49 protein-coding genes and 1 pseudogene (1 of these 50 running past the window's edge) are annotated in these 57,671 nt (G+C 35.8%); 38 read left to right on the top strand and 12 right to left on the bottom strand.

The window, feature by feature from the left end:
• The 14 genes from HZ311_RS15860 to HZ311_RS15040 all read left to right on the top strand — a co-directional run.
• Positions 1–3,255, top strand: the 3' portion of a protein-coding gene (locus HZ311_RS15860; protein ID WP_232092510.1) for a WxL domain-containing protein. It extends 1,263 nt beyond the left edge of the window; 3,255 of the gene's 4,518 nt are visible here — the last part of the coding sequence; its start codon lies beyond the left edge, outside the window; it ends in the stop codon at positions 3,253–3,255.
• A gap of 153 nt (positions 3,256–3,408) precedes the next feature.
• Positions 3,409–4,887: a helix-turn-helix domain-containing protein gene (locus tag HZ311_RS15100; protein WP_178946859.1), complete on the top strand. Its 1,479-nt coding sequence runs from the start codon at positions 3,409–3,411 to the stop codon at positions 4,885–4,887.
• A gap of 22 nt (positions 4,888–4,909) precedes the next feature.
• Complete coding sequence (locus HZ311_RS15095) at positions 4,910–5,260, top strand: DUF7006 family protein (protein WP_178946858.1); 351 nt, start codon at positions 4,910–4,912, stop codon at positions 5,258–5,260.
• Between the two features lie 297 nt (positions 5,261–5,557).
• A complete protein-coding gene (gene fic / locus HZ311_RS15090) occupies positions 5,558–6,163 on the top strand; it encodes a protein adenylyltransferase Fic (protein WP_178946857.1) in 606 nt (201 codons plus the stop codon).
• Between the two features lie 15 nt (positions 6,164–6,178).
• Positions 6,179–6,754 (top strand): recombinase family protein, encoded by a 576-nt coding sequence (locus HZ311_RS15085; RefSeq protein WP_178946856.1) that lies wholly within the window; start codon positions 6,179–6,181, stop codon positions 6,752–6,754.
• A gap of 471 nt (positions 6,755–7,225) precedes the next feature.
• The gene (locus HZ311_RS15080; protein WP_178946855.1) at positions 7,226–8,551 is read left to right on the top strand and encodes a Y-family DNA polymerase; all 1,326 of its coding nucleotides are present in this window, start codon (positions 7,226–7,228) and stop codon (positions 8,549–8,551) included.
• A complete protein-coding gene (locus HZ311_RS15075; protein ID WP_178946854.1) occupies positions 8,544–8,891 on the top strand; it encodes a hypothetical protein in 348 nt (115 codons plus the stop codon). Before HZ311_RS15080 ends, HZ311_RS15075 begins: the two co-directional genes overlap by 8 nt.
• Positions 8,876–9,022, top strand: a complete 147-nt coding sequence (locus HZ311_RS15070) for a hypothetical protein (protein WP_178946853.1) — start codon at positions 8,876–8,878, stop codon at positions 9,020–9,022. The genes HZ311_RS15075 and HZ311_RS15070 overlap by 16 nt, the downstream gene beginning before the upstream one ends.
• Positions 9,023–9,898: 876 nt before the next feature.
• Positions 9,899–11,290 carry a polysaccharide deacetylase family protein gene (locus HZ311_RS15065; RefSeq protein ID WP_178946852.1) on the top strand — a complete coding sequence of 464 codons (1,392 nt, stop codon included), beginning with the start codon at positions 9,899–9,901 and terminating at the stop codon, positions 11,288–11,290.
• Between the two features lie 257 nt (positions 11,291–11,547).
• Positions 11,548–13,158 carry a transporter permease gene (locus HZ311_RS15060; protein WP_178946851.1) on the top strand — a complete coding sequence of 537 codons (1,611 nt, stop codon included), beginning with the start codon at positions 11,548–11,550 and terminating at the stop codon, positions 13,156–13,158.
• A gap of 119 nt (positions 13,159–13,277) precedes the next feature.
• A complete protein-coding gene (locus HZ311_RS15055; protein ID WP_178946850.1) occupies positions 13,278–14,039 on the top strand; it encodes an abortive infection family protein in 762 nt (253 codons plus the stop codon).
• Between the two features lie 82 nt (positions 14,040–14,121).
• Complete coding sequence (locus HZ311_RS15050) at positions 14,122–14,478, top strand: type II toxin-antitoxin system RelE/ParE family toxin (RefSeq protein WP_169059043.1); 357 nt, start codon at positions 14,122–14,124, stop codon at positions 14,476–14,478.
• Positions 14,468–14,734: a helix-turn-helix domain-containing protein gene (locus tag HZ311_RS15045; protein WP_002339787.1), complete on the top strand. Its 267-nt coding sequence runs from the start codon at positions 14,468–14,470 to the stop codon at positions 14,732–14,734. Before HZ311_RS15050 ends, HZ311_RS15045 begins: the two co-directional genes overlap by 11 nt.
• 158 nt (positions 14,735–14,892) lie before the next feature.
• Positions 14,893–15,894 (top strand): DUF4062 domain-containing protein, encoded by a 1,002-nt coding sequence (locus HZ311_RS15040; protein WP_178946849.1) that lies wholly within the window; start codon positions 14,893–14,895, stop codon positions 15,892–15,894.
• 363 nt (positions 15,895–16,257) lie between these two features.
• On the opposite strand, the pseudogene HZ311_RS16110 reads toward HZ311_RS15040, so the two are convergent.
• The 6 genes and pseudogenes from HZ311_RS16110 to HZ311_RS15015 all read right to left on the bottom strand — a co-directional run.
• Positions 16,258–16,684 (bottom strand): annotated as a pseudogene (locus HZ311_RS16110) (IS30 family transposase); the annotation flags it as partial.
• Positions 16,685–16,984: 300 nt separating this feature from the next.
• Positions 16,985–17,497 carry a hypothetical protein gene (locus tag HZ311_RS15035; protein ID WP_178946848.1) on the bottom strand — a complete coding sequence of 171 codons (513 nt, stop codon included), beginning with the start codon at positions 17,495–17,497 and terminating at the stop codon, positions 16,985–16,987.
• A 456-nt stretch (positions 17,498–17,953) separates the two neighbouring features.
• The gene (locus HZ311_RS15030; protein ID WP_178946847.1) at positions 17,954–19,363 is read right to left on the bottom strand and encodes an anthrax toxin lethal factor-related metalloendopeptidase; all 1,410 of its coding nucleotides are present in this window, start codon (positions 19,361–19,363) and stop codon (positions 17,954–17,956) included.
• A gap of 479 nt (positions 19,364–19,842) precedes the next feature.
• Positions 19,843–22,128 carry a binary toxin-like calcium binding domain-containing protein gene (locus HZ311_RS15025; protein ID WP_178946846.1) on the bottom strand — a complete coding sequence of 762 codons (2,286 nt, stop codon included), beginning with the start codon at positions 22,126–22,128 and terminating at the stop codon, positions 19,843–19,845.
• A gap of 695 nt (positions 22,129–22,823) precedes the next feature.
• The gene (locus HZ311_RS15020; protein ID WP_169059038.1) at positions 22,824–23,726 is read right to left on the bottom strand and encodes an ETX/MTX2 family pore-forming toxin; all 903 of its coding nucleotides are present in this window, start codon (positions 23,724–23,726) and stop codon (positions 22,824–22,826) included.
• Between the two features lie 269 nt (positions 23,727–23,995).
• On the bottom strand, positions 23,996–24,790 hold the full coding sequence (locus tag HZ311_RS15015; protein WP_169059037.1) for a MerR family transcriptional regulator: 795 nt from the start codon (positions 24,788–24,790) through the stop codon (positions 23,996–23,998).
• Positions 24,791–24,995: 205 nt separating this feature from the next.
• On the opposite strand from HZ311_RS15015, the gene HZ311_RS15010 reads away from it, so the two are divergent.
• Positions 24,996–25,289 carry a type III secretion system protein PrgN gene (locus tag HZ311_RS15010; RefSeq protein ID WP_178946845.1) on the top strand — a complete coding sequence of 98 codons (294 nt, stop codon included), beginning with the start codon at positions 24,996–24,998 and terminating at the stop codon, positions 25,287–25,289.
• A 363-nt stretch (positions 25,290–25,652) separates the two neighbouring features.
• Here the strand turns inward: HZ311_RS15010 and HZ311_RS15005 are convergent, their stop codons facing one another.
• Together HZ311_RS15005 and HZ311_RS15000 are read right to left on the bottom strand one after the other, a co-directional pair.
• Positions 25,653–26,024 (bottom strand): DUF5388 domain-containing protein, encoded by a 372-nt coding sequence (locus HZ311_RS15005; protein WP_023520711.1) that lies wholly within the window; start codon positions 26,022–26,024, stop codon positions 25,653–25,655.
• Positions 26,025–26,028: 4 nt separating this feature from the next.
• Positions 26,029–26,859 (bottom strand): ParA family protein, encoded by an 831-nt coding sequence (locus HZ311_RS15000; RefSeq protein ID WP_023520712.1) that lies wholly within the window; start codon positions 26,857–26,859, stop codon positions 26,029–26,031.
• A gap of 448 nt (positions 26,860–27,307) precedes the next feature.
• On the opposite strand from HZ311_RS15000, the gene HZ311_RS14995 reads away from it, so the two are divergent.
• The 4 genes from HZ311_RS14995 to HZ311_RS14980 all read left to right on the top strand — a co-directional run bounded on the left by HZ311_RS14995 (position 27,308) and on the right by HZ311_RS14980 (position 31,003).
• Complete coding sequence (locus tag HZ311_RS14995) at positions 27,308–28,357, top strand: replication initiator protein A (RefSeq protein ID WP_178946844.1); 1,050 nt, start codon at positions 27,308–27,310, stop codon at positions 28,355–28,357.
• A gap of 1,080 nt (positions 28,358–29,437) precedes the next feature.
• Positions 29,438–29,710 (top strand): hypothetical protein, encoded by a 273-nt coding sequence (locus HZ311_RS14990; protein ID WP_178946843.1) that lies wholly within the window; start codon positions 29,438–29,440, stop codon positions 29,708–29,710.
• Positions 29,711–30,155: 445 nt separating this feature from the next.
• Positions 30,156–30,596: a hypothetical protein gene (locus tag HZ311_RS14985; RefSeq protein WP_178946842.1), complete on the top strand. Its 441-nt coding sequence runs from the start codon at positions 30,156–30,158 to the stop codon at positions 30,594–30,596.
• A complete protein-coding gene (locus HZ311_RS14980) occupies positions 30,566–31,003 on the top strand; it encodes a hypothetical protein (RefSeq protein WP_178946841.1) in 438 nt (145 codons plus the stop codon). Before HZ311_RS14985 ends, HZ311_RS14980 begins: the two co-directional genes overlap by 31 nt.
• A gap of 430 nt (positions 31,004–31,433) precedes the next feature.
• Here HZ311_RS14980 and HZ311_RS14975 read toward each other — a convergent pair whose 3' ends face one another.
• Positions 31,434–31,841, bottom strand: a complete 408-nt coding sequence (locus tag HZ311_RS14975; RefSeq protein WP_178946840.1) for a hypothetical protein — start codon at positions 31,839–31,841, stop codon at positions 31,434–31,436.
• Positions 31,838–32,098 carry a MerR family transcriptional regulator gene (locus tag HZ311_RS14970; protein ID WP_178946839.1) on the bottom strand — a complete coding sequence of 87 codons (261 nt, stop codon included), beginning with the start codon at positions 32,096–32,098 and terminating at the stop codon, positions 31,838–31,840. The genes HZ311_RS14975 and HZ311_RS14970 overlap by 4 nt, the downstream gene beginning before the upstream one ends.
• Before the next feature lie 133 nt (positions 32,099–32,231).
• Between HZ311_RS14970 and HZ311_RS14965 the strand changes: the two genes are divergently transcribed.
• From HZ311_RS14965 to HZ311_RS14885, 17 genes are all read left to right on the top strand, one after another.
• The gene (locus HZ311_RS14965) at positions 32,232–33,074 is read left to right on the top strand and encodes a LysM peptidoglycan-binding domain-containing protein (RefSeq protein ID WP_178946838.1); all 843 of its coding nucleotides are present in this window, start codon (positions 32,232–32,234) and stop codon (positions 33,072–33,074) included.
• 150 nt (positions 33,075–33,224) lie between these two features.
• Positions 33,225–36,482 carry a SpaA isopeptide-forming pilin-related protein gene (locus HZ311_RS14960; RefSeq protein WP_178946837.1) on the top strand — a complete coding sequence of 1,086 codons (3,258 nt, stop codon included), beginning with the start codon at positions 33,225–33,227 and terminating at the stop codon, positions 36,480–36,482.
• Between the two features lie 69 nt (positions 36,483–36,551).
• Entirely contained in the window at positions 36,552–37,055 is a 504-nt protein-coding gene (locus HZ311_RS14955; RefSeq protein WP_178946836.1) for a hypothetical protein, read from the top strand.
• A gap of 164 nt (positions 37,056–37,219) precedes the next feature.
• Complete coding sequence (locus tag HZ311_RS14950; protein WP_178946865.1) at positions 37,220–38,668, top strand: peptidoglycan DD-metalloendopeptidase family protein; 1,449 nt, start codon at positions 37,220–37,222, stop codon at positions 38,666–38,668.
• 105 nt (positions 38,669–38,773) lie between these two features.
• Complete coding sequence (locus HZ311_RS14945; protein WP_178946835.1) at positions 38,774–39,049, top strand: hypothetical protein; 276 nt, start codon at positions 38,774–38,776, stop codon at positions 39,047–39,049.
• Between the two features lie 11 nt (positions 39,050–39,060).
• Positions 39,061–40,059 (top strand): hypothetical protein, encoded by a 999-nt coding sequence (locus tag HZ311_RS14940; protein WP_178946834.1) that lies wholly within the window; start codon positions 39,061–39,063, stop codon positions 40,057–40,059.
• A gap of 16 nt (positions 40,060–40,075) precedes the next feature.
• Positions 40,076–41,884, top strand: coding sequence for an FIVAR domain-containing protein (locus HZ311_RS14935; RefSeq protein WP_178946833.1), 1,809 nt, complete (start codon positions 40,076–40,078; stop codon positions 41,882–41,884).
• Entirely contained in the window at positions 41,881–42,879 is a 999-nt protein-coding gene (locus HZ311_RS14930; protein ID WP_178946832.1) for a peptidoglycan DD-metalloendopeptidase family protein, read from the top strand. Before HZ311_RS14935 ends, HZ311_RS14930 begins: the two co-directional genes overlap by 4 nt.
• A 22-nt stretch (positions 42,880–42,901) precedes the next feature.
• The gene (locus HZ311_RS14925; RefSeq protein WP_178946831.1) at positions 42,902–43,513 is read left to right on the top strand and encodes a hypothetical protein; all 612 of its coding nucleotides are present in this window, start codon (positions 42,902–42,904) and stop codon (positions 43,511–43,513) included.
• A gap of 14 nt (positions 43,514–43,527) precedes the next feature.
• Positions 43,528–43,842: a hypothetical protein gene (locus tag HZ311_RS14920; RefSeq protein WP_178946830.1), complete on the top strand. Its 315-nt coding sequence runs from the start codon at positions 43,528–43,530 to the stop codon at positions 43,840–43,842.
• On the top strand, positions 43,835–44,875 hold the full coding sequence (locus HZ311_RS14915; RefSeq protein WP_178946829.1) for a conjugal transfer protein: 1,041 nt from the start codon (positions 43,835–43,837) through the stop codon (positions 44,873–44,875). Before HZ311_RS14920 ends, HZ311_RS14915 begins: the two co-directional genes overlap by 8 nt.
• A gap of 32 nt (positions 44,876–44,907) precedes the next feature.
• Entirely contained in the window at positions 44,908–45,162 is a 255-nt protein-coding gene (locus HZ311_RS14910) for a hypothetical protein (RefSeq protein WP_081308358.1), read from the top strand.
• 9 nt (positions 45,163–45,171) lie between these two features.
• The gene (locus HZ311_RS14905) at positions 45,172–45,597 is read left to right on the top strand and encodes a TcpE family conjugal transfer membrane protein (RefSeq protein ID WP_066026091.1); all 426 of its coding nucleotides are present in this window, start codon (positions 45,172–45,174) and stop codon (positions 45,595–45,597) included.
• Positions 45,582–48,077, top strand: coding sequence for an ATP-binding protein (locus tag HZ311_RS14900; protein ID WP_178946828.1), 2,496 nt, complete (start codon positions 45,582–45,584; stop codon positions 48,075–48,077). Before HZ311_RS14905 ends, HZ311_RS14900 begins: the two co-directional genes overlap by 16 nt.
• Before the next feature lie 17 nt (positions 48,078–48,094).
• Positions 48,095–50,590 carry a hypothetical protein gene (locus tag HZ311_RS14895; RefSeq protein ID WP_178946827.1) on the top strand — a complete coding sequence of 832 codons (2,496 nt, stop codon included), beginning with the start codon at positions 48,095–48,097 and terminating at the stop codon, positions 50,588–50,590.
• A 5-nt stretch (positions 50,591–50,595) separates the two neighbouring features.
• The gene (locus HZ311_RS14890) at positions 50,596–52,791 is read left to right on the top strand and encodes a TraM recognition domain-containing protein (RefSeq protein ID WP_178946826.1); all 2,196 of its coding nucleotides are present in this window, start codon (positions 50,596–50,598) and stop codon (positions 52,789–52,791) included.
• Between the two features lie 488 nt (positions 52,792–53,279).
• Complete coding sequence (locus HZ311_RS14885) at positions 53,280–54,122, top strand: replication-relaxation family protein (protein ID WP_232092514.1); 843 nt, start codon at positions 53,280–53,282, stop codon at positions 54,120–54,122.
• A gap of 254 nt (positions 54,123–54,376) precedes the next feature.
• Here the strand turns inward: HZ311_RS14885 and pepG1 are convergent, their stop codons facing one another.
• On the bottom strand, positions 54,377–54,520 hold the full coding sequence (pepG1, locus tag HZ311_RS14880) for a type I toxin-antitoxin system toxin PepG1 (protein ID WP_178946825.1): 144 nt from the start codon (positions 54,518–54,520) through the stop codon (positions 54,377–54,379).
• A 246-nt stretch (positions 54,521–54,766) separates the two neighbouring features.
• Here pepG1 and HZ311_RS14875 point away from each other — a divergent pair, with 246 nt between their 5' ends.
• On the top strand, positions 54,767–55,396 hold the full coding sequence (locus HZ311_RS14875; RefSeq protein ID WP_178946824.1) for a hypothetical protein: 630 nt from the start codon (positions 54,767–54,769) through the stop codon (positions 55,394–55,396).
• A 31-nt stretch (positions 55,397–55,427) separates the two neighbouring features.
• On the opposite strand, the gene HZ311_RS14870 is transcribed toward HZ311_RS14875, so the two are convergent.
• Positions 55,428–56,453, bottom strand: coding sequence for a hypothetical protein (locus HZ311_RS14870; protein WP_178946823.1), 1,026 nt, complete (start codon positions 56,451–56,453; stop codon positions 55,428–55,430).
• A 655-nt stretch (positions 56,454–57,108) separates the two neighbouring features.
• Here HZ311_RS14870 and HZ311_RS14865 point away from each other — a divergent pair.
• Positions 57,109–57,633 (top strand): hypothetical protein, encoded by a 525-nt coding sequence (locus HZ311_RS14865; RefSeq protein ID WP_178946822.1) that lies wholly within the window; start codon positions 57,109–57,111, stop codon positions 57,631–57,633.
• Positions 57,634–57,671 lie beyond the last annotated feature (38 nt).

Genomic DNA, 57,671 nt, shown 5'->3' with positions numbered 1-57,671 from the left:
GATCCAAAGCTTACGGTAGAACAGGGCGCAACCGTGACGATCACAACTACCGCAGGAACGGCGAATACGATTGATCTAAGAGGAAAAAATCCCGAAATAGCTCTTCAAAACGGGAATTTATCAGTAAGTACAATAGGACTATCTACTGGAACAATCCCAACAAACTCAACAAACAACGCGGTCGTCCTTTCTGGCACAGTTCCTAAGATTACTGTTCATCAAGATAGTTTGTTTACAGTTAGAACCACGTTGACAAAAAGAGGAATTCATTTAGTTGGAGACAATGCGCAGCTAGAGGTTAATAACTCTAATCTATCTGTTGTCTCTGCGACACAAGCAGCGCTAAATATTGCTGGAGAATCACCAAGACTAGTTCTTGATTCATCAAATATAAATATTACAAGCACTACTGGTCCACGAATCAATTTGATTGGTGCCAACCCATTACTATCACTAGCTAGCACGGAGATGATTATGAATGCCTCGACCGGACAAGGCATTCATTTACAGGGAACGACGCCACAAGTAAAGTTAGATAATAGTCAGTTACTTGTGACAGATACCAGTGCTTCGCAAGGGATGATCTTACAAGGAACAGATGCATTACTTTCTTTAAGTAATAAGAGTGAACTATCAATTATAGGTGCAGGGACTGGATCGTTGCAAAATATTCAAATTGGGACTAACGCCGCCCGTCCCAAACTTTTGATAGAGGATTCTTCGAAATTATTAATTAATACAGGAAGCACTACTACTGTTCCGACTGTGTCTTCAAGCAACCAAATTCATGTGTGGGGTGCCGACGCCAATGTCACTATACAAAGTAATGCAACTCTAAAGACAGTCAGTACAGTAGGGTGGCAAACAGGTCTGAGAGTTACGGGAACTAATAGTTTAGTAACTGTTAACTCAGGAAATATTTATACAGAAAATTCAAATCTATTTTTCACGGATGTAGAATCTGTTCTTTTTGAAAATAATAGCACTATCGATTTATTTATGAATCGACGGCTTCGTATACCTCTAGACACCCGTGCACATTTAGATGGTTACTCCTCTTTAATCTATATAGATTCACAACATATAGAGATAAACATTTTGACGCAAAGTGTCATGAGAATCGAAAACGATTTTGGACAAGCTATTACAACAAATATAGATGAAATTGGTGTGCCAATCATAAAATTTGTAATAGATGATTCTGAAGTTGATATTTCAGGAGGAACGGAGCAAACACCACTTATTTGGATACAAGCAAATGAGCTAGAGTTCGTCCTTCGTAATCAAGCAAACGTCAACATGGAAAAGATTGGCACATCTGTGGCATGGAGTGCACAGGCCTGGAATTCACCAAATGTTTTATCTTTATGGGCGGCAGGAAGTAATCCCAATATTAATTTTCAGATTGAAAATAGCTCACTTAATCTTCAATCAGATAATGGAGTTCCCCTATATTTAGTAAATCGAGCTGGAAGCACAGGTACTCACTTGGCAAAAATTGTGATCAAAGAAGGATCATCTTTTCAAGTAATAAGCAAAAAAAATTATGCGATTGTATATCATCTAGGATCGAGAGCTGGATTAGACTACGGTATTTTTGAATTAAATAATCCTTTGTTTTATGAGATAGAATCGGGTTCGAACCTTCCAGGTATAGCGGTTCTTGGCACCCCGAGCAATGTAGATATGAGCATGATTGGAGAAAATACGAAGTTATCACTTTGGAGAAAGAGTGGATCTCGACCAGAACTTCCAGATCTTTCCTATTCAAGTAGTTTCAACTTCGAAGTTTCTGGTTTAGGAGGCCTTACCACTGTTATTAAATCGACTGATTCAAACTTCAATAATACCATATTAGGAAGTTCCGGACTAAGTGAATTCTCAAAACTATCTGCTACAAATGCTAGGTGGGCAATCGCAGATGAACTTAGAGTCCCAACCAACGCTGATAAGAAAATTCATGGGCGAGTGAGTATTCCAGTAAGGCTAGGTGAGAGTCGTCCTGCAGTGGATGATGAAGCCATTGTTACCGTAGAAGTAGAATCACCTTTAGGTGAAAAGAAAAAAGAATATACAGGGACAACAGTTGGGCATACGAATGGATCACCAGGAATCAGTATCTACGGCGAAGAGCCACGTGGCGGTCTCTTTGAAATCGATTTGGAAGAACCGCTAGAAGCCGGATCGAAAGTTCGAATCAGTAAAGTCGAATTAACCAGTGGCGAACTTATGGATGGATTCGAACACCAGATTTTAACAGATACGGTTGAGGTCTTTCCAATCATACCGCCAACACCGGCACAGTTTTCTTCATCCATCATTGCGCAAGACAGTACTACGATCCAAGGGATGACGGATAATCTAGATGCTGAAGTAAGCGCCACGCACAACGGGGAACCTCTCAATACTGAAAAAGTAACGGTAGAAGCGGACGGACGGTTTACACTAGATTTGAGTGAGATTTCTTTAGAAATGGATGATGAGATCCAAGTTTTCTTACGAGATACCGAAGGATCCGCAAAAGAAGCCGGTGTTATCAATCCCCCGGAAACAAATAATAATCGCGGAAATATCAACCCAGTCACTGAATTCACGTTTCACGATGTAACCTTTGAACCGGCTACGATATTAATAGTTGGGGATATGGGGCCTGTATCACCAGTCGATCCTCTGGATCCAGAAATTGATGTGAATCCAGAAAATCAACCGCAGCTTCCTGAGGACCAAGGGCTGTTGAGTATTGATTTCATTTCGTCTTTTACCTTCGGTTCACAAGCCATTTCTGCTCAGACCAAGCGCTACTATGCACAACCGCAACGCTTATTGAATCTTGATGGGACCCTCAATGATGCCGAAGAACGACCAAACTACATCCAAGTCAGTGATCGTCGACCAGAGAACGAACGCAAGGGATGGACACTAGCGGTCACACAAAACAATCAGTTTATGGATCGTCAAGGCAATCAACTGAGAGGTGCACATCTGGTGCTGAATAACCAACAATTTGCTTCTGTTCAAGAAAATGGGGAACCGACACTCCAAAACCAAGATGGCGCTGTCTTGATCCCAGAACAAAAGATGCCTCTTGTGACCGCACGCAACGGCCAAGGCGCAGGGACTTGGATCTATCGTTTTGGTGATGGAGAAAGTGCAGGAGAAAGTGTTGCCCTTGAAGTGCCGCCAACGGCGGATCCTAGAACAACGACCTATCAAACGACCCTCACGTGGGAGTTGAGTGCTGTACCGGATAACTAGGTAGAAGAAGAGAAGTGTGGCCGCTCTTTTCTTTTTATTGTAGTTAGAATTGAAAAAAGGCGTTCTTTTCGTATTTAATGAACCGATAAGGTATGATGAGCAAAACATGTCGTTGGAAAAAAGAAGACTGAGGGGAAGAAGGGAGGGAATGCTGTGCGAGAACTACAGCTCTCATTTATCACGAATGCGGAGACTCGTCGTTGGATGCGAATCTTATCGATTATTGAGCGAGAACATCATTTTACGATCGTGGCACTTAGTGAACGCTTAATGATTTCTCAACGCACATTGGTTAAAGATATTCAAGCAATTAGAAGCTATTTTGGTGAAAACATTGAATTGCTTTCCTTGTACAAGGGGTTTCGTTTTGATGAACGAGACCGCGTCAAGTACCAAGAAAAAAAAGAAGCACTCTTAGAGAATGAAATTCTTTTTGAGATCGTCGGCACTATTTTTTGGGGACAGCCGGTGGCATTGGCTGAATTGGCCCATCACTACAGTTATGCAGAAAGTACGCTCCGTCGATTTCTAGCGAGAATCGAACCAATCTTGGCCTCATATCGCTTGAGCTTGACCTTCACTCCGGTCAATTTCCAGGGGAAAGAAGCCGATATCCGAAAGTTCTTTTTTGATTTTTATTACAATAGTGAACAGACGCCCCATACGATTCGGCCTCCAGAGCACCTGCACAAATTAGTCTTAGACGAACTATCCAATCAATTAGGTGAGTATGAGTTGGGCACAGGGACGACGGTTTCAGCCTTTTATTATCACCTATATATCACCATGATCCGCGTCCAACACAATCATTTTGTCACGGTGCCAAAGTGGTTGAAGGCGACCGATTATCAAGAAAAGGACTTTCAATTGCTTTATTCCTTGCAGGATAGGATCAATCAAGACTTTGAGATTTATCTTCCGAAGGAAGAATGTGCATGGCTCCACCTTTCGATCATTGCCAAGCGAACGATCGATCGCTCTGATCAGGAAATCACATTTGGCCAACGGTTCAACTGTTGGGCAGGGCTTGAGCAGGTCGTTTCAGCGTATTTGTCAGATCCATTTTTTGAGCAATGGGATACGGACATACTCGGGCACTTTATGACATCATTTTTTGTGTCACGTTTGGTGAATGAAGCCTTGAGTCCACTATTGAATAAAGAGTTAAAAGAAGTACATGACATGGTAGAAAAAAAACACAGTCAGATCCATAAAATCAATACTCAATTCTTGTCAACCCATTCAAAGGCCCTTCCGATTTCTTCCAGTACCTTTGAAGACGTGGCGGTGAGCTTTACCTTATACATGGATATGGTCTTTCGTTATTACCAACCCGTCAAACAAATTTTGTTTTTATTGGAGGGTGACTACTTAGTGGTTCAATCGATTCGCATAGAGGCCCGTGAACAGCTAGGGGACCACCATCACTTACTGTTTGTAAAGTTACAGGAATTTCTACCGGAACAATTAAATAACGAAAAGATCGATCTGATCGTGACGAATTATCGCCCCTATCTTTCGGACGATAGTCTAGAAACAGACTATGTGTTGATCAATAGTCAGCCGACAACCAAAGATTGGACAATGGTCAAACACCAATTGAATCCATTGACGGATCAGCTTTCATTTTAAACAGAAAGGAGGAGAATGCACTATGACCGCGTTTACTACCCAAAAAGACTATCTTCAGGGATTTCAAAGCACCTTTGAAGCAGTCGAGAAACGAGAAAACACCGTCCTGAACGACTATTTGACCGATCAGATTCGCCATTTGAATACCTTAGTCAACCAAATTTCTAGTCGAAATTTCTGGGAAGTTTGGCCGAAGATTTTAGGGATCGATGCGAAGATCAGCTTAGTGGCTGAGTTGATCAATTTTGAAGATTTTTCAAGTGAAGATATCTTGCAAATAGTGGAAACGGATTATCAGACCTATTTCATAGAACTGTGCGGGTATGATCTAAGCATGGAAACGAAACATTCGATGATATTCAATGTGATGTGATCCCGATCCCGTTTCATTGAACAACTAATATCAAAAAGGCAAAGTCCAATCAAAAGCTAAGCAGCTTCTGATTGGACTTTTTGAAATTCGTTCATCATAAAGTGATACGGAGGACTCTATTTTAGTGTTTATAAACGCGCAAAAAAAGCAACGGTCATTTAAAATTTAGATTAATGAATATAATACCTCTTTGATGGTGTCAGAAACTTAATAGTTTTTGACACATGATTAAATTCGCGGTACAATAGGATTTGTAGTGTTTCATAAACTTATGTCAAAAAGTGAAGGGGATTTTCCATGATTTTAGAGAATAAATTGGGTTTGACCAATCAAGTTGAGTTGGCCAAAGCTGAAGAGAAAATCAGTAAGCAAAAAGCAAAAGAATTATACGATTCTGGAAAAATAAATGAAATCGAAGTCGGTACGTTTAAAGGCTTATCTGAAATTCATGATTTTCTCTTTTCAGAGATTTATGATTTTGCAGGAAAAATTCGGACGGTCAATATCGCAAAAGGAAATTTTCGTTTCGCACCGGTCATGTACCTGGAACATTCGTTAAAGCATATTGATCAAATGCCACAAACTTCTTTTGAAGATATTATTAATAAATACGTGGAGATGAATATCGCTCACCCTTTTCGTGAAGGGAATGGACGAAGTACTAGAATTTGGCTAGATCTCATTTTAAAGGAAGAATTGCAAAAAGTTGTTGACTGGAACTTGATCGATAAAACAGACTATCTTTCTGCAATGGAGCGAAGTCCCATAAACGATTTGGAGATACGCTATCTAATTTCCAATGCCCTGACTGATCAAATCGACGATCGCGAGTTATATATGAAAGGAATCGATGTCAGCTATTTTTATGAAGGATACTCTGAGTATACGATAGATGATTTGTAAGAGCAGGTGGGTTAAATGACAAAATATGGCTATGCACGTGTCTCAACCGCTTCTCAAAGTACAAAGGAGCAGATTCAACAGCTGATTGAGAACGGTGTTGAGAAGAAGAATATTTTTTCTGAAAAATTTACAGGTACGAAACGAGATCGACCAAAGTTTAATCAGCTGTTGGCTGGTCTGAAGCCTGGAGACGAAATCGTTGTTACGAAACTTGATCGATTCGCCCGTAATACAAGAGAAGCACTAGAGATTATTGAACCTTTACTCGATGATAATGTCACGATTAAGGTATTGAATCTTGGAACGATCGAAAATACGTCAATGGGTCGAATGGTTACACGCACGTTGTTGAGTGTAGCTGAAATGGAACGTGATATGATTGTAGAACGTACTCAGGAAGGGAAATTGTTTGCGAAAAAGAATAATCCTAATTTTAAAGAGGGACGTCCGAAAGCAACAATCACACCAAAGAAGAGGCACGCATATGAATTGATTACTTCCGGTAAATCGTATAAAGAAGTTGAAGCCATAACAGGTTTCAGTCGTAGCACGCTTTTTAGAATTAAGAAACAAATAGAAGCAAGTGATTAGAAAATTGATGAAATCAACATAAAATCGCTTTCAAATTAAATAAATCGTTGTTTATACGAGCATTTTAAGGTCAAGTTCACTCATTGAGATGTATCATTGGTCGAACAAAGCGTCATACCAACTACGAGTAGACATATTTTTAGGGAGGAATGAAGTAAATGAAAGAACAGCAATTAGGCTAGACTTTTTGGGGACGTCCATTATATGGATTAGAACGAAGAACGGCTGTATCGATCGATTGTACTTGCGGTGAGCTGATTCAGCAAAATATTCAAACGAAACAATATCATTGTAAAAATTGTGGGAATTGTTACCAATTCATTGACCAAGACTTCCAATTGCTAAACGAAAAAAATAAGTAGGTGTATGATAGTCAGACAAATAGTCTGACTTTTTTGCTATTTTAGAATGTTCCCCTTTACAAATGCGAACGTATGTTTGTATAATCGAATTGAAATGGGGGAGAAAAACATGCTTGATTACTCAAATGAGCCAGTCAATGATTACTTTTTGATCGATATAAAAAGTTTTTATGCGAGCGTTGAATGTGTCGAAAGAAATTTAGATCCATTAACAACGCCTTTAGTTGTGATGAGTCGAGCAGATAATACTGGATCAGGACTAACTTTAGCCGCTTCACCAACTGCCAAAAGTAAATACGGAATCACAAACGTTAGTAGACCTCGTGATCTACCGTATCCTTTGCCTAAAGAATTACACATTGTACCACCAAGGATGAACTTATATATCAAAAAAAATATGGAAGTAAATAGTATATTTCGGCAATACGTCGCAGATGAAGACTTATTGATTTATTCCATCGATGAGTCGATTCTAAAGGTAACAAAATCGCTGAACTTATTTACGACACCTGGTACAAGAAGCGAGAGGCGAAAACAGCTCGCAAGACAGATACAGTTACACGTTTACCGTCAAACTGGTTTGATCGCAACCGTCGGTGTCGGTGATAATCCTGTTTTAGCTAAATTAGCCTTAGATAATGAAGCCAAGCATAATAAGGGATTTGTTGCGGAATGGACGTATCAAAATGTGCCAGAAAAAATTTGGACGATTAAAGAAATGACGGATTTTTGGGGTATCGGATCACGAATGAAAAAAAGACTAAATCATATGGGAATCTTGAGTATCAAAGATTTAGCCAATTGGGACCCATACGCGCTCAAGAGGCAATTAGGTGTGATAGGACTACAGCTCTATTTTCATGCGAATGGGATAGATCGAACGGATATCGCAGAACCGCCAGAACCGACCAAGGAGAAATCTTATGGAAATTCTCAGGTGCTACCGAAGGATTATACGAGGAAAGAAGAAGTCGAGATCGTGGTGAAGGAAATGGCGGAACAAGTGGCTGCACGTATTCGACAACATAATTGCAAGACTGGTTGTGTTCGCTTGTATATAGGTACGTCGATCCTGGAAACAAAGTCAGGGTTTTCGCACCAAATGAAAATCCCACTCACTGATAATACGAAAGAGCTTCAGTACTATTGCCTTTATCTCTTCAACAAGTATTACGAAAAACAAGAAGTAAGGCACGTTGGAATTACTTATAGTAAGCTTGTTTATACGGATTCGCTTCAGCTAGATTTGTTTAGTGATCCACAACAACAGATTAATGAAGAAAAACTAGATAAGATCATCGACAAGATTCGACAGAAATATGGTTTTACGGCAATTGTCCACGCTTCTTCTAAGTTAGAAGGCGCACGTAGCATTACTAGAAGTACGTTAGTCGGTGGACATCCAGGAGGAAACGGAGGGCTTAATAATGATTGAGTACAACGATCGAGGTCGTCTAAAGTGGGCAGGTTTCTATCTTTCAGATCACACAGAAAAGATCGATGCCGACGTCGAGCAACGTGCCAATCAAAACTTGGCCAAAGAACAGATGACGACTGAAGAAATTACGGAAATGTTAAACGCTGCTGTCCTGAAAAGAAAAGTTGTTTGTATCCAAAAGGAAGAACGTGATACTGAAGGCTACTATCCGGATGATATTATGGGAGAAATTCATGGTTATGATGAACTAGGTATTTTTATTGGAGAACATAAGGTCCATTACGATGAAATTCGCCACATTGAAATCCAGGAGTTAGATAAATGGAGTCAGCTATGAATATCATTCAGCAGTACGAATGGCACTATATTTGCTATGAAGAATTACTAGACGAAATTTGGGGATATGGGCAACAATTAAGCAACCAAGTGGGACTTGATTGCTTTACCTTGACAATTACATACTCATAGTTTGTTCCAAATAAATTTAAAAATTTTTGCCGTTTAAAAAGAAAAGTGACAGAGTGTACAATATTTTGTGTAAGTTCTAAAATAGTAGCAGTAGAATTATTATTTACACGACCAATGTGATTGAGGAGTTGAACCGATAACTTCGCAACATAGCAAAGTCAAAAAGCGTTTTCCCATCAGATAAATAACTACTAAAAATATCTATGAGAAGTCCTGATTTGATAGGTTTTCTATGAGATAACAGTTTTTTAGATCTGTGTAGGTTATATTTTTTACCCGTAATTAACCTTAAATTTAATTGTTTTATTAGTTTTTGGACATGCTTAAGAGAGACTAAAATCTATTCTTTCAACAATATTTGATAAATTTTTGTAGCGCCATATCCCGTTTGTTCAAATACGTTATTTAGATCATGCAAACAGGTTTATTTTCTAACCCCTTACAAATATGTAATGAATAAAGCAGACATAAACATGGTTAGAAAAAAATTTCTATAGATAATTAAATATATAAAGCTTAGGAGGTATTTATATACCAATAATCAAATTGACTAATCCATTAAAAGCAACCTCCCCATTAGTGATCGGCTATCTTAGGGGCTATCTCGGTATTACACATCGCTTGTCTATACATCTTCCATATGGGTGTAGTAGATCCGAGCATTCTCCTGTTTGTTTTTTTGAAAAAATTGCTTATGCTACTTCTCCTATCCTCCACGTTTCTTCCGATAATCTTTATTTGTCCTATCTGATGGTCTTTAAAATCCAATTCTAAACAGGCGAAATACTGTTTTACGATCTAAAAAAGAGATTAGATGAAACTTACTGTGCCTTTTTTTCGTCATAAACTATAGAATAACGAAAGAGAGGCAACGCTATGAAAAGATTATTAATAACTATATTCGGTATATTGATTCTTACTTTATTAGTGGGTATTCTATATAACTACCTAATGAATCAAGTTTATAAAAAAGATCAAACAAATTTTGAAATGCAAATCGAAAAAATAATTAAAAAAGAGTTTTTTAATCATGATATGGCTCAAATTGGAAAGTCAAAGAGTGGTGATAATAAATACAATAAATATAATATGTACTATACTACGTCTGAAAAAGAACATATTATAAAACAATTGGAAGCTCAAACAAAGGAGGCTTCGAAGCAAATGAAGGATTCCCGGTCAATGGTTCTTTCATACGTCAACGAACAAAAGGTGAATGATAAGATTATTAAACGACAATTAGTGACAAAAAAATATGTTTGGGATGAAAAAACAAAGTGTTTAAATTATTTTGGCGAAGTGAAAGCAATCGCGGAGATACTTTTATCCAAAAATCGAAATAACTCACGATTAAAAGATATTGTCAATGATGAAGGAGATTTTCTAGCAATAAAAAGAATCATACAAGAACAAGTACTCGACAGACATGCTAGTTTAAAATCAATACTGGATGATGAAAAAATAAACCAAGTGCTCATGGATGATTTTTTAACTAATAGTAGTAAAATTACCATTTTTTCTCATTCAGTAGAAATTATGTTTGATAAAGAAATTGTTGGAATGAAAAAAATAAATGTAAGCTTTGAAAAAATATTTCCATTTATTAATCCGGAAATCGCTTATGATAGAGATGTATCGAAAAAGGAAATAGATAAAAAAAGAAAATATGTCGCACTCACGTTTGATGATGGACCTAACGATACATCTACTATTAAATTATTAGAAAAGCTCAAAGCAGAAAAGGTAAAAGCGACCTTTTTTGTTTTAGGACAGATGGTTGATAAGAATCCAGAAGTCGCAGAACAAATTATACGAGAAGGTCATGAGCTTGGTAGTCATTCCTACACTCATCCAGATTTAACCCATTTGAGCCCTGACAAAATCAAAGAAGAAGTTTTGAAGACTGATAAAGCAGTTTTTCGTGCTACAGGGGTATTGCCCAGACATTTTCGACCACCATACGGAGCTGTAAACAGATCAGTGGCAAAAAGCATTGGATTGCCTATTATCCAATGGAATGTAGACTCTGAAGATTGGAAAGTTAAAGATAAAGATTTGATTGTAAATAAGGTAATGAACACTGTTAAAAATGGATCAATCATTTTGATTCATGATATCCATGATCTATCTGTAGAATCCATCCCCAAAATGGTGAATCAACTAAGAAAAAGTGGGTATGAATTTGTGACTGTAAGCGAATTGCTCTCCCACGGTCAAAAACCAATGAATCAATATTTTGGTATAAATGATAGCAGAGAAATTAAATAGAAATCTCTAATAGTCATTTAATTCTTTCAAAAGAGGATAGGAGGAGATGCGCACCAAGAAGCTTTTTTCTCTTGAAAAATTGCCCCTACAGGGTCATCAGGCATGACGGGGTATATGGAACATAGAAACGAAAGGTTACGTTAGTCAAAAGAATAACTGTACCTAAAATGAATATGCTGTTAAATCGACTATAGATAATATTTTCTTTTTTATTGAAATTAGTTTAGTAAAAAGGAAAATGCTTTGAAAGGAGAATTATGTCAATACTGCTTAGAGTAAATAATCATAGACTAAGAGAAAGGAAATACTATATCTTTCTTACCTTGTTTAGTTTTTTGATAATGCTGATATTTTCTAAGTCTTCTCCACTCTATTTTATAAATGATTGGGTAGATGCCAATGCTTTTTTCTCTGTGGGTAAAGGAATAGCACATGGACAAGTACCGTATAAAGATCTATTTGAACAAAAGGGAATCCTTTTGTATGTCATTCATACAATTGGCTATAAGTTGAGTTCCACTTCTTTTTTTGGAGTCTACTTATTAGAAAGTATTTCATTTACTATTTCAATGATATTCTTTTTTAAAATTTGTAGTTATTATTTTTCAGAGAAAATCGCTTGTGTTATTACTTTTTTATCACCAATAATTTTGTTAAATAAGGAGTATTTTCGCGCAGGAGATAGTGCTGAGGAGTTTGCCTTTCCTTTTGTCTTAGGTCTTTTATATTTAATCATATCTATTTCTAACACTGACAAAAGAATAGAAGGGAAACAATATTTCATCCAAGGATTATTCATGGGGTGTGTATTTTGGATAAAATACACTTTAATAAGTCCATGGATTGCTTTTTTCTTCTTTTTTGGGATCAATTATTTAATAAAAAAAGATTTTCACCAATTATTTAAAGCAATCATTTGTAGTACGATGGGATTTTTGTTAATTAGTATGCCAATCATTTTATATTTTTGGATTAATCATGCGCTATATGCCATGTATTTTGTTTATTTTAAATTCAATATGGTATTATATCCACAATTAGTTAACCAAGGCAATAATATAAATATAACTAACCGATTTTTTAGTACTTTAAGAATATTTATTACTTTAATGTGGGCTAATAAAATTCTTTTATCTATCTTATTGATAGGATCTATCTATCTATTATTTACAAAGACCATTTTTAAGCGACTATTTTTTAAACTATTATGGGTACTCTTAGTTTTGTGTTCCAACTTTTTTATTTTTTATGGAGGTATCCCACTAAAATATTATATTTTACTGGACTTAGTCATATTACTAGTTGGATTTTTAGGTTTCTGTGTATTATTGAGAGATTTAGCCACTCGATATAAACTACAAAATCCTATCGTAATTAATTCTATATTATCGGTTATAGTTGTTCTGAGTGTTCTATTAATGATAAATTTTAATGATACATTTAAAGACATGCGTTTCTTTACAAATCGTCCCGGGGTTCAAATAAAAAATTCTGAAAATACAAATCCCAATGCTGAAGCACCAGCCCAGATAGAATTTGCTAAGTATTTAACAGATAAGAAGAATGTAACTTTGTTAAATTATCAGTTTGTGGACTATGGTTTCTCGGTAATACCAGATATTGTTCCAAATGTTAAATACTTTATGAATATAAATATTCCTTACAAAGTTTATCAAGAAAGTATGGATCAGCAAAACAAATACGTGGAAGAAAAAAGAACAGATTATGTGATAGCTGGTCTAAAACTGAACGAAGATGTCAATAATTTTGGTACACCTTGGCTCCACTGGAATTATCGTCCGATTGCTGTTCATGTACAGCAACGTGAGGAAAGTATTGTAAAATATGTTCTTTATGAGAAAAAATAGAAAGTAGGTTCTGTTAAACCTTCTTTTTTGTACAATATTATTTTCTTTTTGGGTTCACTGGGAAATACTTATAGAAAATAGTGGTAGAAAACCGAGCAACCACTTGAAGATCAAGTTAGTTGTTCGGTTCGTTTTGTTTAACTTTTTCAAATTCTGCGGGATATATTTTAGACTTTACTAATGTAACGTGGAACATATTTACAAAGAAAATCGTAGGGATTGAAATACAAAATCATTATGGAGGCTCAAAGGGAGTATCCTTTCAAAAGTTTCTGCTTGACGATCAATTTGATGATTCGTTAAAGAAAAGGTTAATCCAATCTTTAAAAGGTATTATGGATCAAGATAAAAAATATGAATCTATTGAAATGAAACCGATAGTTCAGTTACTTTTTGAGGAAGTATTTAAAGAAGATAATTCAATTGCATTAAGAAAAATGAAATTTTCAAGCGAGATTGATTTACTTTATATCCGGCAGCTACCAATTAGGATTCAAACAGATATTAAAAACAAGGATTTTGACTCTTTTTTGACAAAAGCAAATACTTTAATTGATGAAGTTCTAAAATTTATTATTGAAAATACAGAAGGACCGAGTGTTAATATTAATTTATTTAAGTCAAAAGAATTAAGAAAAGAAGCATTTGGCCGCCTCAATATTAAAACTGAAAAAAATATGGATAATAGAATCAAAGCCCTTGTTGGAGCACTCAATACATTATCAGATAAAATACTCGAAATGAGAAATAGTCAAGGAGATGCTCATGCGCATGGATCAAATAGAATAGTAATTAAGGAAGAAGAAGCAATTCTTGTTGCAAATTCTTCTATGGTTTTATGCGAGTATTTGTTTACTAAGTATAAAGGATTAAGTAGATAATAAAATGCATATTTCATAGTAAACCATTCGAATTTTTATGTTATATACTATAATATAAAATCAATATATGATATAATTAGGTATGGAAAAAATATCTTTTGAAACATTTAAAAGACCTAATGGTCATGATGAATTTTTAGAATGGTTGGAAACATTACCAAAAAAAGATAGTGCGAAGCTTTTACGTACAATTGAAGAAACGGAAAAGAATGGGATGCTAGTAGCTAAACGTTTGAAATGGGTGAAAAAATTAGACACTAATTTGTACGAATTAAGAAGTAAGGTAGGATCAAACATCCAAAGAGCTATCTATTTCCATGTGGACAATGGAAGGTATGTCATTACCCATGGATTTACTAAAAAAACGGAGAAAACACCAATAACTGAACTCAAGCATGCAAAAGAACTTAGAGAGGAGTGGTTCACAAATGATGATTAAAAAATTGATTGAAGAAAAGAAAAAAGATAAAGATTTTGCAGAAGCATATGATCGAGAAGGAAGAAAACTAGAAACTGCGGTTGCTCTTTATCATGCTCGGGAGGAAGCAGGGCTAACTCAAGCGGAGCTTGCACAAAAAGCACATACAACTCAATCTACTATTGCTCGAATTGAGAGAGGGGATAACGTATCTTTTGATAAACTTGATGATATCGCCAGAGCATTAGGTAAAAAGCTGGTAGTAGAATTTGCTTAAAAGCAAGTTGAAAATATATCTATATTAGGCTCCTAACTAATCAATTAGTTTAGTGGGCCTTTTTTTACTAGATAGATAAAAGTTGTCCTATAGTGTAAAAGACAATAAATTTTATACCAAAATTACTTTAAAGAGACATAAAGAGAAAGGTACAATAAATGAAAACCATAAATCTTATAAAAGTATTTATAGCATCACCAGGCGATATAGCAGCAAAGAGGAATGAAGTAGAAGAAACCATATATAGATGGAATATAGAAAATACAGATAATACAAAAGTAATTTTGATGCCTATTCGATGGGAAACTAATGCGATTCCTACTTATATAAATAATAGCTCTGGGCAAAGTGTTATTAATAAACAAATTGTAGAAAATAGTGATATTTTATTAGCGATTTTTGGCCATAAGTTGGGCTCTCCAGTTGATAATTATAGGTCGGGAACTATAGCAGAAATTGATTACTTTTATAAAAATAGCAAAGGCGAGGTAGGGATTTTTTTCTTAGACGAACCAGTTCCACAAATTTTGGCTGAAGAGTATATAGAAGTTAAGAAGTACAGGGACTCTCTAGAAGATAAGGGTTTTTATGGAACATATAGCAAAGACAATATCAGAAGGTTTCTCACAAAAAAAGTTAATTATTTAATTGAGAAAGCACAAAATAATTTAGAATCAAAACGCTTTGATTTAGATTCTATTTCTTACAAGACACCTTCAGCAATTAACAAAAAAGTTACAGGAACTGATAAAGATTTTGAAGACAACTTAGACATTTTTGATCCAATAGAATTTGACAATGATGAAAGATTGTTACTAATATATGCATTTATGGATGAAAATTCTATCTTTTCGACCGATAATTCAACTAATAGAAAAGTAGTTCAATGGGAAAGTGATAATAATTTAAGGAGTTACTTGAGTGATAGAGTATTTGATGTACTAGAAAAATTAAGTAAATCGGGAATTTTAAAGGAAGAATACGATTCTTCTTTTGATGAGTATCCATCACGCTATATTTTGATTTCAGAGGACTATAAGAAATTTAAAAGGTATTTTTTAAAAAATGAAAAAAAGATATCTGTTATTATGGAGAAATACAAAGCTCCAATACAGGCTGATCCATTTTCCAATTTGGATGAATCAGATTTACCGTTTTAAATTTTAAATAGATAATTTCATTGTTTAGTAACAGAGGTAGAAACTTTTTTAATGATTGAATTGAAAAGAAATGCTAATAGATCGACTTTATGTTTCTCTTGTGCAATCGTAAATGTGAGGGATCATAAAATAGATCTATTTATCGTGTGTGTATAAATAAAATTTAAAAACATTTTAGTTTACATAAGATATATTATACAAAGTTGTAAATATGAGGTGAATGTTAAGATAATAGTAAATATTCATTGTTTTAATATAAGCATAGTTCGCTTTTTGATCTATTTTACCATGTTATAAAATCTAAATAAATGTAATTGTTCGCCAAAAATATTTTATAAAAAATGAAATATATTTTTGAAAATATCATCTAATTCTCGTGTATTCTAATTTAAATTTTGAGACTGGTGTTTTCACTTTATAATTTTCTTGGTCGATTATTCAATCTTTCTACAGCATTATCGACGATACGTTGTGAGACATTTTTTAAATTAAACGATTTAGGGAAATATTTTCTAAGTAATCCATTATGATTTTCGGTAGAACCATGTTCATGAGGTACATACGGGTTTGCGTAGTAAATGTTGCACCCGAAGGTGCCTTCAATAAGCCCGACTTGGAATTGATTTACAAATCAAATCCCGCGATCACAAGTAATAGATATTACTCCTTAAGGATACATTTCTATTAGTTTTTTAATAGCTGCTATCATAGCGCGTCCTGATTTATTAGGAAGTTTAATAACTACTTATTGTAGTATTTTTCTTTCGAAGAAAGTTGCGACAAAGTTTGATCAATGCGAATCTTCGATCTGGATGACTTTATTTTATATCATTATCATTTTAAAAATTGTGGAAATTGTTATCAATTCATTGCCCAATACTTCCAACTACTAAACGAAAAAATAAGTAGTTATTTTATAGTCAGACTGTTGTCTGGCTATCTTCCTGTGTAGAGAAAATCCTAGTTGTAAATACAAATGTATTTTTGTATTTACAACTAGGATGAGGTGAGAATAACATACTTAATTACTTAAAAAAGCCAGCAAATATTTATTTTCTAATAGCTTTACAGTTCAGTGAAATGTAATAACTTACTCTGTAAACATAAAATATTGAAATTCTCTGTATGGACTATTCTCAGGATGTTGTTTTTCTACCTTAATCTGTCCCCCAACGTTTGCGTTACCATTATGAACATCCCATACCATTTCTGGATTTTGCTTACTCCGAATAAAATATTGGTTTTCTTTACCAGGAACTTTATCAATGGTCCATAAATTAACATTGTTTAAATTGTTTGTTTCATCGTATACCAGGTTTCCTAAACCCTGTTTACCTGTCCAACTAACACGTCCTTCTCCCCACTGAGAATAAATACTATATCCATCTTTAAAATCTAAATAGCTCACTTCAAATTTGTTTAAATCCTTGTTGACATTTATTAATGAGAAATCGTGATTACTAACGAAAATATTTTTATTAGAAATCGGTCTAATTTGGTAATAGCTACTTGGGAGTGTTGCTGATGCTTGAACTTTTTGACCTAAGAATCCTACAGATAAGAAACCTAATAGACACACAATCGAGAAAACTATTTTTTTCATAATGGAGCCTCCGTTTATTATTCTTGAAATTTAGTTAACAGTTCTAGTTTAATTTTATTCTATCACAATAAAGATAACGTTTTCATTTTTTTATAGACTCGGAAAATAATGAACCAGCAATTATATAATGTTAAAAGAGTAATATAATAAATTAAATTTCTTTCTTGATACGAAAAACGATTTTTGTATCTTTAAAATCTTGTTTTCTGAACACGCTATTTAATGAGGTGCTTTAGTATCAAAATTTTCTTGGATACTTATTATTTTAACTTTTTAAGTTTATTTAGTTTTGATTTATCAATAATGTATTTATAGATTGGCTATCATGTACAACATGGATTATAGGGAGACTAGATCAACCTTTAGAGAGAGTTCTGATAAAAAGGCTGTTCAACAAAGTTAATATGTTTAAAGCGGAACGACAACAACTGGTAGCCTCTTTTTTACCTTGTTCAATTATAATTTTTTTATAAATTCATATGTCCTAGGAGCTTGTTCTTTAAGCAGGTTTTTATTTGATTCTAGTCCAGAATAAAAAAATCTAAATGCTTCTGCAAAAAATTCTTCTTTGTTTGTCCCTGCATATTCATTTATATTATTTTTTTCTTCATTATATATATCTTGAAATTCTGCAGTACTTGATATTAATTCAACTTTAGACGAGGAAGATAAGCCTTTCATATTATCTATGACATGTCCAAATTCATGTGATAGTCTTTCTGAATCCATTTCTTTACCAGCTGATCCAGAAGCATGACCATTTATTACAATCATTCGCTTAGTAATATTATATCTACCAGCTGACTTGTTAATCCTATTTACTTCTGAATGTTTTTCGGGTAGTGATATCCCGGCAGGAATCGCCTCATCTACGTAACCAAGAAGGCGATCTACAAATATGATTTTTCCTTGTTTTTCATTGATAAATTCTAATCCCTGATTTAGCAAATTTTTAGGAATTAACTCAATGAATTTGTTTACCATATCTGTTGCCTGTTCTGCGATTAATGAGGCCCCACGCCCCGTTAAATCTAACTTGAAAATATCTTTAAACTTTGTATTTTCTGTTGTAGCAATAACTCCTTCATTTATATTTCTACTAATTTCCGTTATTCGTGAATCGACAATTTCCTTTGAAACAAGCTCTGCTTCGACTATAATTATTTGTTTACCCTTTTCAGTGGCAACTCTTATGCTTTTAACTTCCATGCCAGTCCCTTTATTGATCACTAAATAGTCCATTGCATCATTTAAATGTACTAAGTGAGTATTAGGAGGTATTTTAATTCTATATTTTAAAAAGCCTGTAGCTTGTGGTTCATCTCCAACAGGACTTCCCGTTAGGAAATCGCTAGAAACACCGTATTTAAGATTATCTCTTAAGTATCTAATTCTATCTTCCGATAAAAGATTTGGGTTATCTTGAGTATAGAAGGTCGATTCAGGCATAAAAAAGTCTGTAGATGACAAGGAGGAATACAAAAAGAGACCTTCTTTAATTCTCCCAGTTTCTCTCCTAAATAGTTCTTCAATAGTTCTATTTTCCGTTTTTATCGTGCTGACTTTTAATATTTCTTCTGGAGTTAATCCTACTGGTAAAGATTCTAAATGTCCCCCAGTGACTCTTAGAAGATAATTCAAATGTGGATCTGCTGCTGAAGAAGCCTTATTAATATTATTTTCAAATATTCGTAGTGTGTCTTCTTCCCGTTCTGTTAACTCATCCCTAAAAGATTCAAATTCACTGATAATCTCATCGACTGCCTCATCGTAATCTTTATTCTTATAATCTCGGATAGCTTCGACATTATTTGGAAATACTAATCCCATTACTATTACTGTAACTATACCTAATATTACTTTCATGAGTCCTCCTTCATAAATCAGTACAAATATACAGTATCGCTTTCATAAGTCCTAATTTAGAAAAACAACAGAGCCTCAAGTCAGGAAAAATATTTTTTATTTATTGGTTTCTATGCTAAAAAATACCTACTTAGCTACATATTATTCCCAATTTATTTTTTGAAAAGATAAATTTTTAGTCTGTTGAATCCATAAGCTCTAACAAACAAGTGATAAAAAATATACAAAGCGATTGTTCTAGCTATTTGTAACAGATCTCAGCCTTTGTAATGCAGATGAACAAACTGAAGTTACGAGTTCAAAATTTAGCAACTTTGTATAAAATTATCTGGCTGCTCACTTTCCTTGTAATAATTACTATTTAGAATAACACTATAACTAAATATTTTTTTATGTGTTTAATTATAGTGAAGATATTTATCTCAAACGGAAAGAAGATTCCTAAGTTTTAAAATATTTAACTCTATCTAAATGACTAGTTACTTTTTCCAAGCTCCCACTTCTGTGACTGATATATCTTTAAAATAGACCGCTTGAGTATCTGAAATCGCTGGAACTGAAAAAAATGCTAATTCTAAAGTCTTCATTATTGTATTTTCACCATCCCCCCATACTCCGGGGTCATATAAAACAGAAATTCTTCGATAACCATCAGATGAAACATTATATTTTTGATTAGGTCCATTCATCGTTCCATAGTTTCCTAGCGTTCTAACAGTAACAGCCGAAGTAGGAAATTTAGAATCTGCTTTGACTGATAATGTGATATAGTATTTAGAATTTGGGTTCAATTTTTTTAATATGTCAGCACTAAAATCTAATCGAACAGTGTTCATGGGAGAGTTAGTTGTCTGTGCCTGGTACACACCACCAACATTACCCAAATCATCTACCATTCTATGCGTGACAACACTGTTAAGATTTCCAAGAGGACTTCTTTTTGATTCCGATTTATCATAAAATTTAGGTTGTTTTAATGTGATGGCCATTTTAGGCTCTATTTTTATATCATAGAGATCTTTCACTTCTCTGTATATCCCTTCATCATCAGAGAGTTGTTTTCTTACTTTATCTGCTGTATATTCGTCTAAATAGGCGAGACTGTGATATTCTTCTATGGATTTATTTTTATAGAAAAGTTTGCCTTCTTTTTCGCTTATATCATTGAATCCTATTTTTAAAGCATCTTTTAACGTTAACTCCGGGGTTTTATCTTCTGGGTCAGAATAATTTTTAGACGCAATTCTTCGTTCTACTACAGACTCTCCATCATCTATAATGATTGATGATGTTTTATTTTTAACTTGCTGTTCTACACCATTCCAAGAGCCCCCTATTTTTATGTTTCCTTTTGAATCTTTGATCATATACTTACCCTCTACTTGGTTTGTTTCTAATAGAATAGGCGATTTATTAGAGATAAATGTGGATAATTGATCTTTATTTAATGGAATAGGTCTAGAATTAAAATCATCCATGGTATTAATTGCAATGCCGTTTTGCCCTTTTTTAGGATAGCTTTCATTAGGTAATATAGCTAAGGCTGTTGTGTTATCCTTTGCTTTTATGGTACCCAAGGTATTATTATTTAGTACAAAACTAACTGTAGGCTTTACTTCATATATCGCTCCGGTTCCAACATTGTTGTACCTCACATTGGCATTTAAATAGGCTGATTCCGCAGAATTTATATGGGTACTGTCATCGTTTGAACCTCCCCACTCATTCGCAACGGTATTACTATGTGTGTAATGCCCAGTTACACCAAAGTTAGGACCAACGCCTTGCCAGCCTGTTGTAACATCTACACCTGTAGTATTTGAATATGTCCAATTTGTAGAATGATTCGAACCTATACTGTTAGTTAAATCTTGATTATTTGATAAGATGACGTTTTCTAAATTAACATTAATAGAAGGGAATGCCGCTACTAGAGGATTAAATACTTCTTCGCTATTTGCAAGAGGCATATCTTTGGCAGCCTTCTCATAGTCTGTATAAGGATCACCTGCTGTATGTGCATCAAAAGGATTAGAAACAAATTTTTTATACCCTAAGCTCTCATACTCATCTTTCCAAGGTACAATTATCCTATTTTGTATTGTATAACCATTAATTTCCCAATCATCATAAATATTATCTCCATCGCTATCTATCAAAGGATTATTATTTTCTAATCTAAATTGAGGATTAGAACTTGCATTAGCAATGATACTTTGCCAGTCAGGACTACTCAATTCGGGAATAAATAATTCTTGATTATTGAAAATATGTTCCTTTTCGTGAACGTCCAATCCAATTAATTTTATTCTTTCAATATCATTTAGTGACAATGGAGTATTCGATATTGCTTCTATTTTCAATTTGTATTGTTGATTTTTTTTTAAATTAATACTATCTTTGAGATTAATAGGTTTTCCATCTACTTCAATTTTATAGTTATCTACATTTTTCAATTTAAAACTATGGTAATCCTGGTCTTCTAGACTTCTAATTTCACCAAACCAACGAAAGGAAGAAAATTTTTGTGACTTTGAAATCAAGTTATTTGTATCCTGTTTCCTGAATGATAGGGTTTCGTTTTGTGTAGGGCCAACAAGTATAGGATTAGTAAACTTATTATCATCAAAATAATGTCCGATTAACCCATTTTTCATTTGTGTTTGGTCACTGTTAGACGTTAAATCTTGCGCATTTACTAGTGTAGTGTTTAATAATAACATGGTCGATAAAAACAATAATTTTATCAGAATCTTTTTCATCATAACAATATCCCTTTCTATATTTTCCCAGCACTTAAATATAAAAAATATGAAATTTAATAAATTATCACAATTTTTTTATATTTTTGAGACATGTTTATTATTGGTAATATATCCATAACTGTTTAAGCTTAAAAACAGCATGACTATTATAAAGAAGATACATACATCAAAACTCGATTACAAATAGGCAAAATTCCAATGATCATTACAACGGATCTGAAGTTTACATGACGGGAAGAAACATTCAGAGACCCTATGCTTACTGCTACAATTGTCGAACAAATCACCCATAGGGCGCATGTACTTGATTTAAGTGCGTCTTCTTTTCTTGTGGAAGAGCAAAACAGTAGCTACGATAAATTAAGTGGGCATTTTCCAACTGATTTCGTGGAGACATTTTCAGTTAAAAAAACAGATAGATACAAGATTTACAGCAATAACAACTGGAGTAGTACTCATATTAAATCAAATACATGCAATAATAATAGAGTAAAATAAAATAACGATATATTTTATTCAAATAGTTAAATATTGGTTAATTTTAGAATAAAATTCTTTGGCACTATAATAAATTTTTTCACTAATTATTTTCATATTAAGTTCATAGTTATTTACTCCATTTATATCAGAAATTGGGCAACTTAATTTATATTTTAATCTTTGCAACAGAAATTTTTTAGAAAGTGCATTTTTATCTAAAGAAACTTTTGATTAATTAAGATATTATTCTTGTTGGTAATATCATACGTTTTTACAATCATTCTAGTTCCAGTAACACCTCTGATTTCAGCTTGTCCGTCAACAGTCATAGTATTATTATTTGAATTAATCTTAATTTCTTTAATTTCATTTTTTTGCTGGTTGTTTAAGCTGTTCCATTCAGATCCAATACTATAACTGAGATCAAAACGCTTTGTATAAGGTCTTCCTGTAATATCTATCCACCAACCCGTAGCATTTATATTATTTTTTAAATCCTTACCCGTCGCAGTATAGTCAACTGTACCTTCAAATTCAATTTGTTCTAGTGAAACAACTACTCTATAAGTTTTATGTGGCGGAACTTTAACAGATTGCGCGCCCGAGGTTATTGTTTCAGTAGTAGCTTCAGTTTGTGTATTAGTTGTACTAGAATTAAAGCTGCCAGTTATTTGATTTGACCCAATACTTAGAGGAAGTTTAAATGCCAACCCTTCTCCATTAATAGTGAAGCCTTTTGTAGTACTCGTAGATGCTGTGCGTGTTACCTCTTTAGCAAAATCAGTCGTAATATTCGTTTGTTCAACTTCAGTACTATTAGTAAATTCATTTTCTCCTACGTAGACTAAATCGGATTTAGTTTTATTTAGTTTAAATGATTGACTATCAGGAGTATAGTATACGACAGCATTTGATGATACAGAATTGGGCTTTTTATCGAGTTCATATCTCCATTCAATTTTTTTTCCTGCTAGCTCATTTTGATAATAATAGTTGCCTATCTGATTTAAACTGTCTTCGATTTTTGTGATAGTAACTGCTTCAGCATTTCTAACATTAAAAATAAACAATGAAAATATAAACAATGGACTCAAGGTAAAAAGAATCTTGGTTTTCATATCTATCATCTCCAATAATTTTAGGAACAGGTCTACCCATTTGCTACTCTAATTTTCGATAGCGCTTTCTATTGTTTGATCTACTTGAATACATGTTAAAAACTACTTCATATACTAAAAACGAATTCAACATAACATAAATATTTATCCTTATTTAAGATATAATTAACCATTCTTCGCCTTCTTTTCTCCTAATATATATTTTAGAAAGAGACACGCATTCTTTCTAATTGCTAACTTTAAATTTATTTACTTTGCTATTAATTTTATTAACGATTTACTTTTTCAAGTTTTACTTGAATACATGTTGCATGTTCTTTGATATTTGTGGATTCATAAAAGGTTATTAAATAAGATTCTAAAATGAAATTCGACATTATATATCCTTGTTGATCTGTGTAATATTCAATCTCTTTCAATAATTCATTTCTATCGAAGTGATCATTCACTATAATTTCAGCATACGTTCCCTCCGGAATCACAATCATATTTTTATCAAATACTCTTTCACCGTTATTTAACAAAAATAATGGTTGGTATTTTTCTATACCTCCCTCCCTTTTAACTATATTTCCATATAAATCTAACCTATCCACAGGAACACTATTTATAGACTCTTGAAATAGTACTTTGGATCTACAGAATGATTCATCTAAATTAAAACAATTTTCTTGACTTGCAATTGCGTATCGTTTCTCTATCTTTTGAATCTTAATTTTATTTTTAGGAATAATTTTCGTTTTTTCTATATGTTGTATATATTTTTGTAGAAGTTTTTTTTTATCTAAAAGATTACTTATTTTTTTATCCATCATTATTAACTCTTCAGACAGATAATTTACAGTCTGTTCAATATCTCTTTGATTTAACAGATTTTCAATAGCATTCAACGGCAGATCAAAATATCTAAACAACATAATTGACGATAATTTTTTAATATCTGTAACTAAGTATTCTCGATAGCCATTTGCTTTTCTTTTTGGACTAATCAGACCTAAGTGTTCATAATATCTTAATCTATGTTTTGATATAGTATGTAAATTACATACATACTTAGTTTCCATAACTGACTTCACCTCTCAAATCATATATGTCAAACCAAGTATAAACTATATAGTTACTATACAGTCAATGTAATAAGATAGATTATTATAATATTTTTGTAAGTTGTGTTAAATCTTCAAAAAGAAAAGTAGGCAACATGCAAGCGTATATGTTAAACTATTACTGCATATGCAGCTATAATGTGAGAAAGAAGGCAATCCCACCATGACTAGAAATACTTTTGTTTATTCCCACCCTATCAATGTATATATTATCAAGAAGCTAGGAATGACGCTTGACCAATTTTGTGAATTATATGCTCATAGTCGTGGTACTGTATCTAGTTGGATAACACGTAACCGGCGAGTCGAATCATTACCAGTATCACTTATTTATGATCTAAGCCTTGCAGCAAGTTCAAACATGTCTTCTACTTACGAAGAGCTTCTCTCTCTTCAAGATGAATATGAAATATATATATCTTCGATCGGAAAAAGAAAGAAAAAGCGAATTGAGTAATTGTATTTTCAACATAATCTAACGTAAAGTAATAATTGGTTTACACTATCGTGATATTTTGAAATCGTAATATTGTGATATCGCAATCCTTTTAATAGAATAGAGTTTTTAAAGGAGAAAAAGAGTAAAATTTCTTTTTCTCCTTTTCTTTGTTTAAGTTTCATTAATAACTTATTGATTGCAGAAAGTTTAAACATGTCTGATATATATTTTTTTGGGTTTCTAACAACATTTAATAAGACAATATCAATAGTTATTATTTACTATTTGTATATTATACTATTTGTATACTAAAATTTTTCACCTTCTATTCTATAAAAAAAGGTACGGGGAATTGTCTAATTTCAATTCCCCGTACCTTTTTTAATTGGATTTCTTTCTATCTCTCGCTTCATATGTTTTCATGTACATTTCAAACATAGTACGCTCTTCAGACGACATTGAATTTTCTAAACGATCTAATACAGTTGAAATTAAGTCGTCTTGCGTCTCATAATCTAAAGTATTTTGTAAAGCATTCACTCTATTTACATTATATTTTTGAATTCTTACAGTACCATAAACTTTATTTTTTTTTGGTCTTCCAACTTTTTTCTCAGAAGATTCAGTCGACTTTTGTACTGTACTTGTAAACTCGTCAATATTAAAAGTCTTTTTTGGTTTGGATGTTTCTGTCTCTGGGATTTCTCTTAAATTTTTCTTTCTGCTAGGATCTGTTTCGAATTTTTTTACCATGGTTTTACTCTCCTATTCTTTGAAAAAACTCTTTGGTAATCTCAATATAGAACTCATGTAATTTAATATCATGATAATCCCAAGTTGCTGTATAAACTTTGTCAGCTATTCCTTTTCTATCGTAACCTTTCAATCGTTCCATATGTTTAACAATATGAGTAAAAACATACTTTTCTCCAAAACTATCCAAAGCATCTTTGATAATCTGGTTATCAATACCCGAATCGTTTTTCATAAGTACTGGTAGAACTCCTGCTATATCAAAATCTGCATTTGTATACTTATTGTAAAATGTTTGTGCATACTCCCAGAAAGCTTCTGCTCCATCCAGAGATCGTTGCTGAGTTTGTAATACTATTATCAAAAAGTCTGCTGCATATAAAGCTGTATTAGTATATAGAGAAATTGTTGGAGGACAATCTATTATTACAAGATCATAATCGCCTTCAATCTCTTTAAGAAGATTACCAAAATGGGAAATTCTTTGATCCTTAAAATTTTCAAGCGTAGTTGGATAAACTAATTCAATAAAATCTGGATAATCAACGAAATCTAAATGTGACGGGAGAAGAAATAGATTAGGCATAACTTCAACCACAGCTGAAGAAAGATTTTCTTCTTGAATAGCTACCATCATAGTTTTTTCATTTGGCATTTCTGAGTTATTTTGTCTAGTATATGTTCTATTCAACATTTGAGTAGAGTTAGCTTGAGGATCAAGATCACAAAGCAGAACCTTCTTCCCTAACTTCGCAGCCTCATAAGCAAACATTACTGAATTCGTGGTTTTTCCAACGCCGCCTTTAAAATTACCAAAAACGATTTTTTTTGTCATGCATTTAAACTCCTCGTCATCATTTTTTACTACAAAAATATTTTACCATAAATATTTTTTTACTACAATAATTATTTAGGAAAAATTACTATTTGTATATTTTACTATTTGTATATCTTACTATTTATATATTTTACTATTTGTATATTTTACTATTTGTATATTTTACTATCTGTATACATAAAGTATGATTAAACGCATAATTTTTTACTGTTTTACCAATAAATATTTTTTGTATATTTTACTATTTGTATATTTTACTATTTGTATATTCTACTATTTGTATACTATACTATACGTATACTACACTATTTGTATATTTTACTATTTGTATATTTTACTATTTGTATATAGTAATTATTTAACTATATACATTTTAAAAGAAATACTTTATACCTTAATGTATTAGGAATAACTCGGACAAATTACGAAGAAAAGAGGCGATACAATGTCAGATTTTAATTTTTATACTGCTAATGAAGTTTACGCTGAAAAATACTTCCAACTACCAAAAGTATTTTTCACAAATGAAAAATATAAAAAAATGAGTAATGATAGCAAAGTAGCATACGCTATTCTTAAAGATCGTTTTTCATATTCAGTAAAAAATAAATGGGTCGATAAACAGAACAGAATATACTTTGTGTTCACAGTCGAGGAACTTAAAAGTATTTTGAACTGTGCTGAGGGAAAAGTTGCAAAAATCAAAAAAGAGCTAACAGAAATGAACTTATTATTTCAAAAACGTGGTGGGTCAACATGGGTAAATGGCATAAAAGTAAATACACCAAATAAATTGTATCTCGGAAAGCCAGAAGCCACGGCTAAGGACGTTTATTTGATAGATGCAGCCGAATCACAGGCTTTCGTTGGAATTGCGAATATCGCAAATCCAGAGAAATCCCAACATATCAATAAAAATCTTGGAATTGCGAATATCGCAAATCCAGAGAAAACTAATGATATCAAGGGATCGACTGGAATTGTGAATATCGCAGACAATCTATACTATACTTCTTCTTTAGACACTAATAGACACAATATAGACACAAAGAAAGACCCCCTACAAGATCAATTATTGCTAGATAATTTTGAGAAGATTATGAAAGATAATAGTATTGCTACCTTTATCCCTGATCGAGTACTAAGTCTGATTAAAATATTCTCGTCTAGTTATAGTGAAGCTCAAAAGACCGTTAAGACAATCCATAACGCAAAAGCAAAAGCGGAAAAAGACTCGCAAACTAAAATTATTTTTGAGGATCTAGATACTTATGGTCTTAATGCCGAACAAGAATTGTATCAAACTCTTCTAAAAGCCTATCAAAAACAGAAAACAGAAAAAGTTGAAAATATTCAAAATCTAATCTTTGTATACGTTAAGAACTGGTTTGTGGAAAATCCGATTGCTGCAAAACAACAAGCTGAATCAAGCGAAGAATTACCGACGGTCTCTTTGCATGATTGGACAACCGATGTTGAAAACAGTGACTATTGAAAGGGCCTAGGGGTGTCTCAGCGAAGCTGATGTGTCTTTGTTGTATAAAATTTTATGCAAGGTGTGTTTTTCTTTCTAATCAAAAAGAGTTGGATTAACAAAAAAATAAGTGTGGATTATCTAATTTCGATCGACGTCTTATTTATGCTGAAAAGTGAAAAAATCTGTTGTGATATTGAAAATTTAGAAATGTGTCCGGGGGAATTTGATGAAAAAATTAGCACGTTCTTCTTGTTTTGTATCAAGTTTTTTTACTTGCTTGGTCGAAGAGACCGAAAAAACTAGTTAAAAATCATTCTTTTCTGAAACTAATAATTTACTAAGAATTTTAACTAAAATAACAGTTATTTCTGATTGGATTACTTAAAATTTAATAATAAAATCACAGCTGACAATCATTTGAGAATATTTGAACAAGGAGTTTAATAATGCTAGTATGGGATTTGTGACAAGCGAGGGTGGTGGTTGTAAAAGTAAAAAAAAACAAAGAATTACAATATTTTTGTTTGCCTTTTTTATTGGTACATGTTACGGTTATTGGGAAATGAACAGTCAAGTATTTATTTGTTCGTCTCGTAGAACTCTGAAACGTTTGTTTCAGAGCTGTACGAAGGCAAACAAAAAGGAGCACCTTTAGCTCTCTCGCTTCACACTGACGCCAATCAGTCTGAAGGTCGTTGAGAGTCAAAGGGTCCAACCAACATCCGAAACATGTTGCTGGATTGCTCCTTGATAATTGTAGACGATGTCTACAACGTTGCTAATTATAACAAACAACTGAGTGGTATTCATTCGTTTTTACTTATTTTTAAAATCTTTTTTTTGAAATAGTTTGAAAAGGTGATTTTACAGAAGATGAGTGAGGACGTTTGTGTATGGACTTGGACTAATACGAGTCGTTTTTTTACGCGTTTGAATCAGTGGGGGGACGTGTAAAACGAGCGATCAATTTAGCTGTTATGGGGCGTTGTCGACAACTACAGTCATTAAGGAGGAATTTCACACATGTGGAATTCCTCCTTTTTGTTTGTCTTCGTCCCTAATGTTTGCCCGAGAAAGTGAGTGGAGGAGTGGAAAAAAATGAATAAGTCAGCGCAAATAAAGCCCTGTTCACCTCGATTGATTTTACAACGAGCGATTACCGTTCGTCTGATTGATGGGAGTATATGGGCAAATCTTGGAAATGGAAAATTTGTACATCAAACGAACCTAACGGTTAGAGAAATAGAGGTGCTCTATCCCAAAATTAAAACAGTCGTTGAAAGTGGCGGAAAAATTATGGCAAAGAAAAAACATTCGGCTCAATCCCTTGTCATGCTTGAACCACCAATGAAAGTGAAAGACTGGGCTTGAAAGATCGTTAAACGAAAGACATAGCTGTTTGTAAAGAACGTTTCTCGTTGTTTACATGATCCTTGAAAACTGGATAGTATCGGACGTTTATCCAGGGCGCTGTGTTTGGCTTTGGAATTAACGAGAAAGGTCTCGCTGTTTTCTGTCTGGTGAGATAGATACATTCAAAAACGACAGACTGCTTGACTTGGTAACTTGAGCAGGAGATCGTGTCTCTGGCATGTGGCGAGAAAAGTAGCGCAGTTGAACGCCTTAAAACCCAACTGTTTGTTCTGAAAAGAAATACTTTGTACTTCTCAAAATGATGAAGAGAGACAGGTTGTCCGTCCCCCTAAAACGGTCAGGTTCCCACTTATCCGAAAAGTGTCGTACCATTTTTATTACTTGTTTGCGGTTCTTTGTGAACAGGTATGTCTTTAAAGCAAACGAAATAGGAGTGAGTTGAATGACTGAAATACAAATATTACTTGCTTTTATGCGGCAGTCTAAGCGCAAGTCAATCAAGCGTAGTAGTTTAGAGCGTTGGTTTGAAACGAATGATTACTGGATAAAAGAAAGACAACTCAAGTTGTTTCAACAATTACAGCGAAGCAAAGTTCTAAGAATCATGGAAAATGGCGAAATCATCCGAGTCGAGGCAATGCAGGAGTATTTCATGTTGTTTGATTATATGCAGACACAACGAAAATCACAATTAGCTAAGGATCAACTTAAACGATGGATTGCTGAACAATCAGCATGGCATGCAAAAAAGACGGAACGACTGATTCGTCAATTACATTGTACAGAGACAATGAAAGTCACTGAATTTGGTGTGGTCATTTCACATGAGAAGCAAAAGAAAGGGGAAAATGGATGGCAAAAGGTACAGCAAATAAGAGCATAAAAGGCAAAAAGAAACGATTTTTCCAATTGGAAGAACTATTGTTAGAGGAGAAGGACATGGAGTTTGTGATCGGTCAAGAAGATTTATTTGCGAATGATATCCAGTTCGAACATGATGACGTGTTACCTGGCGAACGGGCCTATATCGTCACAAAAAAAGTCGTCCAGTCTACCCCATTATACAAAAAACAATTAATTTGTTTGCGTTATATCCATTCGTTGAGAGTCGTGAATAACTTGGAAGAAGGACGACTGGTGAAAGAAGTCCCAGTAGCAAAAATTATTCGGTCAAATAGAGGGATTTATTTCATCGTTGATCGAGAAAGAGTGACACAGTCGTATCATCAACGAAAACATCATAACCAACTACCAGGGGTCATTGCCGAAGAGACATTTCGGAATTACTAAGAGACAAAAGTGTTCGCTTATAACAATGTGAATACTTTCGCAAAAATGGCTGATTACAAATTTTAATATCTTGCAAATGTTATCTTTATAAAAATGGTTTAGAAATATATTAATATAAATTCACTGTTGAAGTAGCTATTTTTGATCAAAATACAAATCGGTCTAGATTAATCGTCGTTTTATTAAAATTGTATGAAAAGACACAGGTTATCATTTGGCGAAAATTATTCGGTTTGATATGCTTAATTTATAGTTATTTTAATTTAAGTGAATCCTAGCCTAATAGTTGCCAGGGAGATCTTTCAAATCCAAAATCCAGTTTTAAGTTTTTCCTTTTTTTAAGTCTCAAAGAATAGTTTACTCTTGAAATATTTCAACCTAAGCGTCCTTTTTGTGAGGGGGCGTTCCCTGGCAACTATTAGGCTAGGCGTCATTCGTTTTCCAATGGATAATAATAATATTGCTGATTCGTATCTTGAGCTAGTCCAAACGTTGAGCCAATCTTTAGATTAGATGGACTATCTGCCAAACCGATTAATTCAAATTGGTTTTTATCGATGTTTGTGACTGATAGTGGGAAATGAATTTCTTCGTCACCTATCGAAAGAATAGCCTGATTGACGTCTTCAAAATGAACAAAGGTGATCATTGTTTCTCCTAAGTCAACTATTTTTTTGTTTTTTCCTTTTTGTAGTTGTTCAAAAGCAGAAGGTTCAGGTATAGATGAGGATTCTATTGTACTTCGGTAGTCATTTCTTCTATTACGAGATTGGTAAATCAAAATGGAACTTAAACAAATAAAGATAATTGGGAGAATTAGGAATAATTTTGATTTCATTTGCTTGTCTCGACTTTTTGGCTTTGTGAGACAATGCTTTTTTTAGTTTTTAATTGCTGTGCGTATTCTTCAATGTCACTCTTTAAATAAAGTCTAACTACCGAAGGTCCTGAATCTCCAAACTCAAAAAAAGGTTTTATCTTTCCTGTTTTGATTGTCTGTGAGAATGCAGTGTAAGACTGTCCTGTGATTTTAGCAGCTTGTTGTCTGGTGAGTAGATTTTTTTTACCCCATTGTTGAATTTCAGTTAATTTCATTTTAAAGACCTCCTAAATATTAGATACTAAAAAAAGTATACCAAATTAAATATAAATATCAAACTTATGCTTGACTAAGCATGCTAAATAAGGTATGCTTATTTTAAGATAAAAAAAGAAAGAAGGAACCTAAATGAAAATGTTAAAAGTGTTAGCAATCGGAGTAACAGTTGGAGGGATGGCGTTAGCTATTCATACGGAAAATGCAGAGGCCGCAGAATGGACACCACGTTCGGTCGAACAAATTAAAGCAGATATCGCAAAAACAGACGGTAAAGAATACACGATCGTCACTGGTGATACTTTAAGTGGTATCGGAGAAGCTACAAACATGACAGTGAAGGCACTGGCAGAAAGAAATTCAATTGCAAATGTAGATTTGATTTATGCAGGGAATAAGTTAGTATTTGAAGGCAATGTAGTCACTGTTCAAAACCCTCAAGGAGAAACCATTGCGCAGTCTGTTGTGAAAGACGAAGATAAAATAGATCCAAGTCAACCAATTGGGCAAGCACCGACAACTGGTTCTGATACTAATCAAGGTTCACAAACAGTGACACCACCAGTAACAGGAGATAGTGGCTCAGCAGGCGGAGGAAATACAGTAACACCACCAGCAACAGGAGACAATGGCTCAACAGGCGGAGGAAATACAGTAACACCACCAGCAACAGGAGACAATGGCTCTACAGGAGGCGGAAACACAGTAACACCGCCAACAGGTGGCGATAACGGTTCTACTGGTGGTGGAAATGAAACGACACCAGAGCAACCAAAACCAGAAGAGCCAACAAGAGTAACACCACTTGGGAACAGTGGAATGGAGTTTAACACAATTGATGAGGCTAATGAGTGGGGAATGGCTGAGCTTATGAATCCAGATAGTGTATGGAAGGAATATACTGGTTTCGTTACTAAGCCGTTGATGTGGTCAGATGGATTAGTCAGAAGCTATTCAGTTGATTTCTATAATTAATTAATCTAATCGTCTTATTAAAGCAATTGGAAGGAGATTTTCCTTCTAATTGCTTTTTATTTTGTCAGAAATGAGGAAAAGAAATGATTCGTTCACCATGTAAGAAATCTAAAAGCAGATAAATATATATATAAATCAGGAGGAATATAGATGGGAATAGGAAGATTTAAGAAGATCACGACTTTTATTGCACTACTACTAACAGTGGGGCAATTACTGGTATCACCTACGTTGGTAGTCGCTGACCATATCGAGCAAAGTAGAACGAGCCAAGTCGCAGAAAATGAAGTAGAAGAAACAGAAAAGGAACAATCAGACAAAACGATGAGTTCCGATCCAAGTGATACAGAAACACCACTAAGAGAAGCCTTACAATCACAGAATGCCCTTGCAAATGATAGCCCTAATGAAAGTGATTTGCCTATTGTAGAAACAATTGGCGATTCGCTTTTTATTTTACCTTCAGGTACGGATGTACAGCCAATAGAGGGTGGAGAAGAAGCAGAAGTATCTGGTGATTTCGATAGTCGCTACACGATGGCTTATATTCTCGAACATGCCAAAAGTACTTCTGAACAAGAAGCCATGTTAGAAAAGTCAGAAGAGTATGCCCGATTACAAAATAATTTTACACGTTCAACGGGATATACGATTGAAAATCTGGGAACAATCAACCATCAGGTGTGGCGAAATCTTCCAAACGGAACTAATTTTTTACATGACAAATTTTATAAGTTTCGAATTCGTGAAACAGGCCAAATTGCTTTTTGTATAGAAGAAGGTGTCCCAATTGTTTTAGGTGGAGGCGCGTCTCAAGAAAATGTCTCTCAAGTAATTTCTAATGCGTCATTGAGAGCGAGACTTTCATTGATCGCCTATTTTGGATGGTATGGAAACACTGATCAATCGAATGACCAGTATGTGGGAGTCCAACAAATGCTTTGGGAAGCGTTTGGAGGGCAAACATTATCTACTACTGTCCCTAACTATGGGTCACGCAAACAATCTGTAGAAACCGAAATATCAAGATACAATACTCGCCCAAGTTTCCATAATCAAAAAGTAACTGTCAAAGTTGGGGAAACAGTGACAGTAAATGATACGAATGGCGTATTTTCACAGTATGCAATGGACAATTTAACAAATACTGCGAATGTTACTTTACGTAAAGAAGGCAATCGACTGCATATTACTGCTCATGCAAATTCAAATGAATCTGGAGTTGTGAACATTGCAAGAGTTCCTAAAGAGTTTGCGAATGCAGCATTGGCATATCGAGTGGGCAATGGTCAGAGAGTAAGTGTTCTACACATTAGCGATCCAATTCGAGTATCGCTAAACATTGAAGTTTTAAAAGAAGGACATGCAGAAGTACTAAAAGTTGATGAAGATACCAAAAAACCATTAGCAGGTGCTGTTTTCAAATTTACCACGTCAGATGGTCAAACAAAGGAAATACCGACAGGCGCTGATGGAAAAGCACGATGGGAAAATATCATGGCGGATAAACAAGTGACCATGGATGAAATCAAAGCACCAAATGGCTATATTTTGAATTCAAAACCACAAACGATAACTATAAAAGCCAATGAAACAACAACGGTAACTTTTGATAACAAAGAACAGTTGGCAGATTTAACAGTGATCAAAGAAGATGAAGAAACAGGGAATAAACCACAAGGTGCAGCCACGCTCTTTGGTGCCAAATATGAATTAACGGATTCAGAAGGCAAATCGGTTGCTGAGTTTACAATGGAAGACGTCGAAGGACGCGCACAAGCAGAAATCAAAGGACTAAAATTAGGCACTTACTATTTACAGGAAGTTGAAGCGCCTGAAGGGTACACGTTAGATCCTGAGAAACACGAAGTTCAATTAACCTATGCCGGACAAAACGAAACAGTTGCGATCCACAGTAAAACAGTAACGGATCGTGTCATTAAGGGGCATATCGAAGGGTATAAATTCGGTTCAAGACCATTAATTCCGAATACAATTGAAGCGTCATTAGAATTGATTACTGGAAAAAATCAAGATATAAAACCTCCTTTAGAAGGCGTTGAATTAACTGCGACTTCTCATACAACTGGACAAGAATACGTTCAAGTCACAGGAGAAAACGGCTTTTTCCGTTTTGAAGATTTACCATACGACACGTATACAGTTGAAGAGACGAAGGGAATAGATGGATATCTATTAATTGAACCTTTTGAAGTAACAATCACAGAAGACGGCTATACGCATTTCTTCTTACTGGAAGATCGAATTATTGAATCTCGTTTGCACATTGTCAAAGTGGATGAAGAAACAGGTGAAAATATCCCTTATGCTGGTGCGCAATTTAAGATTTTTGATACATGGGCAAATGATGGCGAAGGTGCATTTGTATCGATGCAACGTCCAAATGATACAGAAAACACCGATATCTTTGAAACAAATGAAAAAGGCGAAATTGTTACTACAGAAAGCCTTGCATGGGGCGTGGATCGTTATGAATTACACGAAGTAAAAGCTCCAGAAGGATACGTACTACTAGAAGAACCAATCGTCTTTAGCGTGACTGAAGAAGATTCTGACGGAATGATCCGAATTGAAGTGCCAAACCGTTTAGCACGTCAAGACGTGCAATTGATCAAACGTGACCGCTTAAATGATCAACCTTTAGAAAATGTACCGTTTAATTTATACCAAATTGAAAAAGATGGATCTGAAACGTTGGTTGATGAATTCTTGACAGACGAAGAAGGAATGCTCTCAATTGAAGGATTGCCTTACGGTGAGTATAAGTTCGTAGAAGGACAACCATTGCCAGGATACCTTGAGTTAGAAGAAGACATTGAATTTTCAGTAACCGTGGAAAAAGACGGCGAATTGATCGTATTAGAAGCAGTCAACGACCGTGAAGACTTAGAGATTAAGACACTGTTCGCGACGGTTGATGGTGAGAAAATCGTTGATCCAACGATTGATAATGTATTTGAGGATAAAGTTTGGTTAAAAGGGGACGCAATTGAGATCGGCCATACGTATACAATTGTGTCTGGGTTCGTGAATCGCTTTACTGGTGAAGTTGTGAGCCAAGATATAACAAAATGGACAGCGAAAAGTAAAGAAGACGAGCTGTCAGTTTTCTTAGACTTACCAGCTAATACCCTAAAAGATGGGGACGAATTAACTGCGACACATATCATTTACTATGATGAAGATCAAAAAGAGGAAGTTGGACGAGAAGTTGATTTAGAGAATATGGATCAAACTGTTCGTTTCCAATCTCCAAAAGTTGAGATCAAACGTGACGGCGAATTACCTAAAACAGGTAGCACGACTGGAATGATTCTATCTATTATTGGTGTGGCTACTGTTGGAATCGTTGGCGGAATCTATATTTACCGTAAGAAAAAAGCATAAACACATGGCTGCAAGGAGAGACGCTCCTTGCAGTCTTTTTATCGAAAATGGAGAAGGTAGGGGATTGAATTGAATAGGGAGAAGATACAGTTAGATATAAACACTATATTACTAGTAATAATACTATGTTTGTTTGGATATATTGTGCTGATCCATAATGAAAAGACCTCTTTTGTGAGAAGCGATACCATTGAACAAAGACAATCGTATATTCTTTATGAAAAAGATAGCGTAAATTATTCTGAAGATAATAATGAAAAATTTGAATCAATGGATTGGTCATTAGACGTGGAAGGTCCGTATCTATCAATTGAAGTAGTAGGAGATAAAGTAAAGATAGAGGACAAATCAAAAAGTCAAGAAATAACGGATCATAGGTATAGGCATTCAAATGTCCGGCCGGCTATGGCACGAACACAGCCTCAAATAGACGGAGAAATAACAAATGAACAACAAATAGTACACTTTGGCTCAAGTACGTCAAAGTTTGATCGATTCATTCTCAAGTATTATTCTCCAATTCTTATTATCAGTTCAATGACCCTATCATTCTTACTTTATTTACTTTTGTGAAAAAATTTACTCTTATTGCTAAGGATGTTATACTTTAAGTAACAAACGATATAGAACGTTTCACATGAAGACGATCCCGAAACATAACGTAAGGGAGCGTCTTTTTTATTTTGCTAAGAAAAATGATAAAGGAGGAAGATTGATTGCAAAAAACGAAAAAATGGATGGCAATTGCGTTAGTATCCAGTCAACTGCTAACGAGTTTACCTGTATCAGCGGCGATCCTGTCTGTGGAAGATTCATCAATCCCTGATTCTTCGGAAAAAGCTGAAGAACAGCCGACACAACCAGAGGGAAACGAAGCGTTACCCGAAGGAAATGAACAAGAAGTGGAAGAACAGCCGGTCGAAGAACAACCGACAATACCGGATGAACCGCCCAAAGAGCCTGAGCCACCAAAGGATACGCCAAAAGAGACACCAAAAGAGACACCAAAAGAGACACCAAAAGAGACACCAAAAGAGACACCAAAAGAGACACCAGAGGAACAACCTGACATTGTCCCAGAGACAGATCGTCCGAAAGAAGAACCAGTGAAGGAAGAACAAATTATAAAAGAAGACACACCAGCGACACCAGAACCAGACGTTCAAGTAAATCCAGTTAACCAAACAAATGAAATGCCTTCAGTCCCACAAACGATGGAAGAAGTGCGTGTTCCTGGATTGACCGAACAAACCTCTTCAGAATCGAGTGAATCCAGTTCATTTAAAGTCACACCAGTGAAAGAAACCTGGGATTTCATTCAAGAAATTGGGGAAAAAGCACGAGAAATTGGGTTAAAAGAAGACCTTTATGCGTCAGTTATGATTGCACAAGCGATTTTAGAATCTGGAAGTGGTCAAAGCCAACTGAGTCAAGAACCCTACTTCAATTTATATGGAATTAAGGGTAGCTATAATGGGAATTCAGTGACCTTCAAAACACAAGAAGACAATGGATCAGGCACCCTTTACTCGATCGACTCTGCTTTTCGGCGATATGAGAATTATGAAGAGTCGTTAAACGATTATGCACGTCTAATCAAAGAAGGCTTGACCCATGACCAAGACTTCTACAAAGGATCATGGAAATCGGAAACGGAAACATATGAAGACGCTACAGCATACCTCACGGGGCGGTATGCCACAGACACACAGTATGCGGATAAATTGAATGCGTTGATTGAAGCCTATGCATTGACGAGTTATGATCAAGCAAGAGCGGAATTACCAGAGGGTAGTGAAGAGTTTATTTATCCAGTTCAGAATGTCGTCATTTCTTCACCTTATGGACCACGTGGGGGTGAGTTTCATCGGGGAGTAGATTTTACGGCACCTGTAGGAACACCTATTTTTGCCAGTCAGGCGGGCGTAGTTATTCGCTCAGAAGTTCATTCTTCTTGGGGAAATTATATTGCCATCACGCATGAAAATGGACTAACTACACTATACGCACATAACAATCAGAACCTTGTAACAGTAGGACAAACTGTTGCTCAAGGGGAAATCATTGCTTCAGTGGGAAGCACAGGTAATAGTACAGGTCCGCATTTACACTTTGAAGTGAATGGATCGCCAAGTCTTGCCCAGGATCAATTAATTGACCCGATGCAGGTACTGACAAAGGAATAGCCAATAAAAAAGGAAGTATCGTTGATACTTTCTTTTTTTATTGGACTCAAACGACTACAAGCTATTTTATGTATCAGATATGTAAGTAGTGGAAAGGAAAAAAAGATGGAAGGATTTATCTTACTTGGCACATTTTTTCTAGGAATTGCTTCAGGCTACGCGTTACAAACGGTTATTTTACCTGTATTTATGTTTGAAGAGTGGTTAAAAGATCGAGCGATTCAACAGTATTTTCAGTGTAAGAAAAATGAATATACGTATTTTGAAGAAGGCAAAGACGATTTTTATATTCTCACGCTAAATAATCAGGAAAGACGCATTAAATTCTCTACTAAACGACCGTATACGATCGTCTATGATCGCGAGGTCTATGTGGACTAGGAGGTGTCCCTATGAAGTGTCGATTTGTTGAGGTAGAAGGGCTAGACATGACCTGTCCACAAACACTCACTTTAAAAGAAGCCAATCGCTTTTTGACTATAAAAAATGAAGAAGCAGATATGGAAGGTGTGGAATACACCATTCATTATGAGTTAGTCCAAAATGATCGAGCAATCATACGATCTAAGCTAATGTTACCCGTTTTTTCTTTTGACTGGTGGGAGATACTGGAAGAATTTTTATATGAAAAAGGAGCAGAAGATAGTCAAGTCACTCTCTTTGGGGATGTTTTTAAACAAGAATTGTCTGAAGAATCCATAAAGAAGAGCAAAAAAGTAAAAGAACCGAGGACTAAAAGACCAATTAAACCGCCTAAGCTCATTCAGCCATTATCTAAAAAGTGGTTGTTGCGCCTAGGAGGGTCTTTTCTGGTTCTTCTTTTATTATTTGTTGGTGGTTTAGGTGTGAAAGAATTTTTTTTAACGGAACTGGAAACACCCTCTTATGAAGAACTGATCGATCAGGAACAATTCGAAGAGGCTTTTCAGTACTATCCTGAAGAACAAGGACAAACAGAAACCCTGTTCTACGATTATGTGTTGGACCAACGCTCGCAGGAAAATCTTAGGCGCTTTCGGGAGTTTCATAAAAATTATGAAACAACATATGGTGATTTTGATTTAGCGGTTTTAGAAAACAATTACGAAGCTGCGGTCACAGCGTATGAACAACAATCCGAAGCTTTTTCTGACGATTCAAACCGCTTAGCCATTGCAGGTTATTGTTTTCTAAAAGAAGGTAAGTTGGACGAAGCAAAAGAGATTAATCGACAAATTAATAGTCTTGAACTTGAAAAGAAAATTGTTCAGTATGAACAGCTTTCCTTACAAATAAAGGCAGCTGAAAAAATGATTGAAGAACTGCAAAAAGAAGATTCCGTGGATCGAGAGAAATTGGAAGAGGAATTAAATGATCTATTTGATTTAAAAGAGAAACAGATGAATCTTTGAAAAAAGGAGAATAAGAATGTCGAAAAATTCAAGATGGCAGAAATTGCCAAGATGGCAAAAATTGGGATTAAGTTTCCTGTGTATCGGTGCATTATCCGGCTTCATTTATCCTGTCTTTAGCCAAAATGAAAATCTGGAACGTACGCAACCTAACGAAGAGAAAAGACCCGCTTTAGATCGAATCGAATCAGCGAATGAAAAGGACTCATTACTTGATCGATTAAAGAATGAGGATCAAGAACCGTCTGTTTTTGATCGAGTATTTGGAGAAAATCAGGCGAATTCTACTTTTCAACAAGTATTTGGTCGTGGAGAACAGGAGCCAATCGACCGAAGTATGATCCAACAAGTATTAGCACAAGTCAATGAACGTGAAAATGCTCAAAATCTTGTCCATCAAACAGAAGATCAAGAACCTAGTTTAGTGAGCGTAAATCGCCCAGTTGTTCCAAGTTTACCAGAAGAAAAACCGATCATTTTAGATCCAAAAGAACCGGAGAATGAGGATACGGAAGAATTACCTAGCCTACCATCTCCCCCAACTCCACCATTGGTACCAGAAGAACCAGTACTTCCATTACCACCGATAATCGGTCCAGAAGAACCGATCAATCCGCCGATAGTTCCACCAATCATACCACCGGTTGTGGAAACAAATTATTCGGTATTAGAAGACCTCTTTGTACAAGCTCAGGCGATTGACGTGTCGCATTATTTGTCTTCGAGTGTCTCGACGTTCGTTTACGAACGGCGTGTGTCTGAAAGGATGCTCGTGGATCAAAATAGTACGCAAGTACAAGTGGATACACAAGTGTCTCGTTTACGCCAAGCAATGGATCAATTGGTAAGGAAAGGTGATTCTAGCGCTTTGAAAGAGACAATCAAACAAGCAGAAGCCATTGATCGAGAACGCTATACAGAGGCTACAGTAACCACGTTAGATACTGTCCTTGAAGAAGCTAAACAATTAATATCGACAGATGAACATACGCAAGAAACTTTTGATCGAATGAATCGTCGTTTAAATCGTGCGATTAATCAATTAGAAGAGAAAAGTGCATTTGATTTAGCTTTATTAGAGTTGGAGCGGTTAATAGCTTATGCAGAAAATTTAAAGATTGAAGACTATACGTCAACTAGCTATGACAATTTTAATAATGTATTAATCGAGGTAAAAAGTCTTATCGGTGAAACAGATGTAACCGAGGACGAAGTAATTGAGGCTCAGGAAAGACTGAGAGAAGCAATTGCACAACTGGAACTAGTAGGGAATACAGATCAGTTAGTAGCGTTACTAAGTGAAGCACATAGCCTTGACTCTACGCAATATACTGTAGAAAGTTGGGCTAATTTAGTTTATGCACGACAAGAAGCAGATCAAGTTATTCAATCCAGTGAACCAACACAAGAAGTAGTTGATCAAGCGACACAAGCGTTGAGTTATGCTATGTCTAATTTAGTATTGATAGATATAGAGGAAGAACTATCAGAGATAAAGAGCATTGCACCGATTGCTGTCGAAGTTGAAGGAGATAATATGATCAACGAAACAAATTTATCTGCAATCAATTCAACTCCTTTACTTGAAGTTATTCTCAATGAGAATGAAGCAACAAACGATTCTCAAAAATCTGAACAAGAAATGAACTCATCGGAAGGCAAACTTTCTGATGAAACAGAAATGCAAGAGTTACCAGACACACAAGAGACACAGGAGACACCAATTGAATCAAATGGATCAACGGACGTAGAAACATTCGAGGAATTGAGTGGAAATGCCGGACAAGAACGTATAAATGTGGATGCTGAGTTGATTAGTGAATGAAAAAATTTCTGATGATCCAAATTTTACCAAGCCTTATTTTTATTGGGCTTGGTTTTTTGTTGTTGGTTGGTCTGTTCGCGACTGGAAACCAACAAACGTTGAATTCTGAAGTTTCTTCTGTAGGAAGTATCTGTTCTCCTTCTGGTGATTACAATAAGGACCAAATCGACGAAGTATTAGAACGAGCTGGAGCCTTTAAAGGGCAACGTGCAGCGTTTGAACATGCGTCAAAAAAACACAATGTTGATCCAGTTCTGATGATTGCGATTTCCATTCATGAAACAGGGTGGGGAACCAGTCGTGCCTTACTAGAACACAATAACCCTTCAGGACAAATGCGTGGAAATCAGATCATTCACTTTGACACGTTGGAAGATGGATTAGAAATGACAGGTCAAACCTTAAATAATCTTTGGAATGAACGTGGATTGAACACAGTGGAGAAATTAGGTTCTGCTTATGCACCAGTAGGAGCCGACAATGATCCGACTAATCTGAATATCCATTGGGCGCCTACGATTCATAAATTTATCGATGAATTAGGCGGTTTATCTGGCGGGTGTGAAGGAGAAAGCGTCGAGGGTGATTTAGTGACTGGCTCAGATGGGTTTGCCATTCCAGTAAAAAACTACACATTTACGTCCCCTTATGGTCCAAGATGGGGGAGCTTCCATCGAGGAATTGATTTAGCCGCTCCTGAAGGCGAGCCAATTTATGCTGCAAAAGACGGCATCGTTAGTCGTTCTGAGTACCATTTTTCGTGGGGAAATTATGTCACGATCACGCACGAAGGTGGCGCCACGACATTATATGCCCATAATCAACGAAACGTCGTCATGGTGGGGCAAAAGGTAAAACAAGGCGAACTTATTTCTTATATGGGAAGTACAGGACATAGTACCGGTCCACACTTACATTTAGAGCTTTGTTTGGACAATAGTTTAGCGCAAGACCGATTGATTGATCCGTACCCTGTATTTTTTGGTAATAAGTAAGCGAGAGAAAAGGAGGAAACCAATGAAAAAAGTTTTAATAGTTGGTGCATGTGTCTTATTGGTCGCAACAGGTGCCTTTCTATTTACCAATCGTTCGACAAGTGAAAAACAAATAGAAACACAAACTAGTGAAGAACGAGGCACAGTTGTCTCTCAAAAGACTACTGAAGAGGAATCTACTCAGTCTAGTAACAAGAAGGATAAAGATACTAATGAATGGCAAGAAGAGGACTTACAAGACGTTCATCAGGCATTTCTAGAAGCTGCTTTTTCGTATGAATCGTTAGATAAACAGCGTGAACAAATCAAGGCATTCGCATACTCGGAAGAACGGTATTCAGACCTAGGTGTTACCGATGGCGTACCGGTATATCAAGAGCTATCTTCTGAAATTGTGGAAGAAACAAGTTATTTTAGAGAAATCAATGCAGAAGATCAGGAAGTATTGACACGCGTTCATGTGCGATATGATTCAGACCATAATCACGATCATGAAACAGGGGAACATGCCCATAAAATCACCAATCAAGTGTTGCTAGTCACTATTCATTATCGAAAACAGGGTGATACCTGGTTCGCTTATGATTTAACTTATGAAGAAGATCCAAAAAACAGTCAATTTTATTCGAATTAGCGGAGGACAACAGAATGACACAAGTCGAACAGTCTATGACAAACAATCAAATGGTACAGCAAAAGGAAAGTTACGCTCAAAATTTTGAGCGGTACGAGACGAAAGAACAGACGATTATTTATGTTCTATGGCAAATCCATAACAAGGAACTACGATTAGGAAGTAAGTTGTTTTTTGAACCATTGGAAGAAAAATTAGGATTAAAAAAATCACAATGGCCGTTAGTCAAAGAGTTTTTATCTGGCGCTGGCTTACTCGTGGATCAGGTGGTCATTGCAGAGGCGATTCCTAAGAGTCTTAAAGAAAGGTATGGGATTTTGGATGCGTGAATCTGATTTTTTTGATCCAGGCGCCCTCCAGGAGTCCACCGGCAAGACTTCGAAAGCGAAAGAAGAACCTACGCCTAAGAAAAAAGAGAAAACTAAGAAGAAAAAAAAGACAGAGAAAAAGGAAAAGCCAACGAAAAATTCAAGTGTTCGATTTCATCCGAGAACGGTTGGACAATGGCTGACTTACTTTTTCTACTTTACTTTTTTAACGATGTGCGTCGTCTCGTTTCTAACGTTTAGTCGAATGAATCAACTCAGTCAAATTGCTTCTTCTGGTGTGAAAGAGGCACGAGAAGTCGCAAATATTGCGTTGAAATCTTCTCAGGAGGGAGACTGGAGCCGCTATATCGGACAAGAGTTTTTGACCACTTATTTTACAGTGGAAGACGGAATGTCTCGCCAAGATATGGAGGAGAAGTTACAAGAATATTTGGCACAAGGAGTCTCAACAAATGACTTACTTCAATTTTCAAATGGGACAACACGCGAAGTTCTTTTTATTCAAGCAATCACCCAAACAGAAAAGGAAGAAGATGAAGGTCGGGTATTTGAAACCATTTATGATGTGGATTTTAAAGAAAATGATCAGAAACATTCCGTTAGAGTCTCATTGATTACTCATGTTGCTAATGGAGAAGTCAAGTTACTTCACCCGCCTAGTTTTCTCAGTCGTCAACTACCACATAATGAAGCAGGCAACACGGTAAAAGGAAAAGTCAATGAATTCCTGACAGAAGGCGAGCTAGTCGATGAAGTTGAAACGGAGCGAATCGTATCCTTTATTGAAGACTTTTTAGGTCTCTATGTTAAAAACGATGGGAATTTAAAACTGATCAGTCATGTTTCTGGAATTGAAGCAGATGAGGTCAGAAAAATTGACGTGTTGAATTTAGTGAAAAAACAGGAACACTATATTGCAGAAGTGACGTATGAATTCTCCTTCTCAGAAGGCATATTTTATACGTCTACGGCACGTTTAAAGATCAGTGGGGCAGATAGTTCTTATTTTGTGGAAGAGCTAGAACCTTTTTAAAAAAACAATGAAATGTTATTGGAGGAAGAAATATGTTTAATTTTAGTGATTTTTTTAGTGAATTCGCGCCACAGTTAGTGTTTATTTTGGCGTTGGTGGCAATTGTGATGGCGATTGGGGCATTTTTAACACAAGGTGTCGGACGTGCGATTATGTCGATTTTAGGTGTGCTTGTTTTGATTGCTTTAATTATGGTCTTAGATAATGCTTGGGATATTGGGAATTGGCTTAAAGAGTTATTCTTTGATCCTAATGCTTCGATGGTTCTTCCAATTTGGTTACGTTGAGGTATTTTTATGGAATATAACTATACAAGAGAATGGAAACAGCCGCATAAAATTTATAATCTAGGACCAATAAATGTGAGCCGGTTTTTCCCCGAAGGGCTAAAACTATCATTTATAGTTGGAGTGGCTTCGATTATAGGCGCGGTACTTACCGCGTGGCTTTTAGCGGCGGTGTTAGGGATTACTTTTTTAAGTAATCTCTTTCGCCAGTCGTGGATGATCATCATTTTCTTATTCGTGGTTGCTTTATGGATTTTATTTAGCTTATCCTGGGATAAGAAAGGGTTTTTCCGGTTTGTGAGCGGACGTTATACTGCCAGTAAGCATAAAGGAATTCAAACGGAACATACCCATAAGGTCTGTTTCATGAATACCCCGATTTCATTCAATGATCAAAAGAAAAAAGGACGTGTCTTACAATGGAGACCCAAGTAAAGTATGCAGAGAATCCTTATGATAGCTGGTATCGTAATTTTCTTTTTATGAAAGATGGCCATGTCTGGGTTGCCTATATCTTAGATAAAACCTATTTTCCTTTAAATGATTTTGACTTTTTCAAGCCGTTTGTCACTAAGGGGAAAGAGCTGTTTTCTCACGATGAATATGAGTATCAATACATGAATGTTCCGACAAGGTTTTCGTTAAAGAAACATATGGAGACGACAAAAAACGAATTAGTTCGTGGTGAATTAAAAGAAGTAGGCGACTACTACTATGATGAAGCGTATAGTATATTAAACCAAGAAGTAAAAATTTCGCGTTATACTACTGTCTTACTCGTAAAATTAACGAAACAAGCGATTCCTGTGACCCCAATTGAATTTATCACACTGTTTAAAGAATCGTTTGGTAAACGAGTGAGAGAAACGCTTACTGGTCAACCGGCACAGACACAAGTGAATCCTAAAGTATATATCGATAAAGAAGAAGAATTGTATGAGGACCTTTCATATACCAAGCAGATACGACGAGCAAAAGACGAAGAACTAAAACGTATCCAGTATTACTTTTATCATCGAAACGCCGCGGTCATTCCAAAGGATTTTACTGAACCAGAAATCAATGAGGGGATCGTCACCATGCACGAGAAAGGGTATTTGACGATTCAACAAATGGATCAAACCCATTACATTGCGCATTTACCACTCGTTGAATTTCCTAGTTCCTTACTTGGAAGTGGATTTGTCCATGAGGTACAAACGAGTTGTTACTTTCCGATAGAAACACAAATACGTTTGCGATTTCAACCTAAAGAAAAAGATAAAAGTCATGTGCGGAAAATGTTTAAACGAATCAAGGAACAAATGGAAGACCATGATTTTGCCGATGCAGAACTAGACGATGATGAAGTGATTTTGATTGGGGATCAACGACTTAAACAGTTGAATCGAGACTTAAAAAGAGAGAATCGACGAAAAGTCGATCTCTCTTTTTGGTTTGTCGTATCCGCAGGTTCGGTAGAAGAATTAGAACAACGTATCAATCATTTACAGCTGGTTTTGAAAGGGACGGACTACAAGTTATATCGTCCAATCGCCGATCAACTAACATACTTCTATCAAAGCCAATTAGCCACACCCTATACGTTTTTTGATTACGAACAACATGTAACGACAGGCTATGTCATGGACTTTGGTTTAGATCTTTACCGAAGCGTAGGGAATCATTATGGGCTGCCATTAGGACGAATCATTACACAAAAGGAATTTAAAAACGTGAGAGAAGCGATTCAATTTTCTAGTAATTTGGTGTTCTTTTCGCCACATTTGACCAAAAAAAATGTCGAGGGCAGTATTCATGCCAATGGGAATACAGTAGTGACAGGTCCACCTGGTCAGGGGAAATCCATGCTTGTGAAATTGATTTTCTTTTGGCTTATGTTCTTTGGGCAAAAAACGTTATATATTGATCCAAAAAATGAAATGGTTAAATTTGTGACTAAAGCGAAAGAACAATATGCTCATTATCCAGAGTTTGTTCAACTGTGTACCAACATTCATTTTATTACCTTATCCACTGATCCCAAGTACCAAGGGATTTTAGATCCTCTGCTCTTTTTACCAGGAGAAGAGGGAAAAAAAGAAGCGCGACAAGTACTTTTTCAGATGGGCGAAATCAACCAAGATCCAAGTAAGGCAAGAGGATTAAAACGAATCATTATCGATGCAGTGGATCAAGTGGTGGAATCAGAAGAAAAAGCCCATTTAAGTGCGGTCATTGCCCGAATCAAACAACAAGACAACGATTTAGGAACCGTTCTAGAAAGCTATAAAGAAGGTATTGGAAAAGTGATTATTGGAAATGAGCATAGCCAAGCGATCGACTTTCGTTCACAAGTGAATGTTTTAGGAATTCAAGGGTTAACAATGCCGACGAAAGAAGAAAAAGAATTGGGCGAACTATCCCCAGAAAAACTAGCTAGTGAAGCCGTCATGGATGTCATTATGCACCTTGTTCAAGTGTTTTCGACGAATAAAGACGAAGACGCTAGTGTCATTATCGATGAAGCCAAAGGGTTTATGGATACGCCACGTGGGAAATATCTCGCTGAAGATAATCTACGTAAAGGGCGAGCGAATAATACGGATATGACGATACTCATGCAAGCTTTTTCTGATACGGACAATGAATCCATGAAAGAGCTGATTTCTTATAAGTTTGCTTTTCGTCCCAATGACGAGGAACAACAGAAAAAAGTATTGTCCTTTTTCGGAATGCAACTCAATCAGAAAAACAAGGAATTAATTCATTCTCTTGTTCAAGGAACTTGTCTTTTCCAAGATCATATGGGAAGAAATCAAGCTATTGCCATTGATGTGTTGTTTGCCGAGTGGATGGAAGCGATCAAAACGACGGATACCTCAGATGAAGGAACGCAACGCGCATTAGCGTTGGAACAGGATAGTCATTTTTAAGAGAAAGGAGAAGATGAATGAAGAAAAAGTGCTGTTACATGTTCTTTTTACTCGTTACTTTACTCGGTATTAGTGGCTCAAGTCCAATACAAGTAGAAGCGAGAGAAGATATCATGTACGTGGCTATTAGTGAAGAAAAGGGCTTCCCAGTTGAAAATAAGCCTGGTACTAGTGATAAAGATGAAATTTATCAACGTTATGAAGATAACTCTTTTTCATTAATGAATAAAGAGTTCAAAAGCTTAAATAAAATTAACGAATTTCGTCAGAATCTCGATTCAATGATTAAAAATTGGATTTGGTCAGCGGCTTCAGCTACCGGTCGTTTTAATGCCCGAATGGTAAAAGGGCTTTTCTCATTAGATTTAGCGAACCAAATCAAAGCCCCTTTTCAGGAACTTTCCCTAGAACTTGCGAACTCGCTAATCAGTGTGGCGACTACCTTTGGTATTGTTATGGTGGCACTATTTATGGTACTTAAATACGCTATGAGTGGTCGAATAATGGATTCCGTGAAAGTTTTTCTTCTGGCGATTTTAACAATGACTTCTTTCGCTTTTTTTAGTGATCCAAAAGGCAATGATTTTTTCTTCGATGCCGTGATCTCTATCGATCACCAACTAGAAAAAGCATTAGCTGGTGTAAATCCCAATTTTAAGCCGGAAGGACAAACAAAGTTTGTTCCAGGTCAAAATGCGGGTGAACCAGGCGGAGAAGATATGAACAGTTTAGCGAATCGACTTGCAGCGGAAGTCTTTTACAATAATGTCTATGTTCCTTACCTCTACATGCAGTATGGAACGGCAGATGAAGCGGAAATCAGAGAGAAAAGTATCGAATATAAAGGCGAAACATTTGATCGTATCGGGGCGCTATTAGACAACGATTCGGCTTCAGAAGCCCAAGTTTCGTTTGTAGAAGATATTACAGACTATGAGGTAGATGAGCTTGGAAATACAAACCCTATCTACACCAATGCTAATCGTTGGGCAACACTCGCCTTTTTATACACCTTAACCAATATCTTACAGTTTGTGATCTACGTGTCATTAGGAATCGTGCGTGTCGCCTTTCAGTTCTTATTGATTGCGATTCCGGTCTTTCTACCGGTTGCATTACTGTTTTCGATGATTGTTAACGGAAAAGATATTTTAGGGAGCTATTTTAAAGGGTTAGGAACGATCATGTTTATTAAGGGCGGTATCAGCTTATTAATGGTCATTTTCATGAGTTATGTCACATTAGCCTATAGTGTGATGAATACCCATAGCAATGATCCATTGGATCGAGTAATCGTCTTTATTGCTTGGATCGTCGCTCCTCCTTTCCTCTTTGTTTTTCGGCGATTCTTAGCAGTTGTCTTTACTCCTGGTCCTTATGCAAGCAAGCTTACGCGAATGAGTATGGCTTTACGTCATCCAATTCAAGCGAATCGTCAAGCTTCACATGAGAAAGCACAACAGCGAGCAGCTCTTCAAAATCAACGTAAAGCTGCACAGGAACGCTATAAAAAGAAACAAGAAGAAGAAGAAGGGAACGGTTCTTCTAAAAATGATTTAAATAAAGTAAAAGGGAATAACAATCCGAAAAGTTCTCATAGAAATGATCGGAATCAGAAACTAGATGGAAACCAAGGGGACAAAAAAGCAAAAGAAAATGGAGAAACGAAGAACGAGAAGGAAGACAAGGATTTAAATCAAGCGAAAAATGGACTTACGGACAAGAACTCGATCCGTGCGACTAGGAAAGAAAAACCAGAGGATCATTCTAGCGAAGACAAGGATCACTCATTAAAATCTGGGAATAAAAGCACCGCACCAATGAGTGACAAGCGAACCAAACGAACGATAAAAAGTGATCCAACGAATCAATCGGCGAGCATTGAACCAGAAGCTTCTAACCAAGAGTTGAAGAAACCACCTCGAGGACAAGAAGAATCTGAAAAACGAACGAAGCGTTTAGAACCAAGCAATCAATCAGTCGCCGATGAACAGGATTTGAATTCTAAGGGGGCAATGGTCAATCGTCCGTATGTCAATTCAGTGAAAAAACCACTGTCTGAGCAACGAAAACAACGAAAAAATCAAGCGGATTCTTTGGAAAAAAATAATCAAAATGGCGCGTCTCTTACTGTAGGTGATCGACAAATCGACCCTTCAACAGGTGAAATCTTATCGGATTCTACTTCTAAAACACAAGGGAAAACGGCACAGACGGTCCAGTCGGTCTCTTCTGGGGCAAGTAAGAAACGAAGTGAACGAGGGAGCCAGTCAGGTTCTCGGACAGCACCAACGAACGGGAATTTGTCATCAAGTAATGAATCAGGCACTGGTAAAGCCACGCGTTCAAGTGAACAAACGACACAATCGGTGAAGCAAGTGAAGAAAACCAACGTGTCAAAAAGAGGGAACTCTACTCAACCGAAGTCGACAAAGAAACCGAAAAGACAAGCGAAAGTAACTGAAGTAACGAAAGAAAATAAACAAGAAGTTCGTCAACCAAGGAGGAAATAGATGAAATGAGTATATGGAATCAAGGAGTATTTGATGCGACTTTTTCCAATAATTCTGCACCTACTGGTGGCTCCCAAGAACCAAATGGAAAGCTTAGTCAGTTAACACTGGTTCTTACTGGTGTCTTATTACTCTTCTATCCGTTCACATTCGTGGGGCTAATTCCTTTTGGTGGATTGTATTGGATGAGTTGGAAAGAGAAGAAACAACACTTAGGTAGACGTGAGTATGTGCCATTTTTTGAACGTTTCTTAAAGGTGTCCTCTCTGATCTATGGGAGTAGTTTTGTACTCAATTTACTGTTGGCACTCGCACTAAATCCACGCGCGTATCTTAGCTGTTACAATTTATTTCCACTCAATTTCTTACCAACAAAACTGCCATTTACATTGGGCAGTTTTGTGGTTCTATTACTTGGTGGACTCACACAATGCGCCTTTTTATGTGTCGTCGTGGGATTTGTCAGTAAACGAAGTGTTCGTTCGATGGACGAAGAATTCACTAAACTTCGAAATAGTAGAGAATACCAAGAGCGAAAAGAAAGAAAATTTGAAGTGGCAAAAGAGGAACAACGTCGATTTAAGGAAGAACAGGAACAGCTCAAAGAACTAGAAAATGACGAGAATCATAGTCATAGAGAGCGAAGAAAGAAGAAAATAGATGCGAACCATTCAGGAGATTTATTGGTGGGTGTAGATGAATTTGGTCATCGAATGACCATGGATTTTTCTGAACTCAACCAACATGCGACCTTCAGCGGAACGACCGGAAGCGGGAAAACAACCTTGAATATGATCTTTGTGGACTATGCGATTGCGCATAATATTCCGGTACTTTACATCGATGGGAAAGGCGCAAAAGACACGTTAGAGTCAATCCAAACGATCGCAAAGAAGTATGACAAGCAGGTCAAAGTCTTTAGTGATACGAATAATGTTCGCTACAATCCAATCAAACATGGCAATAGTGTCATGGTTCGTGATCGATTGATCACACTGGCGGAAACGGAGAGTATCTTTTATTCAGGGGCTGCTAAGTCACTGATTCAAGCAACGGTTCAGTTTTTGGACCTGTTTGAAATTGATCGAACGCTCCACCAATTATCGGAACATTTCTTACCAAGAAATGTTTTGATGCAATTTTTAAACGCGCAATTGGCAATCAAAGAAGACCTTCTTTTTATGGCGGTAGAAGAAAAGGAAGAGAAGAAAAAGAAAAAAGGATCGAAGAAGAAAGAGGTAGAAGATAGTAACAATGACGAGGAACAACGGAAGAAAAATCGGTTGGAAGAATTAGATGTTGATGCAGAAACAAGTATCGAACCAGTAGGAGAAACGTTAATTGAAATCAATCCGGAACACTTACCGTTAGAAGAATTGTATTATCTTATCCGTCGATTTCGGTATCTTCTTCCTGAAAAACAAAAAGAAATGTTTAAAAAGTTGTTCATGCGCTATGAACATAAAGACAATCCCTTTTATCTTTACGCAACGTCAGAAGCACTACAAACCAACGTCAATATGTTGATTGACAGTGAACTAGGACACCTATTTGACACGTCAGAAAAAGGGGTAGAAGAGCTGGATTTGTTGAAAGACAGTAAAAAGAATGAGGTCATGTTCCTGACTTTAAACGGTCTGGTGTACAAAGATTACATTAAAACGCTCGCACAATTTTTCGTCACAGAAGTGAATTATTTAGCTTCTGAAAACTATATCTATAGTAATTTTCAACCCTTTTTATTGATCTGTGATGAGCCTTCCGTTTATTTGAACGACTCCTTTTTAGATGCAGTGAACAAAGGAAGAGGTGCTGGATTACACACAATCTTCAGTCCACAGATGTTAGCGGATATTGATCGAATCGATCCGATCCTTACGCGTCAGCTTGTAGGAAACTGTAATACCTACTTTATTGGGCAAGTCAATTCAGGAGAAGAAATCGATACGTGGACGTCATTAATCGGGACCTATAACGATATTGAGAAGACATCGATGGTGGAACAAGAATATGGTTATAGTGATTTAGAGAAGACAGATTGGATATCTTCTAGAGGAACCGTTCGGAATGTTCGCAACTTTATTGTCCATCCAGATGAGTTACGAGACGTTCGTCAAGGGGAGTTCATTGTCTATCGAAAATCGAAAAGTATTCGAGAACAAGCGAGTCGTGTCTACGTAGTAAATGCGGCGAACCGTTGATTTTTAACCGTCGTTTTTGGGAATAGGGTGGGAATAAGGTGGGAATAAGATGGGAATAGGGTGGGAATGGATGATCGTGGGCGCCTTGCCGCAAAACGTTGTCACACCAAGGTTTATTCTTTCTTTTTGCTAAAGCAAAATTCCTGACCATTTACGTTCAACGTGGGAAAAATCCCACTTATTAACGTAAATGGTCAGGAACCGAAAAAATAAACCTGTGACAAATGCGGCAAGGCGCCCACTAAACGCTAAAAAAAATGACTATCTGATGAATATGTAGAAGCAAAACTTTAGGTGTGTTGTGGTGATGGTAGTGATGAAAAGGATCAACCCCCTCCCCCCATTCATGGGGGTCTCAAACTATCACCCTCCGCCCTCTTTCATTCTTTGAAAGAGGAAACTTACAACTACCCCTTGCGCCTGCGCCCCTTCACCAAATCTTGAAGGGTCTGTCACAGAACATAAACCCGAAAGAGATGATCGAATAAATGATTGAGTCTAATCTGAGGAAAAGGGTGGTAAGAATTCGAGAATTACTATATAGCAAATATGTTGTCTTAGAAAAAGAAAATACAGAGTGGTTAATTTTAAATCTATTGCACGAGTTAAGAATAATGACTGCCAATCAAATCCTACTTCTGATTAACCAAGAGTTTCCTATTGGTAAGAGTTCGATTTATCGAAGGCTAGCAGCATTATTAAAACTCGAAATGATTGATTTTATACAAATTAAAGAAGAAGAAAATCAAAGATACTTTTATCTAACTAAAAAAGGGCATAATTCGATAGGAGGTATCTATTCTTTTCCAAAAGTTCCTGAATACAATTTGAAACACCATATTGAAGTCACGAATTACTTGATTGAATCGATGCGGTTGGCAAAAACAAAGTCTACATTTTTATTGGCTCAATCGGAACGTAGGCAGATGTATGAGAAGAAGGATATGTCTAAAGCAAAAAAAGGAACACTGTTTCATGTTTCAGATTATGTTTTACGATTCGAAAACCAGATGGCAGAAGTTAGTAACTGGCATTTTGAAATTGAGCTAACACTTAAATCACAGAATCGATATACGAAAGCCATTTTTCCAAAGTATCTTCGGTTGCTTACACAAAAAAGAAATGCGCAATTGATTTATGTCACACCAAGCAATATTATTTATAACTCCTTAGATATGTTTAAAGAATATTTTCTGCTCAAGAAACAAGACGAAGAGCTGAAATCAATCGATGCTTCTGCTTTTGATCGTCTGCGTATTGTATCGAGTAAAGAATTCAATGGAGTATTGAAAAAAATGTTAGAAGAAAATGATTTTATAAATGAGCGTTGAACTAATTTAAAGGATAAGTTTTTTTGTTGCCCCGACACTCCGACCGCCTCCACCGCTTACGGGGCAACAAAAAAAGGAAAGACAAGCTTTCCAGTTTCGGCGTTTATGTAGTTTTTTCAGCGGTTTGATGGTATAATAAGTATGTAAAGAGGAGTTGCGTCAACAACTCCCCAATGACAGCACCGTTTAAAGAACGGCGGCCGTTAATCTAAATATTTCAAAAAGAAATAGCTAGTCTCCGGCTAAAGTGACGGCTATTTCTTTTTGTCGTTTTTAAGCAACTTGACAATCAGACTGATCAAAGCGATGGTAAACATACCAAAGCCAAGGATGGTCTGAATTGTTTCGTATGCAGACAAAAGGCTTCTCCTTTCATAAGATTTTGTGAGTATTTTCATACGCACCACCTTCTTTCAAGGATTCGCCACCGTCGATTAAACTTTACTGTCACCTACTATTATACCATATGAACCAGTCTAAATCCTTAATTCTAAGGCATTTGGACTGGTTTTTTCTTTGTTGCATAGACGTATTTCTTCCTTCGCTCCAACCGCCACCGCCGCTACGGAAGAAGCCATATATTCACCAAATGGCAATCGTTGAAGATTAAGACGAAAATAGCAGAGTAGAAGGGACCAAAGAAAATGAAAATTATTCATGGAGAATACTACAAGGATGAAGATTATTACAAAAAGCGTTTTTATAAAGCAATAGCAGAACATGAACTTCCAGAAGGTTATCAAATCAAAAGGGAAAATGAGTTTCTTGAAAATCATCAGTACTTTTTAGTTGCTGATTTAACACATAGAGATTTGCGAAAAATGAGGAACGTAGCTTACCTAGATACGTCAAAACTGGAATTAATTTCTGTAACGGAAGAAGAACGAAAAATTCACTCTTCTATAGCAACGATATTAGAGTATCAGGAAAAAAATAAATTCGCCAAAATCGATGATAAGGAACCCCCTAGTAATCCATTGGAAGTTGTCCACTGGGGATATTACAAAAAGAAAGGAGATAACTACCACATTTATAACGCATTAGATTTTGGCCCGCTTCCAGAAGAATATCGTGACGAGGAATGCAAGAAAATCGAGATGCTAATGAAGGATTATTTTGACTTTAACGTTGTAAATTTATTAGAAACTAATCTAGAAGTGATTTCAAGGTTTAAATATATAGATACAAAAAAAATAGATTGGTTCCCAGCAACCGTAGAAGAAATAGATGTATATAATGCCATATGCCTCATATGTAAGTACAGTTTAGATTAGTGGTCTACAAGTGTGCAGCCCCTAATCTAAACTATTGAGAGATAAAGATGTTAGAAAATAATTCGTCTTTAAAAGGATCGACTCTTATAGCTTCTTTAAAAGAAGAAACATTTAAATACATTGTATTTTCTGATATAACATTCCAAAACATTGGAAGAGTGGTGTAAACTTTGAAAAGATAATCATTCCTTTTTTTAAAAATACTGTAAATATCTGGATACTCTTTCATTAAATACTCTTTTGAGATGAGAAGTGATAGAAAGTGGTTCTTTCTATCTGAGTATTTCAAAGTATTTTTTTGAAAGTTATGCTTGAAGCGTATGCTAATCACAGATTCTTTCTGTGTTTTTGCTAACCTAGCCTCTCCATAATAAATTGTAGGATATTTTTGATCAGTTAATTCTTCGAAAAGGCAGTTAGCGGAGATTGGCTTAAAAAGATACTTTATAGGTACAACCGCACTATTACTTTTACGAGTCACTTTAAACTCAGGATCATATTTGAACATTTCCACGTGGTCTTGAAGTGTTTTTAAATGTTCTCTTGTAGGTCGCTTTGAACGTGGTGTACTCAAATCTTGTTTTTTTGATGAACTAGGTAAAAAAAATTGCGTCTCTGTAGCGTCCGTATCGGGTGATTCTTTCTTTGTGTTCACACTTTTTCTAGGAGAAAAACCTTGTGTACCGGATAAATCAGAAACAATATCACCTGTTTTAATTCGTTCAAATCGTTCAGCTGGATTATTCGATTTAGAGAAAACAAGATCTTTGTTTTTAGGATGAAATTTGCAAGCCTCAATGTGAGCACTATTTACACGACGGCGGCTAACAAATGTGGGACTATTTTTGTGGATTGGTTCGATTGAACGGCAAGTAACTTTAGCAGAACAGCCATCAGTTGGGCAAACAAACTTATATTTATCGAGAATATATTGACCAAATAGTTTTTTTGCGGTTAAAGGTGATATTGCAAACCCTTCATGTAACGTCGGGTGATCCTTCAAATACTCGATTGCTGAAGCCTCTGTAGGAATTGCTTTAGTTATCAGATGCCCCATAGTCATTACCTCCTTTTTAATAAAATTTTATCATAAAACAATATTTTTATGATGAATTAAAGTGAAATAATGAATAGAAATCAAAATGAAGATATGTAGTGTACTAATTGAGTAAATACTCCGTAATTCCTCCAGATATTCCATCGTTACGGAAGAAGCCATGTGATTACTCCAGAAAGTCAAAAGAAAAGAGAAGCGGAACCTCATTGCAAGCAATGATTTCCGCAAGAAGGAAGATTCCGCATGCGGAATCTTTTTTAGATTTTTAAAAATGTCAGGGCGATGGGCCTTTATTTCACCTTCTCGCTGTTGTTTTGTCTCATGTCGATCTGAAGCCGCTGCTATCGGATTGGCGAGAGTGCTTATACACCTTCCGCATTCAGAAAAAAAGGGGCGGAAAAACTTTTAAGAAGCCCACTTAAAACTTTTCCCTACAGCACTCCCTTTTTTTCTGCCTGCTACAGGTGTATGGAACAAGCACGCCAAACCGCTATCAGCTCAGCTCGAAATGATCCAAGAGCAAACAAAGCTAAGAGGAAAAGAATAAATAAAGGACCATTGACATTCTTAAAAATCAAATTCTTTTCGCCTCCCACAAATCGCTTGCTGAAATGAACTTTGGGGAACAAAAAACGACAAATAAGGAGAGATTCGCATGGAAATAACTGCAAATAACATCAAAAGAAGTTTGAGAGAGCAAGGAATTAATACGAAAAAAGTACGCATTCGGGTTGAAATGGTAGGTTACGGAAGTACTTCTATCAGAGTAAAATTACACGATTTAACGCTAGAAACGGAAACGATTCGTCACGAGATCCAAAAGCAGTGGGGGAGCATTCGATATGACGAAAAAGTACAAGGTGAGATTTTAGAGGGCTGTAATACCTACGTGTTTTGTGAATATGAAGAGGAAGTCTTAGAGCAAGCGATTGAAGAGAAATACGAGCAAGCAGAAACCATTTATCGGCACTTAGAACAGCTAGACACATACAATGGCGAACAAATATTTGAAACAGAGAGCGTGAGAGCCGTTGCCTTTTTCAAAGATAAATTAATTTCATTAATGATGAAAGATCGTTCTAGTTCGATTCGATACCGCAGACATTCTATGAATAGTGTTTATGATTTAGCACATGCCCTTGTTTTACTAGAAACAATTGGTCACTTCGGCAAACTCTAAACTAAAGAATCAGAAAATGTGACATACGAAAGGGTTCC

Origin of the sequence: Enterococcus mundtii (genome assembly GCF_013394305.1) — a bacterium.
In the GTDB taxonomy this organism is placed as follows: domain Bacteria; phylum Bacillota; class Bacilli; order Lactobacillales; family Enterococcaceae; genus Enterococcus_B; species Enterococcus_B pernyi.
The sequence above is the reverse complement of the archived record's forward strand: the minus strand, read 5'-3'. Positions and strand labels throughout refer to the sequence as shown.

What these genes read in the sequence shown, in the direction of transcription:
- HZ311_RS15095 (WP_178946858.1), top strand. Translation starts at nt 4,910, where the DNA reads ATGACCGCGTTTACTACCCAAAAAGACTATCTTCAGGGATTTCAAAGC.
- fic (WP_178946857.1), top strand. Translation starts at nt 5,558, where the DNA reads ATGATTTTAGAGAATAAATTGGGTTTGACCAATCAAGTTGAGTTGGCC.
- HZ311_RS15085 (WP_178946856.1), top strand. Translation starts at nt 6,179, where the DNA reads ATGACAAAATATGGCTATGCACGTGTCTCAACCGCTTCTCAAAGTACA.
- HZ311_RS15080 (WP_178946855.1), top strand. Translation starts at nt 7,226, where the DNA reads ATGCTTGATTACTCAAATGAGCCAGTCAATGATTACTTTTTGATCGAT.
- HZ311_RS15075 (WP_178946854.1), top strand. Translation starts at nt 8,544, where the DNA reads ATGATTGAGTACAACGATCGAGGTCGTCTAAAGTGGGCAGGTTTCTAT.
- HZ311_RS15070 (WP_178946853.1), top strand. Translation starts at nt 8,876, where the DNA reads ATGGAGTCAGCTATGAATATCATTCAGCAGTACGAATGGCACTATATT.
- HZ311_RS15065 (WP_178946852.1), top strand. Translation starts at nt 9,899, where the DNA reads ATGAAAAGATTATTAATAACTATATTCGGTATATTGATTCTTACTTTA.
- HZ311_RS15060 (WP_178946851.1), top strand. Translation starts at nt 11,548, where the DNA reads ATGTCAATACTGCTTAGAGTAAATAATCATAGACTAAGAGAAAGGAAA.
- HZ311_RS15050 (WP_169059043.1), top strand. Translation starts at nt 14,122, where the DNA reads ATGGAAAAAATATCTTTTGAAACATTTAAAAGACCTAATGGTCATGAT.
- HZ311_RS15045 (WP_002339787.1), top strand. Translation starts at nt 14,468, where the DNA reads ATGATGATTAAAAAATTGATTGAAGAAAAGAAAAAAGATAAAGATTTT.
- HZ311_RS15040 (WP_178946849.1), top strand. Translation starts at nt 14,893, where the DNA reads ATGAAAACCATAAATCTTATAAAAGTATTTATAGCATCACCAGGCGAT.
- HZ311_RS15035 (WP_178946848.1), bottom strand. Translation starts at nt 17,497, where the DNA reads ATGAAAAAAATAGTTTTCTCGATTGTGTGTCTATTAGGTTTCTTATCT.
- HZ311_RS15030 (WP_178946847.1), bottom strand. Translation starts at nt 19,363, where the DNA reads ATGAAAGTAATATTAGGTATAGTTACAGTAATAGTAATGGGATTAGTA.
- HZ311_RS15025 (WP_178946846.1), bottom strand. Translation starts at nt 22,128, where the DNA reads ATGATGAAAAAGATTCTGATAAAATTATTGTTTTTATCGACCATGTTA.
- HZ311_RS15020 (WP_169059038.1), bottom strand. Translation starts at nt 23,726, where the DNA reads ATGAAAACCAAGATTCTTTTTACCTTGAGTCCATTGTTTATATTTTCA.
- HZ311_RS15015 (WP_169059037.1), bottom strand. Translation starts at nt 24,790, where the DNA reads ATGGAAACTAAGTATGTATGTAATTTACATACTATATCAAAACATAGA.
- HZ311_RS15010 (WP_178946845.1), top strand. Translation starts at nt 24,996, where the DNA reads ATGACTAGAAATACTTTTGTTTATTCCCACCCTATCAATGTATATATT.
- HZ311_RS15005 (WP_023520711.1), bottom strand. Translation starts at nt 26,024, where the DNA reads ATGGTAAAAAAATTCGAAACAGATCCTAGCAGAAAGAAAAATTTAAGA.
- HZ311_RS15000 (WP_023520712.1), bottom strand. Translation starts at nt 26,859, where the DNA reads ATGACAAAAAAAATCGTTTTTGGTAATTTTAAAGGCGGCGTTGGAAAA.
- HZ311_RS14995 (WP_178946844.1), top strand. Translation starts at nt 27,308, where the DNA reads ATGTCAGATTTTAATTTTTATACTGCTAATGAAGTTTACGCTGAAAAA.
- HZ311_RS14990 (WP_178946843.1), top strand. Translation starts at nt 29,438, where the DNA reads ATGAATAAGTCAGCGCAAATAAAGCCCTGTTCACCTCGATTGATTTTA.
- HZ311_RS14985 (WP_178946842.1), top strand. Translation starts at nt 30,156, where the DNA reads ATGACTGAAATACAAATATTACTTGCTTTTATGCGGCAGTCTAAGCGC.
- HZ311_RS14980 (WP_178946841.1), top strand. Translation starts at nt 30,566, where the DNA reads ATGGCAAAAGGTACAGCAAATAAGAGCATAAAAGGCAAAAAGAAACGA.
- HZ311_RS14975 (WP_178946840.1), bottom strand. Translation starts at nt 31,841, where the DNA reads ATGAAATCAAAATTATTCCTAATTCTCCCAATTATCTTTATTTGTTTA.
- HZ311_RS14970 (WP_178946839.1), bottom strand. Translation starts at nt 32,098, where the DNA reads ATGAAATTAACTGAAATTCAACAATGGGGTAAAAAAAATCTACTCACC.
- HZ311_RS14965 (WP_178946838.1), top strand. Translation starts at nt 32,232, where the DNA reads ATGAAAATGTTAAAAGTGTTAGCAATCGGAGTAACAGTTGGAGGGATG.
- HZ311_RS14960 (WP_178946837.1), top strand. Translation starts at nt 33,225, where the DNA reads ATGGGAATAGGAAGATTTAAGAAGATCACGACTTTTATTGCACTACTA.
- HZ311_RS14950 (WP_178946865.1), top strand. Translation starts at nt 37,220, where the DNA reads ATGGCAATTGCGTTAGTATCCAGTCAACTGCTAACGAGTTTACCTGTA.
- HZ311_RS14945 (WP_178946835.1), top strand. Translation starts at nt 38,774, where the DNA reads ATGGAAGGATTTATCTTACTTGGCACATTTTTTCTAGGAATTGCTTCA.
- HZ311_RS14940 (WP_178946834.1), top strand. Translation starts at nt 39,061, where the DNA reads ATGAAGTGTCGATTTGTTGAGGTAGAAGGGCTAGACATGACCTGTCCA.
- HZ311_RS14935 (WP_178946833.1), top strand. Translation starts at nt 40,076, where the DNA reads ATGTCGAAAAATTCAAGATGGCAGAAATTGCCAAGATGGCAAAAATTG.
- HZ311_RS14930 (WP_178946832.1), top strand. Translation starts at nt 41,881, where the DNA reads ATGAAAAAATTTCTGATGATCCAAATTTTACCAAGCCTTATTTTTATT.
- HZ311_RS14925 (WP_178946831.1), top strand. Translation starts at nt 42,902, where the DNA reads ATGAAAAAAGTTTTAATAGTTGGTGCATGTGTCTTATTGGTCGCAACA.
- HZ311_RS14920 (WP_178946830.1), top strand. Translation starts at nt 43,528, where the DNA reads ATGACACAAGTCGAACAGTCTATGACAAACAATCAAATGGTACAGCAA.
- HZ311_RS14915 (WP_178946829.1), top strand. Translation starts at nt 43,835, where the DNA reads ATGCGTGAATCTGATTTTTTTGATCCAGGCGCCCTCCAGGAGTCCACC.
- HZ311_RS14910 (WP_081308358.1), top strand. Translation starts at nt 44,908, where the DNA reads ATGTTTAATTTTAGTGATTTTTTTAGTGAATTCGCGCCACAGTTAGTG.
- HZ311_RS14905 (WP_066026091.1), top strand. Translation starts at nt 45,172, where the DNA reads ATGGAATATAACTATACAAGAGAATGGAAACAGCCGCATAAAATTTAT.
- HZ311_RS14900 (WP_178946828.1), top strand. Translation starts at nt 45,582, where the DNA reads ATGGAGACCCAAGTAAAGTATGCAGAGAATCCTTATGATAGCTGGTAT.
- HZ311_RS14895 (WP_178946827.1), top strand. Translation starts at nt 48,095, where the DNA reads ATGAAGAAAAAGTGCTGTTACATGTTCTTTTTACTCGTTACTTTACTC.
- HZ311_RS14890 (WP_178946826.1), top strand. Translation starts at nt 50,596, where the DNA reads ATGAGTATATGGAATCAAGGAGTATTTGATGCGACTTTTTCCAATAAT.
- HZ311_RS14885 (WP_232092514.1), top strand. Translation starts at nt 53,280, where the DNA reads ATGATTGAGTCTAATCTGAGGAAAAGGGTGGTAAGAATTCGAGAATTA.
- pepG1 (WP_178946825.1), bottom strand. Translation starts at nt 54,520, where the DNA reads ATGAAAATACTCACAAAATCTTATGAAAGGAGAAGCCTTTTGTCTGCA.
- HZ311_RS14875 (WP_178946824.1), top strand. Translation starts at nt 54,767, where the DNA reads ATGAAAATTATTCATGGAGAATACTACAAGGATGAAGATTATTACAAA.
- HZ311_RS14870 (WP_178946823.1), bottom strand. Translation starts at nt 56,453, where the DNA reads ATGGGGCATCTGATAACTAAAGCAATTCCTACAGAGGCTTCAGCAATC.
- HZ311_RS14865 (WP_178946822.1), top strand. Translation starts at nt 57,109, where the DNA reads ATGGAAATAACTGCAAATAACATCAAAAGAAGTTTGAGAGAGCAAGGA.